Source organism: Cellulosimicrobium sp. CUA-896, assembly GCF_001942335.1.
Lineage (GTDB): Bacteria > Actinomycetota > Actinomycetes > Actinomycetales > Cellulomonadaceae > Cellulosimicrobium.
Genome location: NZ_MKKH01000011.1, coordinates 57,672 through 114,747, shown reverse-complemented (window position 1 = coordinate 114,747; position 57,076 = coordinate 57,672). Strand labels below are relative to the sequence as shown.

The following is a 57,076-nucleotide window of genomic DNA, read 5'->3' as shown; positions in this document are numbered from 1 at the left end:
CGACACCGAGGTCCTCCGCCACGCGGCCCGCCTCGAGGTACGTGAGGTGGTCGTCGTCGATGCCCTTGCGCATCTTCACCGTCACCGGCACACCGTGCGGGCGGGCGGCCTCGACGGCCTCGCGGACGATCGCGGCGAACAGCTCGCGCTTCCAGGGCAGCGCGGCGCCGCCGCCCTTGCGCGTCACCTTGGGGACCGGGCAGCCGAAGTTGAGGTCGACGTGGTCCGCCCGGTCCTCGGCGACGATGATGCGCACCGCCTCGCGCACGGTCGTGGGGTCGACGCCGTACACCTGGGCGGAGCGCGGCGACTCGCCCTCGTCGAACGTCACGATGCGCAGCGCCTCGGGGTTGCGCTCGACGAGCGCGCGGCTCGTGACCATCTCGGCGACGTACAGCCCCGCCCCGTGCTCGCGGCACAGCGTGCGGAAGGCGCGGTTCGTCACGCCGGCCATCGGGGCGAGCACGACCGGCGTCGCGACCGTGTGGGGACCGATGCGCAGCGGCGGCAGCACAGGGGTGGGAGCACTCACGCGCCCCATTCTCCCATCCGCCCCGCACGGGCCCGTCGAACGTTCGCCGCGCGCGCACGCCGAACTCGTGGCAGGGTTCTTCGAGTCGGCATAACGGTCGACATCCGGACGAAAGGGAACTTCATGCCTCTCTGGCTGATCCTGGTCATCGTGGGCGCCGTGCTGCTCATCCTGGGCGTGGCGATCGAGGCCGCGAAGGTGCTCCTGTGGATCGGTGTGGCGATCCTGGTCGTGAGCCTGGTGCTCGCGGTCCTGCGCCGCGGCAAGGGCGCGCTGAAGAGCTAGCGCCGCCGCAGGGGTACGTCGCGCAGCACGCGCGGACGACGACGGGGCGGGACCGCGAAGGTCCCGCCCCGTCGTCGTGCCCGCACCTGCCGCCGGTCAGGCGCCCAGCATGTGCCCGCCGAGGTACTCCGTGACCTTGTCGAGCGCCACGCGCTCCTGGCTCATCGAGTCGCGGTGCCGGATCGTCACGGCCTGGTCGTCGAGCGTGTCGAAGTCCACCGTGATGCAGAACGGCGTGCCGATCTCGTCCTGGCGGCGGTACCGGCGGCCGATGGCTCCCGCGTCGTCGAAGTCGACGTTCCAGTACCTGCGCAGCTCGGCCGCGAGGTCCTTCGCCTTGGGCGAGAGCTGCTCGTTGCGGCTGAGCGGGAGCACGGCCGCCTTGACCGGGGCCAGACGGTGGTCGAGGCGCAGGACCGTGCGGGTGTCGACGCCGCCCTTCGCGTTGGGCGCCTCGTCCTCGGTGTACGCCTCGACGAGGAACGCCATGAGCGAGCGGGTCAGGCCCGCGGCCGGCTCGATGACGTACGGCACCCAGCGCTCGTTCTTCGTCTGGTCGAAGTAGGACAGGTCCTTCCCGGAGTGCTCCGCGTGCGTCCGCAGGTCGAAGTCCGTGCGGTTCGCGATGCCCTCGAGCTCGCCCCACTCCGAGCCGGTGAACCCGAAGCGGTACTCGATGTCCACCGTGCGCGTCGAGTAGTGCGACAGCTTCTCCTGCGGGTGCTCGTACAGGCGCAGGTTGTCGCGCGAGATGCCGAGGTCCACGTACCAGTCGGTGCGCGTGTCGATCCAGTACTGGTGCCACTGCTCGTCGGTGCCCGGCTCGACGAAGAACTCCATCTCCATCTGCTCGAACTCGCGCGTGCGGAAGATGAAGTTGCCCGGCGTGATCTCGTTGCGGAACGACTTGCCGATCTGGCCGATGCCGAACGGGGGCTTCTTGCGGCTCGCCCCCATGACGTTGGCGAAGTTCACGAAGATGCCCTGCGCCGTCTCCGGGCGCAGGTAGTGCAGCCCGGACTCGTCCTCGACCGGGCCGAGGTAGGTCTTGAGCATCATGTTGAAGTCGCGCGGCTCGGTCCACTGCCCGCGGGTCCCGCAGTTCGGGCACACGATCTCGGCGAGGCCGCCCTCGGGTGCGCGGCCCTTCTTCTCCTCGAACTCCTCGAGCATCTGGTCCTCGCGGAACCGCTTGTGGCACGACAGGCACTCGGTGAGCGGGTCGGTGAAGACGCCGACGTGGCCGGACGCGACCCACACCTGGCGCGGCAGGATCACCGACGAGTCCAGGCCCACGACGTCGTCGCGGCTCGTGACCGTCGCGCGCCACCACTGCTTCTTGATGTTCTCCTTGAGCTCGGTGCCGAGCGGCCCGTAGTCCCAGGCGGAGCGCGTACCTCCGTAGATCTCGCCCGACGGGAAGACGAACCCTCGCCGCTTGGCGAGGGAGACGACGGCGTCGAGGCGGGCGGACGGTGAGGGCGCAGCGGCCACGGTCATCACTCCTGGAGCTCACGGCCCCGCACGTGGCTCGTGGGGGCTGGTCGGGTCGGACGGGCGCCCGCGGGCGCCGACCGACCAGGCTACCCGTCGGTGACGCGCCTCACCGACCCGAATTTTGACATCGATTCTCACTAAGGCGGAGACTGGTCCCATGACCCGTCCCGCCCCGCGCCGTCGAGCCCTCGCCGCGCCCGCCGTCCTCGCCGCCACGGCGCTCGTCGTCGCCGGCTGCTCGTCCGGCGACGCCGCGGGCGAGGACGACGCGCGCCTCGACGTGCTGGCCTCGTTCTACCCGCTCCAGTACGTCGCCGAGCAGGTGGGCGGCGAGCACGTCGAGGTCGCCAACCTCACTCCCCCGGCGGCCGAGCCGCACGACCTCGAGCTCGCACCGGCCCAGGTCCGGGAGATCGGCGAGGCGGACCTCGTGGTGTACCTGTCGGGCTTCCAGAACGCGGTCGACGAGGGCGTCGAGCAGCGCGAGCCCGCCCACGTCGTGGACGCGGCCGGTCCGGCCGGCCTCGAGGCGCACCCCGACGGCGCCGGGCACGAGGGCGAGAGCGCGCAGGAGCACGCCGAGCACGCCGAGGAGGAGCACGACGAGGACGGCGACGACGATCACGAGCACGGTGCGGCCGACCCGCACTTCTGGCTCGACCCGACGCGGCTCGCAGCCGTCGGCGACGCGGTCGCGGACGAGCTCTCCGCGGTCGACCCCGACCACGCCGAAAAGTACCGCGCGAACGCCGAGGCCCTGACCGCCGACCTCGACGCGCTCGACGCCGAGTACGCCGAGGCGCTCGCACCGTGCGCCGGCGCCACGCTCGTCACGTCGCACGAGGCGTTCGGCTACCTCGCCGAGCGCTACGACCTGCACCAGGTCGGCATCTCCGGGATCGACCCGGAGGCCGAGCCGTCGCCCGCGCGTCTTCGCGAGGTGCGCGACGTCGTCCAGGGCCAGGGCGTGACCACGCTGTTCTTCGAGACCCTCGTCAGCCCCAAGGTGACGCAGACCCTCGCCGACGACCTCGGCGTCGACGCCGCCGTCCTCGACCCGCTCGAGGGCCTCGCCGAGGGCGCCACCGACTACCGTGAGGTCATGGAGTCCAACCTCGACGCGCTCACGTCCGGACTGGCGTGCGCATGACGGGCGCGGCCCCCCTCGTCGCCGCCCGCGACGTGCGCGTGAGCCTCGGCGGCAGCGAGATCCTGCGCGGGATCGACCTGACCGTGGGCGAGGGCGAGGTCGTCGCGCTCCTCGGCGCCAACGGGTCCGGCAAGTCGACGCTCGTGCGCGGGCTGGTCGGCGTCGTCCCGCTCAGCGCGGGCTCCGTCGAGCTCTTCGGCACGCCGCTGGGACCGCGCGTCCCGTGGCGGCGCCTCGGCTACGTCCCCCAGCGCCTCGCGGCTCCCTCCGGCATGCCGTCCACCGCTGCCGAGGTCGTCGCGTCCGGGCTGCTGGGGGGCGGCCGCCTCCGGCTGCCCCGCGGCTGGCGCCCCCGCGTCGTCGACGCCCTCGAGCAGGTCGGCCTCGCGGACCGGGCCGACGACTCCACGACCGAGCTCTCCGGGGGCCAGCAGCAGCGCGTGCTCATCGCGCGCGCCCTCGTGCGTCGGCCCGACCTGCTCGTCCTCGACGAGCCGGTCGCCGGCGTCGACAAGCCGAGCCAGGAGACCTTCGCCGCGACCATGTCCCGCCTCGTCGAGCAGGGACTCACCGTGCTCGTCGTCCTGCACGAGCTCGGCGCGCTCGCCCCTCTCATCGGGCGCGCGGTCGTCCTGCGGCACGGCCGGGTCGTGCACGACGGCGCCCCGCCGCGGCCGTCCGCGACGCACGCCGGCGCGACCCACCAGCACCAGCACCCCCACGAGCCCGAGGACGCGGAGCACGGCCCCACGACCGGGCTGTTCGGCACCTGAACCCCGACCTCGCGGCAGGTCCCGGACCGAGGAGCGGCACATGACGGGATCCTTCCTGTCCGAGATCGGGGCGATGCTCACCGACCCGCTCATGCAGCGCGCGCTCGTCGCGGCGCTGCTCGTGGGGCTGTCCGCGCCCGTGGTCGGCACGTACCTCGTGCAGCGGCGGCTGTCCCTCCTCGGCGACGGCATCGGTCACGTCGCGCTCACGGGCGTGGCGCTCGGCTGGCTCGTGGGGTCGGCGATGGGCCTCGTGCCGAACGCGCGCTCGCGATCCCAGGGGCGGTCGTCGCCGCCGTCATCGGCTCGGTGGCGATCGAGGTCGTGCGCGAGCGGGGCCGCACGTCGGGCGACCTCGCGCTCGCCATGCTCTTCTACGGCGGCATCGCCGGGGGCGTCCTGCTCATCGGCCTCGCCGGCGGGTCGTCCGGCAGCCTCATGCAGTACCTGTTCGGCTCCATCTCGACGGTCACGACCGCCGACCTCGTGCTGACCCTCCTGCTGGGTGCCGTCATCCTCGCCGTCGGCTCGGGCTGCGCGCCGCCCTGTTCTCCGTGAGCCACGACGAGGAGTTCGCCCGCGCCTCCGGGCTCCCGGTGCGAGGCTGAACATCGCGGTGGCGGTCGTGGCGGCGCTGACGGTGACCGTGTCCATGCGCGTCGTCGGCCTGCTGCTCGTCAGCGCGCTCATGATCGTGCCCGTCGCCGTCGCGCAGCTCCTCACGCGCTCGTTCCGGCGCACCATGCTGGTCGCGTGCGTCGTGGGCGTGCTCGTGTGCGTCGTCGGGCTCTCCATCACGTACTGGAACTTCCTGTCGCCCGGTGCGACCATCGTCGTCCTGGCCGTCGGGACCTACGTGGTCGTCGCCGCACTGCGCCCCGTGTGGGCGCGCCGCCGGCCGCGGGTGCGGCACGACCCGCACCCCGACCTTCCCGACGACGTCGACATCCCCGACGCCGGGCTCGTCCCCGCGGGCTCGGCGGCGGCCCGAACCACTCCCGGAGGTGACCCGTGCAGCGGATGACCCGCCAGCGCGCCGCGGTGTCCGACGCGCTCGAGGACGTCGAGGACTTCCGCAGCGCCCAGCAGCTCCACGAGATCCTGCGCTCGCGCGGGGACTCCGTGGGGCTCGCGACCGTGTACCGGACGCTGCAGAGCCTCGCCGAGGGCGGCGACGTGGACGTGCTGCGCACCGAGGAGGGCGAGAACCTCTACCGGCGGTGCGAGCGCCGCGAGCACCACCACCACCTCGTGTGCCGCTCGTGCGGTCGGACGGTCGAGATCGACGGGCCGACCGTCGAGGCGTGGGCGTCGCAGGTGGGCAGCGCGCACGGCTTCACCGACATCCAGCACACCATCGAGCTCTTCGGCACGTGCGAGCGCTGCGCGCAGCGGTCGGCGACCGGAGGGTCCCCCCGGGGCTGAGCCGTGCCCGCCGCGCTGGACGACGCGCCGTTCGCGGCGCTGTTCGCGTTCTTCTTCGCGGTGGTGCTCGTCCGCACGCAGGCGACGTACTGGGTCGCGCGGCTCGTGACGGTCTGGACGCTCGACCGGACCCGGCCCGTGCGGCCGTGGGTCGCCCGCGCGCACGCGTGGCTGTCCGGCGCCTCGACGGCGCGCGGCATCGAGGCGCTGCGCCGCTGGGGGCTGGTGGCCGTCCCGGCGTCGTTCCTCGCGACGGGCACCAAGACCGTCGTCAACGCGGCCGCGGGCGTCGTGCGGATGCCGTTCGGCCGGTACCTGCCCGTGATGCTCGTCGGCTGCGCGATCCACGCGACGATCTACGCGACCGTCGGCTGGGCGGTGTGGACCGCGGCCCTCGCCGCCGCCACCGGCTCGCCCGGGGGCGTCGGCGTCCTCGCCGCCCTCGCGGTCGCCGTGGTCGCGGCGGCCGTCGTCACGGTCCGGCGACGCCGCGCGGGCGGTGCGGCGACGGCGCCGCCGGCCCACGCCGAGGAGGTCACCGAGGGCACCGCGCCGGACGGGGCGACCGCCGGCCGATGAGTCCGGCCCGACCGGCCGGTCCCCGCTGCATGACGACCTTCCTCCTCGTCCCGGGCGCGGGCGGCACCCCGGGTACTGGCAGCGCCTCGCGCCCGAGCTCGCCTCGCGCGGGCACACCCCGCTGCCCGTCGACCTCCCCCAGCACGACGAGCGTCTCGGCTGGGACGAGCTGACCGACGTCGCGCAGGCGACGCTCGACGCGGCACCGGTCCCCGGGGCGCCCGTCGTCGTCGCGCAGTCCATGGGCGCGTACGTCGGCGGGCTCCTCGCCCACCGCGTCCCGGTCCGCCTCCTCGTGCTCCTCAACCCGATGGTCCCGCACCCGGGCGAGAGCGGCGGGTCGTGGTGGGACGCCACCGGTCACGACGACGCGCGGACCGCGGCCGGTCTCGGGCCGTTCGACCCGGTGCGGGACTTCTTCCACGACGTCCCGGTCGACGTCACGGCCCGCACCCTGGCCGGCGAGGACCGCGCCCCGTCGGCGCGCTCGTTCGCCGAGCCGTGGCCCGCGCCGGCGTGGCCCGACGTCCCGACCGTGGTGCTCCAGGGCCGCGACGACCGCCTCTTCCCGCCTTCCTTCCAGCGCGCGGTGACGCGTGACCGGCTCGGCCTCGACGTCCAGGAGATGCCGGGCGGGCACCTCGTCGCGCTGAGCCGCCCCGCCGAGCTCGCGGACCGGCTCCTCGCGCTCGCGGACGGCGCGCCGGCGGTGCCCTGACGCCGGGCGAGGGGCTCCTCAGCCCGTCGTGCCGACCGCGTCGACGGCGCCGCCGTAGCGACGGTCGCGGCGCGCGTACTCCTCGACGGCGCGCCACAGGTGCCGGCGGTCGACGTCCGGCCACGGCTCGGGCAGGAAGACGAGCTCGGCGTACGCGGCCTGCCACAGCATGAAGTTCGACGTGCGCTGCTCGCCGGAGCTGCGCAGGAACAGGTCGACGTCGGGCAGGTCGGGCTCGTCCAGGTACTTCTGCACCGTCCGCTCGGAGACCTTGGCCGGGTCGAGCCGGCCCGCCGCCGCCTCGCGCGCGATCGCCGCGGCGGCGTCGGCGATCTCGGCGCGCCCGCCGTAGTTGACGCACATCGTCAGCGTGCAGACGTCGTTGTCCTGCGTCTGCTGCTCGGCGACCTCCAGCTCCTTGATCACCGACGTCCACAGCCGCGGCCGTCGGCCGGCCCAGCGCACCCGCACGCCCCAGGAGTCCATCTCGTCGCGGCGACGGCGGATCACGTCGCGGTTGAAGCCCATGAGGAAGCGGACCTCGTCGGGCGAGCGCTTCCAGTTCTCCGTCGAGAACGCGTACGCCGACACGTGCCGGACGCCGATCTCGATCGCGCCCGCCACGACGTCGAGCAGCGCCGCCTCCCCGGCCTCGTGCCCCGCCGTGCGGGGCAGGCCGCGCGCGTTGGCCCACCGGCCGTTGCCGTCCATGACGACCGCCACGTGCTCCGGCACGAACTGACGCGGGATCGCGGGCGGACGCGCTCCGGACGGGTGCGGGAACGGCGGGACCACCGGGTGCGTGCGGCCCATCAGGCGTCCGTCCGCACGTCGTCCCGCTCCACCATGCGCAGTGATCGCAACGTTCTCTCCAGGTGATATTGGCCGTAGGCGGCGACGAGGCCGCTCGCCTCCTTGCGGTGCCGGGCGTCGGACGCGTCGGCGACGTCCCACTCCCCCGCCAGCAGCGCGGCGAGCAGGGTGAAGGTCTCGGGCGCGGGCGCCGTCGACCCCGGCGGGCGGCACCGCGAGCACACGGCGCCGCCCTGCGCGACGGCGAAGGCGTGGTGCGGACCCGGCTCGCCGCACCGTGCGCAGTCGGTGAACGTCGGCGCCCACCCGGCCACGGCGAGCGCGCGGAGCAGGTACGAGTCGAGCACGAGGTTCGGCGCGTGCGCGCGGTCGGACAGCGCCCGCAGCGCACCGGCGAGGAGCCAGTACTGCTGCACCGCCGGCTCGCGCTCCGCCGCGACGAGCCGCTCGGCCGTCTCCAGCATCACCGTGCCGACCGTGTACAGGGCGTAGTCCTCGCAGATGCGCCGCGCGTACGGGCCGACGGTCTCCACCTGCGTCACCGTGTCGAGCGAACGACCGGCGTGGAGCTGCACGTCGACCACCATGAACGGCTCCAGCCGCGCGCCGAAGCGCGACGACGTGCGCCGCACCCCCTTGCCGACGGCGCGCACCTTCCCGTGCTCGCGCGTCAGCAGGGTGACGATGCGGTCCGCCTCGCCCAGCTTCTGGGCGCGCAGGACGATCGCGTCGTCTCGGTAGAGGACCACGTCGCCATTGTCCCGCATCGCACCCACGTGACCGACCGGGCGGAGCGTCGGGGCGGCGTTGGGACGGCAGGGCCGGGGCGGAGCGGCGAGTCTACCATCCGCGGCCTCGTCCCTCGGCCGCTCCCGCCAGGCCCGCCACGACCCGCCGCTCCGCCCCGGCCCCGCCTTCGCGGCGACCTCACCGCCGGGCGACGGTGCGAGCGCACGAGGCGGGACTGGCGGCGCGTCAGATCGCGGCGCGCTCCGCGCGGTTGACGGCGGAGACGATCGCCTTGAGGGACGCGGTCGTGATGGAGGCGTCGATGCCGACACCCCACAGGACGTCGTCGCCGACCTGGCACTCGACGTAGGCGGCCGCGAGCGCGTCCCCGCCCTCGGACAGGGCGTGCTCGGCGTAGTCGAGGACCCGCACGTCGACGCCCACCTGGGCGATCGCGTCGACGAAGGCCGCGACCGGGCCGTTGCCCGTGCCCTCGAGCGTGAGCTCCTCGCCCCGGTCGACGACGTCGATGCTCAGCGTGTCCGGGCCCTCCTCGCTCGACGCCGCGCGCGTGGCACGCAGCTTGAGGCGGCCCCACGGCTCGAGCCCGGAGCCCGGCTCCACGGGCAGGTACTCGTCGGAGAAGATCCGCCAGATGTCGTCGCCCGTGACCTCGGTGCCCGCCTGGTCGGTGTGCGCCTGGACGGCCTGGGAGAACTCGATCTGCAGGCGGCGGGGCAGGTCGAGGTGGCGCTCGGTCCTCAGCAGGTACGAGATGCCGCCCTTGCCCGACTGCGAGTTGACCCGGATGACGGCCTCGTAGGAGCGGCCGACGTCCTTGGGGTCGATCGGCAGGTACGGCACCGCCCACACGAGGTCGTCGACGCCGACGCCCGCGGCCTCCGCGCGCGCCGTCATCGCGTCGAAGCCCTTGTTGATCGCGTCCTGGTGCGAACCGGAGAACGCGGTGAACACGAGGTCGCCGGCGTACGGGTGGCGCTCGGGGACGGCGAGCTGGTTGCAGTACTCGACGGTGCGCCGCACGTGGTCGATGTCCGAGAAGTCGACCTGCGGGTCGATCCCCTGGCTGAACAGGTTCATGCCGAGCGTCACCAGGCACACGTTGCCGGTGCGCTCGCCGTTGCCGAACAGGCAGCCCTCGATGCGGTCCGCGCCCGCCTGGTAGCCCAGCTCGGCGGCGGCGACCGCGGTGCCCCGGTCGTTGTGCGGGTGCAGCGACAGCACCACGTTCTCGCGGTGGTTCAGGTGCCGGTTCATCCACTCGATCGAGTCGGCGTAGACGTTGGGCGTCGCCATCTCGACCGTCGCGGGCAGGTTGATGATGACCTTGCGGTCCGGGGTGGGCTCCAGGACGTCGAGCACCTCGTTGCAGATCCGCGCGGCGAACTCGAGCTCCGTGCCCGTGTACGACTCGGGCGAGTACTCGTAGTAGACGGTCGTCCCGGGGACCGTCTCCTCGAACTTCTTGCACAGCCGCGCGCCGTCGGTCGCGATGCCGATGATGCCCTCGGGGTCGGACCGGAACACGACCTCGCGCTGGAGCACCGACGTCGAGTTGTACAGGTGGACGATGGCCTGCTTGGCACCGCGGATCGCGTCGTAGGTGCGGGCGATCAGGTGCTCGCGCGCCTGCGTCAGCACCTGGATGACGACGTCGTCCGGGATGCGGTCCTCCTCGATGAGCATCCGGACGAAGTCGAAGTCCGTCTGCGAGGCGGACGGGAACCCGACCTCGATCTCCTTGTAGCCCATCTCGACGAGCAGCTCGAACATGCGCAGCTTGCGCTCGGGGTTCATCGGCTCGATGAGCGCCTGGTTGCCGTCGCGCAGGTCGACGGCGCACCAGCGCGGCGCGTCGGTGATCCGGCGGTCGGGCCAGGTGCGGTCCGGGAGGGAGACGTCGATCTGCCGGTGGAACGGCAGGTACTTGTGGATCGGCATGCCGGACGGCTGCTGGGCGTTCGCCCGGGAGTCGGCGGGAGCGGGTGCAGAGGCGTTCATCGTCGGGTCCTTCGGGTCGTCCTGATCGGTGTCAGCCGGCATACCGACCACCGCGACGAGGGACCGGCTAGAGAGCCTCGCCGCGGCGACGAAGAAGGAGCGGCCGCATCAGGTGCACGCAGTCACTGTACCCCCGCCCCCGGCGTGCGTCGCCGACGTCCGCCCACCGGGCACGTCCGACGGCGCGGCACCGAGCGCCGTCGGACGTGCCCGCGGGGCGGCGGATCAACCGCGCCGTGCCCGCAGCGCGGCGTCGACGGCGGGGTCGCCGAGGTTGCCGAGCCACTCCAGCAGGGCGGGGTACGTCGACGGGTTGGAGGCCACCTGGGGCCGCAGGTGCGGCGCGTCCTGCACGATCTGCGCGAGGACCTCGAGCGGGGTCGACGGGTCGAGCGCCTGCTCCGCGGTGAACCCGGGCTGCTGCGGCGCGAAGCCCTGCGACGTCTGCCCCGGGCTCGCGTACTGCTGCGGGGCGTAGGGAGAGCCCTGCGACGGCGCGTACGCCTGCATCGGCGCCGTCTCGTCCGGCGAGGCCTGCCGGCCGTACTCCTGCTGGCCGTACCCCTGCTGGCCGTACCCCTGCTGGCCGTACCCCTGCTGGTCGTAGCCCTGCTGGCCGGGCGCGTGCTGCGCCTCGTCCGGGTAGGCCGGGAGGACGGCCGTGGTCTGCGCGTCGACGGGCGTCAGCCCGGGCCGCGCCGCGTAGCCGCTGCGCTCGGGGTGGATCGTCTGGACCGGCACGGCGCCGGAGGCGGCGTCGGGGGTCGGGTACGCCCCGGCGGCGCCCGCGGTCGCGCTCGGCCGGGCGGGCCGCGGCGCCTTCGGGGCCGGCGGCTGCCAGACGTAGGCGCGCTCCGCGTCCGCACCGGTGGCCGCGGGGGCGGGCCGGTGCTCGGCGAAGTACGCGCGGATTTCGCGCGGCACCGTCAGGGCGTACGCGGCGAGCAGCGGGAGGCCGAACGCGAGCAGCACGTGCTCGACGCCGCCGCCGAGGCGGACCCGGTTCGCGGTCACGACGAGCAGCACGATGCCCAGCACGGCGACGACGCCCGCCGCCCCGAGGGCGAGCGGCCGCCCGGTGGCGGCGTCGCGCGCGAGCGAGCGTCGGGCGACCAGGGCGACGCGACGACGAGCAGCCCGAGGACGACGGACAGGACGACGGGCGCCCCACGCCGGCCGTCGGCCAGGTCCAGCACACCGCTCAGCGCGAGGTAACCGGCGACGACCGCGACGAGGTCGAGCCGCGCACCGCGACGCCGACCCAGGTCCGGCTGGCCGGGGCCGGCGTCATCGCCCGGTGCACCGCCGGGGACGACGCCACGGCCGCGAGCGCGGGGACGAGGACGAGACCGAACCGGCCGAGGTGCGTGCTCTCGAACGTCAGGATGCCGTTGTTCCCGGAGCCGAGGACGAACGTGGCGGCCAGGGCGATACCGAGGCCGACCAGCGTGAGGCGCGCCGCCTCGGACCGCCGCCACGTGCCGAGCGTCGGCAGGCCGGCGAGCGCGACGACGAGCACCGCGCCGAGCAGCACGAGGAGTACGCCCACGGCACCGATGAGGTCCGTGCCCGTGACCGTGAGCACGACCGTCAGGACCGTCGTCACGACGAGGACCGCGCCGAGCACCGCCAGGACGCGCAGCCACCGGCTCGAGACGTCGCGGTCCAGCTCCTCGGGACCCAGCTCGGACTGGCGCGGCTGGGCCGCGAGGAGAGCACCAGCGAGGCCGAGGCCGACCGCCGACCCGACGCCTCCCCACCCGTCCGTGAGGTCGCCGCCGCCGACGAGGTCGACGACGAGATAGACCGCCACGAGCAGGACGTACGGGGCGTTGGCGAAGAGGCGGGCGCGGCGGGTCGTGTGGACGGTCCACGTCGTCGGCAGCACGCCGGCGCGCGCCAGGTACGGCAGCGCGAGCGTGAGCAGCGACAGGATCGTCAGGAGCACGACCTCGACCTTGTCCGACGCCCGGTGCGCGACGTCCCACGGGAGCGCGAACGACACGAGGAGCAGGACGGCGGCGACCCCGTCGCGCACGTAGTCGCTGACCGGGATCCCGGCGAACGGCGAGACGGGAGCCTGCCCGCGGTCGTCCGGGTCGCCGGGCGCGGCAGCCGGACCGGTCCGCGTCTCCTCGTCCGGCGGCGTGCCGGGCGTGGCGTCTCCGGCGTCCGCCGGGTTCCGGCCGGTCCCGGGCTCGGCCGCCTGGGTCTGCGGCTCGCCGGCCGCTCCCGTGTCGTTGGTCATCGTGCACTCCCTACGCCTGTCGCACGGTGCGGGCCGCACACGCGCCGGGCATGACCGCCCCGACCGTTTCTACCGGTTCATCACGAGCGGCTCAACCGGGCGGTCGGCGGTCCTCACGACACGGCCGTCAGCCGGTCGCCGCCCAGCAGGAAGAGCCTGCCCTGCGCGGTGAAGACGTGGTACGTGCCGTCCGGGACGGGCCACCGCCACTCGACCGCACCGTCGTCGAGCGCGAGGGAGACGAGCTCCGGCGGCCGCCCGTGCCGCGCGTGCGTGACGACGAGCGAGCGCCCGTCCGTGAGCGCGGGCCAGCGGCCCCGGTCCGGCAGCCGCACGGCCCACCGCTGCTGCCCGGTCTCGACGTCGACCGCGTGGTACGTGGTCTCGCTCTCGAGCACGGCCAGGCCGTCGAGCCGCAGCACCGCCCGGTAGGCGCTGACCGGCAGCGTCCACACCGGAGCCCCGGTCGCGGCGTCGACCCCGGCCACGCCCCCGAAGGTGTTCGCGAGGAGCACGCCCGGCACCGATCCGTCGCTGAGGGGCGCCTCGAGCGCCCGGCCCCGGAACCGGAACGACTCCTGCCCGTCCGCCGAGAAGACGCTCGCCGTGCCGCTCCCGTACGCGGTGCCGACGTACCGGCCGTCGGGCATCCGCACGACGGTCCAGATCTGGCCGTCCTCGATCGGTGCGCCGTCCTCGGTGAACGTCGCGACGACGCCCGGGGCGACGAGCGCGACGACCCCGCGAGACACGTCGAGCGCGACGCCGGGCTGCGGCGCGCGCGCGGCCAGACGTGCCCGTGTGACGCGGTCGTGCTCGAGCCGACGCTCCCACCGCGGGGCCCCCGTCGCGGCGTCCTCGCGGGTGACGACGACGTCCCGGCCCGACAGGCGCGCCCGGACGACGTCGGCCTCGCCCACGGGCGCGATCGCGTCCCCGGCCACGTCGACGACCCGGGACCCGGCCGTGCGACCGGTGTCCGCGCGCACGACCGTCAGCCGGAGCCGGCCCGCCTCGCGGACGGGGGCGAGGCAGACGATGACGTCCTGCGCGACGCGCTCCGGCCCCGGCAGGCACGCCGCCGCCTCGTCGAGCCGCTCCGAGCGCCAGACCGGCCGCCCGTCGTCGAGCGCGTGGGCGGTGAGCCGACCGTCGAGCGTGACCACCGCGCCGGGTGCGACCACGACGCCGCCGCGCGGGTCGACGGGGACCGACCACGCGACCGAGGGCGGGGACCCGAGGGGCTCCAGCCCGCCGGAGAGCGCCGCGACGTCGACGGTGCGGGCGCCGTCGGCCACGGTGGTGGCCACGACCGACCCGGCGAGGGCGAGGAGGACCGCGACGACGGCCCAGGCGGCACGGTGCGCGGGCCGCCCGCTCCCCCGCCCGGGCGCGGCGCCGGTCGCGTCGACGCCGTCCGCGTCACCTGGTCCGCCGACCTCGTGCGGTCCGTCCGGGGCGGGATCGGCCTCGGACGCCGGCTCGAGGTCGAGGTCGAGGGCCAGGAGCTCCACGGTCAGCGGTTCGGCGTGCTCGTCCGTGGACCCGCCTGCCCCGCCCCGGGCGCGCGCCCCGTCGTCCCGCGAGAGCCGACGCCGCCTCACCTCTCCACTGTAGGCAGGGCGCCGACCGCGCGCGTGTCAGATCCCGAGCTGGTACACGCCCCAGTACGCGAGGACGACGAGCAGGACGGTCGTGCCGACGAGCACGCAGCCGAGCATCACGCGGGCGGAGACGCCCTGCGCGAGGCTCACCGCGACCGGTCCGTGGGCGGCCGCGCCGCGGCGGTCGTCGGTGCGGTCCTCGGGGCGGTCGCCCGTCGGGTCCTCGGGGCCGTCGCGCGCCGGGTCCTCGGGGCGGTCGACCGTCCCGTGGCCGGGGCGGTGGTCGAGCCGGACCGTGCGGCGACCGGCACGGAGCTCGAGCCAGCGGTTGAGGAGCTGCGCCGCAGCGACGAGCGTCGCGAGACCCGCCAGCCGCACCGCGACCCAGCCGCCCTGCACGACCCAGGCGTCCTTCTCGTAGTCGAGGGCCAGCCGCGCGACGGCCAGCAGGTAGACGACGAGCCCGACCGTCGTCGCGATGGCGCCCACGCCGAGTGCCAGCAGCGGCCACCGCACGCCGGGTGCAAGCCCCGTCGGGCGCACCGTGCGGCCGACGACGCGCCGCAGCCGGCCCACCAGCACCGCCGCGGACCGCACGAGCGGGCCGAGGACGAGCACCCCGACCGCGGCCACGACGAGGGCGACGAACAGGTCCCCGTTGCCGAGCCACCGCGGTGTCGGGACCGGGCCGGCGAGGTACTGCTGGTTCGGCTGCGCCCCGGCGACCTGGGGCGGCGCGTCGGCGCTGGCCGGCAACGACTGCACCCAGGCGGCGACGTCGCGCGGGAACTGCGGCACCAGCTCCTCGCCGACCTTGATGCCGTGGTTCGCCCCGTCGTAGTAGCGCACCGTCGTCCCCGCCCCGGGCTGGTCGGCGGTCGCGTCGAGCACCTGGCGCGCCCCCTGCTCGACCGGCATGGACGGGTCGGCCGTGCCGTAGACGACGAGCACGGGCTGCGAGAGCTCCTCCAGGTACGGCTCGACGTCGAAGTCCGCGTACTCGAAGCCGCCGCCGGGGATGGCCATGCCGACGGCCCGCGGGATCGCCCGGAACACGCCGTGCGGCACGTCCGTGTTGCGCAGGTAGCTGTCGACGGCGAACGCCGCCTGCTCCCGCGGCGGCACGACGGGCGCCGAGACGAGCACGCTGAAGGCGATGCGCGGGTCCTGCGCCGCCATGACCGGCACGATCCAGGTGCCCTCCGACTCCCCGTACACCCCCACCGCGTCCGGGTCGACGCCCGGGCGCTCGCGCAGGAGCTCCACGGAGCGCGCGTAGTCCTGGGCCATCTCCGCGTAGTCGCGGTGCCGGGTCGTGTAGGTGTCGAGACGCTTGTCGGGCACGAGCGTGACCACGCCGGCGCTCGCGAGCTCGGTCGCGACCTCGACGAAGGCCTCCGTCGCCTTCCCCGTGCCGGCGCCGTGCACGAACACCATGCCCGGCCGGTCGCCGTCGGCCCCGACCGGCTCGCGGAGGATGCCGCCGACGCTCGTGCCGTCGAGGCGGACCGTCACGGGCGTCTCGCGCACGTCGTACGTCCCGATCCCGTCCACGCCGCCGGAGGGCTGCCCGCCGATCGTGGTGTCCGACGTCGCGGGCTCGAGGTGCTCGGCGACCGGCTGCGGGTCCCACTGGGGACCGGTCACGGCGCCGACGACCGCCAGCACGACCGCGAGAGCAGCCGTCGTCGCGGCGGTCCGGAACGTCACCGGGGCATCGTACGTCGCGCCGCCCCCCTGGCCAGCCACCCGCGGGGCGGCCGCCGGTCAGAAGCCCAGGCGGTGCAGCTGCTTGGGGTCGCGCTGCCAGTCCTTCGCGACCTTCACGTGCAGGTCGAGGTAGACGCGCGCGCCGAGCAGCGCCTCGATCCCGCGCCGCGCGCGCGTCCCGACGTCGCGCAGGCGCGAGCCGCCGCGCCCGATGACGATCGCCTTCTGGCTGTCGCGCTCGACGAACAGGTTGACGCGCACGTCGAGCAACGGCGGGCGGCCGGACCGCTCGTCGCCGCTGCCCTCGCGCGGCACGATCTCCTCGACCTGCACCGCGAGCGAGTGCGGGAGCTCGTCGCGCACGCCCTCGAGGGCGGCCTCCCGCACGAGCTCGGCGACCATGACGGCCTCCGGCTCGTCCGTGAGCTCGCCGCCCGGGTAGAGCTCGGGACCCTCCGGCAGGTGGGAGACCAGCACGTCGGTGAGCACGTCCACCTGGTACCCGTCCTGCGCGGAGACCGGGACGATGTCGGCCCACCCGCCCGCCTGCTCCCCCAGCGCGTCGACCGCGAGGAGGTGCGCGGCGAGCGTGCCGCGGTCCACCAGGTCGGCCTTCGTCACGACGGCGACGACGGGCGTGCGGTGCCGCCCGCGCCGGACCTCGGCGAGCTCGTTCGCGATGAACCGGTCGCCCGGGCCGATCTTCTGGTCCGCGGGCAGGCAGAAAGCGATGACGTCGACCTCCGTCAACGTCTCGCGCACGAGGTCGTTGAGCCGCTCGCCGAGCAGCGTGCGCGGTCGGTGCAGCCCCGGGGTGTCCACGAGGACGAGCTGGGCGTCCGCGCGGTGGACGATGCCCCGGATCGTGTGGCGCGTCGTCTGCGGCCGGCCGGAGGTGATGGCGACCTTCTGGCCGACGAGCGCGTTGGTCAGCGTCGACTTGCCGGCGTTGGGGCGCCCCACGAGACAGGCGAAGCCGGACCGGTGCTCGGGTGCGTGCTCGGACGGGTGCTCGGACGGGTGCTCGGACGGGGTGGTGCTCACGGGGTGTCCTCCGGGGTGGAGCGCGCGGCGTCGGACGACGCGGCGGGGGCGGGCGGGCGACGACGGACGGCGGTCTCGTCGCCGGTGTCCTCGTCGTCCGTGCGGGCCGCGCCGCACGCGACGCGACGAGCGTCGCGAGCTGCTTGCGGCGACCCTGCACGCGGTCGGCCTCGAGCACCAGACCGTGGACCTCGGCGGACGACCCCGGCAGCGGGACCTTCCCGAGCGCCTTGGCGAGCAGGCCGCCGGCGGTGTCCACGTCGTCGTCGTCGAGGGCGAGGTCGAACAGGTCGCCCAGCTCGTCGACGCCCAGCCGGGCCGGCACGCGCAGCCGCCCGTCGCCGAGGTCCTCGACCTCGGGCTCGGGCCGGTCGTGCTCGTCGGTCAGCTCCCCGACGATCTCCTCGAGCGCGTCCTCGATCGTCACCAGCCCGGCGATGCCGCCGTACTCGTCGACGACCATCGCGATGTGCGAGGCCGACGCCTGCATCTCGCGCAGGAGGTCGTCCACCGGCTTGGACTCGGGCACGAAGATCGCGGGCCGCGCGACCTCGCCGACCGGTCGGTCCCGTTCCCCGGGCACGGCGTCCAGCACGCGCACGACGTCCTTGAAGTACGCGACGCCGACGAGGTCGTCGGCCGACGTGCCGGTGACCGGCACGCGCGAGAACCCCGACCGCAGGAACAGGGCGAGCACCTTGCGCAGCGGCGTGTCCCGCGGCGTCGTGACCATGTCGGTACGCGGCACCATGACCTCGCGCGCGAGCGTGCTGCCGAGCTCGAACACCGAGCGGATGAGCTCGCGCTCCTCGTCCTCGATGACCTCGGACTCGTTGACGCGGTCCACCATGTCGCGGAGCTCGCGCTCGTGCGCGCCGGCGTCCGGGGCGGGTGCGAGCCGCGTGAGCCACCGGGTCGCCCCGGCGAGCGCCGTGAGCGGCCCGGAGAGCGCGAGGAGCACGCGCACGGCGTGCCGCCGGCCGAGCGAGCGCGGGCTCGCCCGCACCACCACGAGCCCGACGACGACGCTCACCACGAGCGCGACGAGCAGCACCTGCCACCACGGGTCGAGCCAGGCGGCGACGAGCAGCGTCAGGCACGTGACCGCCGCGACCTCCGCGACGACGCGCACGAAGCCCACCGACCGCGCGGTCGCGCCGGGGTCGGCGAGCAGCGCCAGCGCCCGCCGGGCGCGCGGGCCCGTGGGCCCGGCCGGGTCGTCGCCGGTCGCCTCGAGGACCGCGGTGCGCGTGACCCGCAGCACGGCCGACTCCCCGGCGCTGAGCACCGCCGCGAGGGCGGCCGCCAGGACGGTCAGCGCCGCGAGGAGCGCGACGGGTCCGCCGCTCACCGGCCCGCGAGGAAGGTCAGGAGGAGCTTGCGCTGGAGCGCGAACATCTCCTTCTCCTCCTCCGGCTCCACGTGGTCGTAACCGAGCAGGTGGAGGATGCCGTGGGTCGTCAGGAGCAGCATCTCCTCGACGGTCGAGTGGCCCGCGGCGCGCGCCTGCTGCGCCGCCACCTCGGGGCACAGCACGACGTCGCCGAGCTGGCCCGGTCCGGACACCTCGCCGTCGCGCCCGGGACGCAGCTCGTCCATGGGGAACGACAGCACGTCGGTGGGGCCGGGCTCGTCCATCCACCGCACGTGCAGCTCGGTCATCACGTCGGTGTCGACGAAGAGGATCGACAGCTCGCTCTGCGGGTGCACGCGCATCGCGTCGAGCACGTAGCGCGCGAGCGCCGCGAACTCCGCCTCGTCGACCTGCGCCTCGGTCTCGTTGTTGACCTCGATGCTCACCTGTCGTTCCTCGTCCGTCGGTCCCTGTCGGCGGCGCGGCCGCGCCGGTCGTCCTGGCGGCCCCGCGCGTCGGCGGACGCCGCGACGTCCCAGCGCGCGTACGCGTCGATGATGTCGCTCACCAGCCGGTGCCGCACCACGTCCGACGACGTCAGGCGGCAGAACTCGACGTCGTCGACGCCCGTGAGCACGTCCTCGATGACCCGCAGGCCGGACGACGTGCCGCCGGGCAGGTCCACCTGCGTCGCGTCGCCCGTGATGACCATCCTCGAGCCGAACCCGAGGCGCGTGAGGAACATCTTCATCTGCTCGGACGTCGTGTTCTGCGCCTCGTCGAGGATGATGAACGAGTCGTTGAGCGAGCGTCCGCGCATGAAGGCCAGGGGCGCCACCTCGATCGTCCCCGCCTCGATGAGCTTGGGGATCGACTCGGGGTCGATCATGTCGTGCAGCGCGTCGTACAGGGGCCGCAGGTACGGGTCGATCTTCTCCGTGAGGGAGCCCGGCAGGAAGCCGAGCCGCTCGCCGGCCTCGACGGCCGGCCGCGTGAGGATGATCCGGTTGACGTGCTTGGACTGCAGCGCCTGCACGGCCTTGGCCATCGCGAGGTACGTCTTGCCGGTGCCCGCGGGGCCGATGCCGAACGTGATGGTGTTCGCGTCGATCGCGTCCACGTAGTGCTTCTGCCCCACCGTCTTGGGCCGGATGGTGCGGCCGCGGCTGGACAGGATGTTGAAGGTCAGCACCTCGGCCGGGCGCGAGGCGGTGGCGGCGGTCAGCATCCCGATCGACCGCCGCACCACGTCCGCGGTGAGCTGCGTGCCCGCCTCGACGACCTCGACGAGCTCGTCCAGCAGGCGCGAGGCGAGCGCGACCTCGCCGGGGGGCCCGGTCACGGAGATCTCGTTGCCGCGCACGTGCACGTCCACGGCGGGGAACCCGTCCTCGACGGCGCGGAGCACGGAGTCGCCGCTGCCCAGCAGCGCGACCATCGGCACGTGACCCGGGATGACGATGCGGTGCTCGACCCGGTGCTCGGGGGCACGGTCGCCCGTGGGGGCGGCGTCGGGTGCGGTGTCTCGTGGGAGGGATGTCATGAGCCGGCTTGCGCCGTCGCGCTCCTTCGTTCGGGTCAGGGTGCGTGCCGTGCGGCCCACCCATCGTACCGAGCCGCCGCTGCCCCGACACGTCCTTTCACGCAGGGCGCACCGGCCCCCGGCCCGTCCGCGCTCAGGCGGGCGACCAGCCCAGCTCGGCGCCGGCGACGACGTGGCCGTGCACGTGGAACACGCTCTGCCCGCGCGGGACCCGAGTTGAAGATCAGCCGGAACTGGCCGTCCGCGAGCTCGCCCGCGACCTCGTCCGCGAGCGCGACGACGTCGCTCAGCAGCTCCGGGTCGGCGGCGGCGAGCTGCGCGATGTCGCCGTGGTGGTCGCGCGGCACGACGAGGACGTGCACCGGCGCCTGCGGGTCGATGTCCTTGAACGCGATCGAGCGCTCGCTCGTCGCGACGACGTCCGCGGGCAGCTCGCCCGCGACGATGCGGCAGAACAGACAGTCGGTGGATGCGCCCGTGCTCGTCATGCGCCCGAGGCTAGTGCACCGGACGCCGCGCCGCCCGGGGCGAGGACGGAGCCCCCTGGCGCCGTCGGGTCAGTCCTCGACGCCCCACCGGCCGAGCCGCTGCGCGAGCAGCGCGATCGCGACGGGGCCGGCCGTGGACGTGCGCAGCACGTGGGGTCCGAGGCGCGCCGCGACGGCGCCGGCCGCGGTGAACGCCGCGAGCTCGCTCTCGGAGATGCCGCCCTCGGGACCGACCACGACGAGGACCTGGGGCGCGCCACCGGGCCCGGCGTCCGCGGCGCCCGGCTCCTGCCCCCGGCGCGGCGCCGGCAGCGGGACGTCGGCGAGCGCGGTCGTCGCCTCCTCGTGCAGGACGATCGCGCGGCCGCCGGCGGCGACGACCTGGCCGACGCGCTCCGCGAGCCCGCGCGAGTCCACCGGGAGCTCCACGCGCGGCAGCCGGGCGCGCCGGGCCTGCTTCGTCGCGGTGCGCACGGTGCCGAGCCAGCGTGCCCGGGACTTCGCGGCACGCTCGCCGCGCCACACGACGACCGAGCGCTCCGCCTGCCAGGGCACGACGGCGTCGACGCCGACCTCGGTCGCGGCCTCGATCGCCATCTCGTCGCGGTCGCCCTTGGCGAGCGCCTGCACGAGCGTGACGACGACGCCGGGCGCCGGGTCGACGGCGACCTCCTGGACGAGCAGCGTGACGCGGCCCGCGTCCGCGTCCTCGACGACGCAGCGCAGGCGCAGCCCGTCCCCGTCGACCACGTCGACGCGCTCGCCGCGCCCCTTGCGCTGCACGACCCCGGCGTGGCGGCCCTCCGCGCCGTCGAGCACGTAGCGGTCGCCCGCGACGACGTGCTCGACGCCGCTCTCGGCGAGGAAGACGGGCGCGCTCACCGGGGCACCTCGGCCACGCGTCCCATCCTCAGCGCCCCGACAGCTTGTCGCGCAGCCGCGAGAAGACGCCCGGGTGGGCGGCGGCGAGCCGGGGCTCGGGCCGCTCCTCCCCGCGCAGCGACGCGAGCGAGCGCAGCAGCTGCTCCTGCTCCTCGTCGAGCGCCGTGGGCACGTGGACCTCGATGTGCACGTTGAGGTCGCCGCGGCCGCCGGCGTGCAGGTGGCCGACGCCGAGGTTCTTCAGCGTGACGATCTGCCCGGGCTGGGTGCCCGGTCGCAGGTCGATCTCCTGGAGACCGTCGAGCGTCTCGAGCTCGAGCGTCGTGCCGAGCGCGGCCGCGGTCATCGGGACCTGGAGCGTGCAGTGCAGGTCGTCGCCCCGGCGCACGAAGGTGTCGTGGCTGCGCTCGCGGATCTCCACGTACAGGTCGCCCGCCGGCCCGCCCGCGGGCCCGACCTCGCCCTGCGCGGTGAGCTTGATGCGGGTCCCGGTGTCGACGCCCGCGGGCACGGTGACGTTGACGGTGCGGCGGCTGCGGACCCGGCCCTCGCCGGAGCACTCCGCGCAGGGCTCGGGGATGACGGTCCCGAAACCCTGGCACGCGGCGCACGGCGCGCTCGTCATGACCTGCCCCAGGAACGAGCGGGCGACCCGCTGGACGGTGCCGCGGCCGTGGCACACGTCGCACGTGCGCGGGGACGTGCCGGGGCGGCAGCACGAGCCGCCGCACGTGCCGCACACGACGGCCGTGTCGACCTGGAGCTCGCGCCGGGCGCGAAGGTCGCCTCCGCGAGGTCGATGTCGAGGCGCACGAGCGCGTCCTGGCCGCGCCGTGCCCGCGGGATGGGTCCCTGCTGGGCCTGGCCGCCCCCGAAGAACGTCTCGAAGATGTCCTGGAACCCGAAGCCGCCGCCCATCGGGCCGCCCGCGCCGCCACCGGGGCCGCTCGGGTCGACACCGAGGTCGTACTGCTGGCGCTTCTCCGGGTTCGACAGCACCTCGTAGGCACGCGCGACGTCCTTGAACCGGTCGCCCGCGTCCTCCCCCGCGACGTCGGGGTGCAGCTCGCGGGCGAGCCGGCGGTACGCCTTCTTGATCTGCTCCGGGCTGGCGTCGCGGGCCACGCCGAGGATCTCGTAGTAGTCGCTCACACGTCACTCTCTGCTGGTGCCGGACGCCGGGACGCGGTCCCGGCGTGGTCGGTGGTCGTGGGGTCGCTCACAGGTGTGCGGGCGGGGCGCGTCACGTGCCGAGGGCGCGCGACAGGTAGCGGGCGACGGCGCGCACCGCGGCGATGGTCCCGGGGTAGTCCATGCGCGTGGGGCCGATCGAGCCGACCAGGGCCACCGTGTCGCCGTCGTTACCGTAACCGGTCGTCACGACGGACGTCTCCGCCAGCCCCTCGAGCTGGGTCTCGTGGCCGATGCGCACGCTCACCCCCGACTCCGCGGCCATCTCCGTGAGCAGGCCGAGCAGCACGACCTGCTCCTCGAGGGCCTCGAGGACGGGCCGCAGCGCGTGCTCGAACCGCATGCCGGCCCGCGCGAGGTTCGCCGTCCCGGCGAGGACGAGACGCTCCTCGCTCTCCTCGGCGAGCGTCTGCGCGACGAGCTCGCCCACCGCCCGCACGAGCGGCGCGTCGTCGGGGTGGAACGTCTCGGCGACGTGCGCGAACCCCAGGGTCAGCTCGGCGAGCCGCTTGCCGGCGGCGGCCGCGTTGAGCCGGGCGCGCACCTGGGCGAGCGTGCCCTCGTCGGGCACGCTCGTGACCTCGAGCGTGCGCTGCTCGACGCGCCCCGTGTCCGTGATGATGACGACGAGCAGGCGTGCGGCGCCCAGCGGGACGAGCTCGAGGTGACGCAGGCCCGACCGCCGCAGCGACGGGTACTGCACGACGGCGACCTGCCCGGTCAGGTGCGCGAGCAGGCGGCCCGCCCGCGCGATGACGTCGTCGAGGTCGACCCCCTCGGACAGGAACGTCTCGATCGCCCGCTTCTCCGGCGCCGACAGCGGCTTGACGCCCGAGAGGCGGTCGACGAACAGCCGGTAGCCCTTGTCCGTCGGGACGCGCCCCGCCGAGGTGTGCGGCTGGGCGATGAACCCGGCCTCCTCGAGCGCGGCCATGTCGTTGCGGATGGTCGCGGGCGAGACGCCGAGGTCGTGGCGCTCCGTCAGCACGCGCGACCCCACGGGCTCGCGCGTGAGGACGTAGTCCTCGACGATCGCCCGCAGGACCTCGAGCCGGCGCTCCTCGCTCACGTCCACCTCCCGCGTACTCGCGTGCACCCGACCTGGCGCGCCCTCCGGGGGCGCGGTCGGGGCAGGGTCGGCACTCTCGGACCCCGAGTGCTAATCCTACGCGTCCGGCGCGGTCGTCCCGCGACGCTCCGCTCGCCGCGAACGCAGGTCGACCACGCCGACCAGCAGGGCGGCCGCGACGAACCCGATGGTCACGAGCATCGCGCGGCTCGAGGCGACGGCGCCGTCGTCGCCGCTCGCGAGCCCGCCGTAGTAGACGGAGAGGATGACCGAGACGCCCACCGCCGAGCCGACGCGCTGCCCGACCTGGATCATGCTCCCGGCGACGCCCGCGCTGCCGACCGGGACCTGCGCGAGGGCGAGCGTCTGGTTCGGCGCGATGACCATGCCGCTGCCCGCCCCCGCGACGAGGAGCGCGCCGGCGAGCGCCGGGCCGACGACGCCCGGCTCGTCGTCGAGCGTGCGCACGAGCAGGTCCGCCGTCACGGTCCCGGCGAGGACCAGGCCGAGGCCCAGGACGACGAGCGGACGCCCCCAGCGGGCGACCGCGCGCCCCGACAGCCACGCCGAGACCCCCGACGCGACCGCGAAGGGCGTGCCGACGAGACCGGCCTGCAACGGCGTGTACCCCACGTCGTCCTGCAGGTGCAGCGTGACCACGAGGAAGATGCCGGTGAACCCGGCGAAGTACGCGGTCCCGAGCAGGGCCCCGTTGCGGAACGACGACAGCCCGAGGACCTGCGGGTCGAGCACCGCGGCGCCGACGCGCCGCTGGTAGCGGCGCTCCCAGACGGCGGCGACGGCCGCGCCCCCGACGCCGAGCGCGAGCCACCACCACCGCGACGGGTCGTCGTCGACACCGGTCGTCGTGACGAACGGGAGCATGACCCCGACCGTCGCGAGCGCCAGCAGGACGAGCCCGACCACGTCGAGCCGCCGCGGCCCGCCGCGCACCACCGACCTGGGCACGAGGCGCCACGCGAAGGGCAGCAGCACCGCGATCACCGGGATGTTGACGAGGAACACCCAGCGCCACCCGGTCTCCGGGCCCGCGAGCGCGATGATCACCCCGCCCAGCACCGGGCCGAGCGCCGTCGAGACGCCGATCGTCGCGCCGAACATGCCGAAGGCACGCCCCCGCTCGGGGCCCGAGAACAACTGCTGGATCAGTCCCACGACCTGGGGGTTGAGCAGGCCGGCGCTCACCCCCTGGAGCAGTCGCGCCGCGCCGAGGAGCGTGCCGTCCGGCGCGAGCCCCGAGGCGAGGCTGAAGAGCGCGAACCCGACGAGCCCCGCGATGAACAGCCGTCGCCGCCCGCCGGCGTCGCCGAGACGCCCCGCCGGCACCAGCGCGAGGCCGAACGCGAGCGTGTACCCCGCGACGACGAGCTGCAGCTGGGTCGGGCCCGCGTCGAGGGACTCCTCGATCGAGGGCAGCGCCACGTTGACGATGGACACGTCGAGCGTCGTCACGAAACCCACCGCGAGGCAGACCCACAGCACGTGCCAGCGTCGCCGATCGTCTCCCGGGGTCCGCGTCACCGGTCCGTCGTACCACCCGGTGCGGCCTCCCGCGCGTCGGTCCGCGCGTGCACGGCGCGGCGATCCTAGGGTGTCGCCGTGCCCACCGACCGCTACGGCTCCGACGTCCTCGGCGGCCCCGCCGCCGCCCACCACCGTGCCCGGCCCGTCTCCCGGCCGCAGCCCGCGGAGCGCGGGCTCGTCGTCGAGGAGGTGCAGACGGGCTGGGTGGGCGCGGTCGTGCGCGTCGAGAAGTCCGGCGGCATGCACGTCGTGGTGCTCGAGGACCGCCGCGGTCGCACCCGCTCGTTCCCGCTCGGTCCGGGCTTCTGGGTCGACGGCGCGCCGGTCGAGCTCACCGTCCCCGTGACGTCGCGCGCACCGGCCGCCCCGGCCCGCACCGCCTCCGGCTCGCGCGCCGTCGCCGGGCAGCGTGCGCGCGTCGCGCGCGGCAGCCGGATCTGGGTCGAGGGCAAGCACGACGCCGAGCTCGTCGAGAAGGTCTGGGGCGACGACCTGCGCGTCGAGGGCGTCGTCGTCGAGCTCCTCGACGGCGTGGACAACCTCGCCGAGGCGCTCGCGGAGTTCGGCCCGACGCCGCAGCGCCGCGTGGGCGTGCTCGTCGACCACCTCGTGCCGGGCAGCAAGGAGCGACGGATCGCCGACGCCGCCCTGCGGACCGTCCCGGCGGGCACTGTGCTCGTGCTCGGCCACCCGTACGTCGACGTGTGGGAGGCGGTCAAGCCGGCGCGCGTCGGGCTGCAGCGGTGGCCCGTGATCGAGCGCGGCACCGAGTGGAAGCGCGGCATCCTGCGCGAGCTCGGCTGGCCCGCGGGGTCGCAGGCCGACGTCGCCCGCGCCTGGCAGCGCATCCTCGGCACCGTGCGCACCTACGCCGACCTCGAGCCGTCGCTGCTCGGCCGCGTGGAGGAGCTCATCGACTTCGTCACCGCCCCGACCGGCTGACGCCGACCTCGCCCGGTCAGGCGGGCTGCTCGCCGAGGAGTCGGCGGTAGGCGAACGCGACGGCGACGTAGCTGAGCGGGATCGTGACGAACAGCCCGAGGCCGAGCGGGATGGCCCCCAGGATGTTGATGCCGAGCAGGGCGAGCAGGAGCAGCAGCACCGTGCCGAAGCTCTTCGCGACGAGCGACCAGCTCGACCGGATCGCCGCGATCGCGTCCTGCTGGCGGTCGAGCGTGAAGTTGTAGACGAACGCGGAGAACACGATCACCGCGAGCCCGGGCAGGATGCACAGGACCAGGCCGACCGTGGTGAGGATCGTCACGAGCACCGCCGCGAGCACGACGTGGACGACGTTGCTGATGCGGAAGAACGCCGCGACGTCCGGTCGACGACCCGCGGTCTCGTCCAGCGCGCCGCGGGTGAAGAACGCCGTGATCAGGTAGCCGACGATCGTGCCGATGACGGACAGGAGCACGCTGGTGAACGTCAGGCCGGTGACGGCGGCGACGCTGGCGCCGTTGTCGTCGTACGAGTCCCAGAGCTGCGAGAAGCCCCCGGTGATGAGGTTCCACGCCACGTTGACCGCGAGGAAGATCAGGGCGACGACGATCCAGGGCCCGAGGTTCGACGTGACCGCGCGCCAGCCGTACGACACCGCCTCGCCCACCCGGAACGGCGGACCCGCGTAGCCGCCGGGACCGGGACTCCCCTGCTGGGGCGGGTAGGCGGGCCCGGTGCCCGGGTACGGACCACCTGCCGCCGACGGGTACGGGCCTCCTGCCGACGGGTACGGTCCGCCTGCGGGCGGGTACGGGCTTCCTGCGGGCGGGTACGCGGCACCCGGCTGGGCGGGCGTGCCGCCCTGGCCGTACGGCGCGGCCGCGGGGTCGGGGCCGGCCGTGGGCCCCTGAGGCGGTGGTGCGTCCCGGCGGTCTTCGCCGTTGGGCTGCGCGTTCCCGGGGCCGGCGGGGTCCTGCGTCATGGTGGCCACCTCGTTCCTGGGCTCGGGCCGGTGCGGGCCGTGGACGGCGTGCCGCGCCGGCGCGCACCTCCACACCAGGGAGGGAGGCGCCCGCGCCCGGCACGTGACCGGCGCGCGGAAGCCTCCCGCACGGGCGACATGCCGTCAGGCGGGCTGCTCGTGGTTGAGCCGGCGGTAGACGTACGCGGTCGCGATCTGCGCCACGGGCAGGGCGACCAGAAGCCCGACGTAGCACAGGAGCGTGCCGATGAGCTGCGCCACGTAGACGCCGAGGAAGAGCACGACCACCGTGCCGAGGTTCTTGCTCACCACGGAGAAGCTCGCCTTGATCGCGTCGAGGACGCCGAGGTCCTTGTCGATGACGTAGAACAGCGTGAACTGGGCGAAGAACGCGAGGACGATCCCGCCGACGATCGTGACGCTGAGGATGCCGACGCCGATGCCGATGAGCAGCGCCGCGAGGATCACGTTGAGCAGGTTCGGCACGCGGAAGAAGTCGGCGAGCTCGATCTTCTTCCCGCGCGTGACGAGCAGCGAGACGTTGACGACGACCGCCTGCACGAACAGCGCGAGCACGCCGACGACGGCGATGTACAGGAACGTCGTGAACCCGAACGCGAGCCCGCCCGCGGTCGAGAGCTCGTCCGTCACCGGGTCGACGCTCGTGGTCGCCGTCCCGACGAGGACGAAGAAGAAGACCAGGCTGAGCACGAGGAGCGCGGCCGCCCAGGCGAGCACGCCGCCGATGATCGCGCCGGCGTTCTGCGTGAACCTGTTCCACCCGTAGTTGAACGCCTCGCCGATCTGCACCGGCTGGTCCCCCGGGCCGTACGGCGACCCGGGCGGCGGGTAGCCGGGCTGCCCGGAGGGCTGCCCCGGCGGGTACCCCGGCTGACCGTACGGCTGCTGCTGACCGTACGGCTGCTGCTGGCCGTACGGCTGCTGCTGGCCCGGCTGCTGGCCGTACGGCTGCTGCGCCTCGGGCCCTGTGCCGTCGTGCGGGCGGTAGGGGTCGTCGTCGCGCGGCGGTCCGCCGGCGCTCGTGTCGCTCATCGCGTCTCCTCGTCGGGGGTCGGTCGGACCGCGGTGCGGCGACGGCGCGAAGCAGGTGTGGAGGACCTGTGCGAACCGTGCAGATCGCGATCGGGTCCACCCTGTCGGGATTCGGCGGGGAGCGCCAGGGGTCTGCGGTGCGCGACCGAGATGTCACCCGCGGGTCAGGCGTCGGTGAGCTCGCGCACGACCGTGTCGGCGAGCAGCCGTCCGCGCAGCGTGAGCACGCCGCGGCCCCGGACCGCTGCCGCCCGTCGAGCAGGCCGCGCGCGACGAGCCCTGCGACGGCACGGCGACCGCCCGGGGCGAGGACGGACAGGTCGAGGCCCTCGCGCAGCCGGACCTGCAGCATGACCTGCTCGAGCAGGCCCTCGTCGTGCGTGAGGAGCTCGCGGCCCGCCGCGGGGCTCGTCCCGGCCTCCAGGAGCGCCGCGTAGCGACGGGGGTGCTTGACGTTCCACCAGCGCACCCCGACCCGGGCGTCCGGTGACGACGCACGCGCCGCGTCGACCGCCTCCGTGCCGGTCCCGGCGGCGGCGCCCTGCGCGGCCACGTACGAGTGCGCGCCCGGACCGATCCCCCACCAGTCGTCGCCGCGCCAGTACGCGAGGTTGTGGCGGCAGCGGTCGTCGTCGGTGCGCGCCCAGTTGCTGACCTCGTACCAGGTCAGCCCGGCCGCGGTGAGCAGCTCGTCCGCGAGCTCGTACTTCGTCGCCTGGTCGTCGTCGCTCGGCAGGGCGATCTCCCCGCGGCGCACCTGGGCGGCCATCTTCGTCCCGGGCTCGACGACGAGCGCGTACGCCGAGACGTGGTCCACGCCCGTCGCGAGCGCCACCTCGAGGCTCGTGCGCCAGTCGTCGAGGCTCTCCCCCGGCGTGCCGTAGATGAGGTCGAGCGAGACCTTGAGGCCCGCGCCGGTCGCCCAGCGCACGACGTCGGGGATGCGGCGCGGGTCGTGGGTGCGCTCGAGCGTCGCGAGGACGTGCGGCACGGCCGACTGCATGCCGAACGAGACGCGCGTGAAGCCCGCCGCCGCGAGCTCGGCGAGCGACTCCGGCGTGACGGAGTCCGGGTTGGCCTCGGTCGTGACCTCGGCGTCCGGCGCGAGTCCCCAGGCCGACCGGACGCCGTCGAGCAGGCGCGCGAGGTCCCGTGCCGGGAGCATGGTGGGCGTGCCGCCCCCGACGAACACGGTCGACACCGGCCGCTCGGGGACGCCCGCCTCGTGCAGGACGCGCTGCGCGAGGCCGACCTCCCGCAGCGCCGTCGTCGCGTACGCGGCCTGGTCCGCCCCGCCTCCGAGCTCGGACGCCGTGTAGGTGTTGAAGTCGCAGTACCCGCAGCGCACCGAGCAGAACGGGACGTGCAGGTAGACGCCGAACCCGCGCTCCGGCGTCAGGCTCTCCCCGTCCGGGCGCCCACCCAGGCGGGGAGCGCGCCGTCGGCGGGCACCGGCTCGCCGTCGGGCAGCGCCGGGCTCACGAGGGCCTCACTTCTTGGACTTGTCCTTCGTCTCCTTGCCGCCCGCGGAGTCGGAGGAGAGCGCGGCGATGAAGGCGTCCTTCGGGACCTCGACGGACCCGATGTTCTTCATGCGCTTCTTGCCCTCCTTCTGCTTCTCGAGCAGCTTGCGCTTGCGGCTGATGTCGCCGCCGTAGCACTTGGCGAGGACGTCCTTGCGGATCGCGCGCACCGTCTCGCGCGCGATGACCCGCGCCCCGACGGCCGCCTGGATCGGGACTTCGAACTGCTGGCGCGGGATGATCTCCTTGAGCTTGGCGGTCATCATCACGCCGTAGTCGTACGCCTTGTCCTTGTGCACGATCGCGCTGAACGCGTCGACCTGCTCGCCCTGGAGCAGGATGTCGACCTTGACGAGGTCGGCCACCTGGTCGCCCGAGGGTTCGTAGTCGAGCGACGCGTACCCGCGGGTGCGCGACTTGAGCTGGTCGAAGAAGTCGAAGACGATCTCGGCGAGCGGCAGGGTGAACCGCAGCTCGACGCGGTCCTCCGACAGGTAGTCCATGCCGAGCATCTGGCCGCGCCGGTCGTTGCACAGCCCCATGACGGTGCCGACGAACTCGCTCGGGGTCAGGATCGTCGCGCGCACGACGGGCTCCTGGACGTCCTTGATCTTCCCGGCGGGGAACTCCGACGGGTTCGTCACCTTGACGACCGTGCGGTCCTCGAGCGTGACGTCGTAGAGACGTTCGGCGCCGTCGAGATGAGGTCGAGGTCGAACTCGCGCTCCAGGCGCTCGCGCACGATCTCCAGGTGCAGCAGCCCGAGGAAGCCGACCCGGAAGCCGAAACCGAGCGCGACCGACGTCTCCGGCTCGTAGTTGAGCGCGGCGTCGTTGAGCTTGAGCTTGTCGAGCGCGTCGCGCAGCACCGGGTAGTCGGACCCGTCGATCGGGTACAGGCCCGAGAACACCATGGGCTTGGGGTCGGAGTACCCGCCCAGCGCCTCGTCGGCCGGCTTGGCGGCGTTCGTCACCGTGTCGCCCACCTTCGACTGGCGCACGTCCTTCACGCCCGTGATGAGGTAGCCGACCTCCCCGACGCGAGTCCCTTCGTGGGGATCGGCTCGGGCGAGATGACGCCGATCTCGAGCAGCTCGTGCGTCGCGCGCGTCGACATCATGGCGATGCGCTCGCGCGGGTTGAGGCTGCCGTCGACCACGCGGACGTACGTCACCACCCCGCGGTAGGTGTCGTAGACCGAGTCGAAGATCATCGCGCGGGCCGCGGCGTCCGCGTCCCCGACGGGCGCCGGGACGCGCTCGACGATCCGGTCGAGCAGCGCCTCGACGCCCTCGCCCGTCTTGCCGGAGACCTTGAGCACGTCGTCCGGGTCGCCGCCGACGAGACCCGCGAGCTCCTCCGCGTACTTCTCGGGCTGCGCGGCCGGCAGGTCGATCTTGTTGAGCACGGGGATGATCTCGAGCTCGTTCTCCATCGCGAGGTAGAGGTTCGCGAGGGTCTGCGCCTCGATGCCCTGCGCGGCGTCGACGAGCAGCACCGCCCCCTCGCACGCGGCGAGCGAACGCGACACCTCGTAGGTGAAGTCGACGTGCCCCGGGGTGTCGATCATGTTGAGCGCGTGGGGGCTGTCGCCCACCTGCCAGGGCATGCGCACGGCCTGCGACTTGATGGTGATGCCGCGCTCGCGCTCGATGTCCATCCGGTCGAGGTACTGCGCGCGCATCGCGCGGGGCTCGACGACGCCGGTGAGCTGCAGCATGCGGTCGGCGAGCGTCGACTTGCCGTGGTCGATGTGCGCGATGATGCAGAAGTTCCGGATCAGCTCGGGCGGCGTCGCAGCCGGCTGGATGCGGGCGCTCAGGTCGGCGCTGGGGATCGGGGACAACGCGGGTGCGCTCCTGTGACGTGGTCTGCGGGGGTCTGCCGGCCATTCTCCCACGGACCCCCGCCGTGGCCGGTACCGCGACCTCGCGCTGCGAGCCGACGACGCCGCGCCTAGCGTGAGGAGGACCGCGCCGGGCCACCCGTCCCGGCCGCGGACCCGACGAGAGGAGAAGCCCGTGCCCGCATCGGACCTCACCGGCCGCCGCGTGCTCGCGATCGTCACGAACTACGGCGTCGAGCAGGACGAGCTGGTCGTCCCCCTGGAGCACCTGCGCGGCGAAGGTGTCGAGGTGGACGTCGCGGCGACGTCCACGGACGACGTGCAGACCGTGGTCGGCGACAAGGACCCCGGCCGCACGGTGACGCCCACCCGGACCCTCGCCGACGCCGACGCGTCCGCGTACGACCTCCTGCTCGTCCCCGGCGGGACCGTGAACGCGGACACGCTGCGCCTGCAGGACGAGGCGATGGAGATCGTGCGGGCGTTCACGGCCGCGGGCAAGCCGGTCGCCGCGATCTGCCACGGGCCGTGGGCGCTCGTGGAGACCGCGGCCGTCGAGGGCAAGACGCTCACGAGCTACCCGTCGCTCGAGACGGACGTGCTCAACGCGGGCGGGGCGTGGGTCGACCGCGAGGTCGTGCGCGACGACGAGGCTACACGCTCGTCACGTCGCGCAACCCGGGCGACCTGGACGCGTTCCTGCGCGAGGTGGACTCGGTCCTCGCCGCCGCCTGAGGCCGCGCCCGCGTCACCGCGGCCGAGCGGGTGGGTGGGTGCGGGCAGGATGGCGCCCATGGACGCCTCGCTCGACCACCGCGCGCTCCTCGGCAGGTTCCAGTCCGCGTTCCTCGCCGACGTGCCGGGCACCGACCCGCGCGCCCCCGTCCCGGCCTGCGGCCGGTGGCGTGCGCGGAACCTCGTCGAGCACCTGGGCCGCATCCACCACTGGGCCGCCGGCCAGGCGAGGCGCAGGCAGGAGACGCCGCTCGGTCGCGGGCCGTTCGACCTCGCCCCGTTCTACGCCGAGCACGCGGCGGAGCTGCGCGCGACGCTCGACGAGCTGGATCCCGCGCCCGGGCGTGGACGCTCCTCGAGCCGGGCGACCCGGCGTCGACCGTGCGGTTCTGGCACCGTCGCCAGGCGCACGAGACCCTCGTCCACCTGCACGACCTGCGCGCGGCGTCCGGCCGCAGGGTCGGCGACGTCCCGCCCGCGGTGTGGGCGGACACCGTCGACGAGGTCGTCACGGTGCTGCAGCCGCGGCAGGTGCGGCTCGGGAGGATGACCCCGCTCGAGCGTCCCGTCGCGCTCGTGGCCGAGGACGCCCGGGCGAGCTGGGTGCTCGGTGCGCGCGACGACGTCGCCCCTGCCGTGCGTGCGAGCGGACCGGCCCAGGCGCTCGCGCTCGTGCTCTGGCGGCGTGTCGCGCCCGACCACGCCGACGGGCTCGCGGTCGAGGGCGACGCCGCGGCGCTGCGCACCGCGCTCGCGGCGCGCCTCACCCCCTGAGGCCCAGGGCTGCACGACCGAGCGCCGGCGAGGCGGGGTCCGACCGCCGGCCGAGCCGGGCGCACGCCGGGTAGATTGCCCGCGTGGCACGCAACCGATGGCTCGGGCTCCTCGCCGGGACGGCGCGCGCGGTCGCGCGCCGGGTGGTCCGCCCGTCCGGCGCCCGGCGCCGCCCGACCGCCGCGGCACCGGCGTACCCGGGCGACTACGCCGGCCCCGTGCGCGCGCGGTACGCGCCCCGCCTCGACGGCGCCGCGGACCCGGGCGAGATCGTGTGGACGTGGGTGCCGTACGAGGAGGACCACGGCCGCGGCAAGGACCGCCCCGTCCTGCTCGTCGGGACGGACGGCCCGTGGCTGCTCGGCGTGATGCTGTCGAGCAAGGACCACTCGCGCGACGCGCGCGACGAGGCGCGCTGGGGCCGGCACTGGCTCGACATCGGCTCCGGCCCGTGGGACGCGCAGGGGCGCGAGAGCGAGGTGCGGCTCGACCGCGTGATCCGCGTGGACCCGGGCGCGGTGCGCCGCGAGGGCGCCGTCGTGGGACGCGCGGTGTTCGACCGGGTCGTCGCCGGGATCGCCGCGCACCGCTGACCCGCCGGTGACCTCCCCGCACCCGTGGGGACCCGCCCGCCCACCGACTGGCTCCGCGCGGTCCCCGGCTGGTAGTCTCGATGGTCGCGTGTCCGCCCAGGTCGGCGGGCACAGCTCCAGCACCTCTCCACGGGTTCCCCACCCCAGTCCCGGAGCTGGAGCCGCCCTCTACGACCTATCCGCTCGCTTCGGCGAACACACCAGAAAGTCCTCACGTGGCCAACATCAAGTCCCAGATCAAGCGCATCCGTACGAACGAGAAGGCTCGCCTGCGCAACAAGGCGGTCAAGTCCGAGCTCAAGACGTACGTGCGCCACGTGCGCGAGGCCGTCGCGGCCGGCGACAAGGACGCGGCGACCACCGCGCTCCAGGCCGCGTCGCGCAAGCTCGACAAGGCCGTCTCGAAGGGTGTCATCCACGCGAACCAGGCCGCGAACCGCAAGTCGGCCATCGCGAAGGCGGTCAACGGGCTCTGAGCGGCACGTCGCCCCTGAGGCGACCTCGGCTCTTCACGAGGGGCGCCGACCCGGACGGGTCGGCGCCCTTCGTGCATCCCGGGACGGGCGGACGCGCCGGTCCGCGCGCCCCGTGCTCGGCACGACAGCACACCGACGCCCGCAGGGCCTGTCGTCGTCGTCAGCGGCCGTGCGAGCGCGCGATCGTCAGCACCGCGCGCTCGACCGCGAACACGGGGTCGCGGCCGGCGCCCTTGACCTCCGCGTCGGCCTGCGCCACCGCGGTGATGGCGGCCGCGAGACCCTCCGGCGTCCATCCGGCGAGCTCACGGCGGGCGCGGTCGACCTGCCACGGCGCCATCCCCAGCTCCTTGGCCGACGCGCCACCTCGTCCGCGCATCGCACCGACCTTGGCCAGGGCGCGAAGCTTCATCGCGAGCGCCGCGACGAGGGGGACCGGGTCGGCGCCTGTCGCGAGCGCGTGCCGCAGCAGCGCGACCGCCTCGCCGGCGTGCCCGGCCACGGCGGCGTCGGCGACCCGGAAGCCGGTCGCCTCGACGCGTCCGCCGTAGTACCGGTCGACGACCTGCTCGGTGACGGTGCCGTCGGTGTCGGTCACGAGCTGGGAGCACGCGGCCGCGAGCTCGCGCAGGTCGGTGCCGAGGGCCTCGACGAGCGCACGCACCCCGCCCGCGTCGATCCGACGGCGGGCCCGCCGGAACTCCGCGGTGACGAACGCGGACTTGTCGGAGTCCTTCTTGATCGCCTCCACCGCGACGACGGGAGCGCCGCTCGCCCGGATCGCGTCGAGCATGCGCTTGCCGCGCACGCCGCCGCCGTGCACCACCACGACGGTCGTCGCGGGGTCGGCGACCGGGACGTAGTCCACGACGTCGGACACCAGCGCGTCCGTCGCGCCCTCCGCACCGGTGACCACCACGACCTTGGCCTCGCCGAACAACGACGGGCTCGCGGCGACGGTGAGCATCCCTGCCTGGTACGTCGCCGCCTCGAGCTCGACCTTCTCCACGTCCGCGTCGCGCTCGCGGGCGAGGTCGACGACGGCGTCCACGGCACGCTCGGCGAGGAGCGACTCCGGCCCCTGGACCAGCACGACCGGGGCGAGCCGGACGTCGTCCCACGCGGTGGCGGCGGACGAGCGTGCGGAGGACCGGGTCGGCGCGGGCATGCGGACAAGCCTGCCACGAGCCGCCGACTCCCCCCGCCGCCCCGGGGACGTCACGGGCGAGCCGTGTCGCCGCACCCGGCCGCGGAGAGCGTGCCCTCACGCACGACGAGCGCGACGGTGCCGCACGTGTCGGTGCGCAGCACCGCGGCGCCCGCGCCCCGGTACAGGTCGAGCGCATGGTCGGTCGGGTGGCCGTAGGTGTTCTCCCCCGAGCTCACGAGGGCGACGGTCGGCGAGAGCGCCGCGGCGAGCGCGGACGACTGCGTCCGCGAGCCGTGGTGGGCCATCTTCACGACGTCCACGGGCCCGGTGCCGCGCCGCGCGAGCTCGTCGACGAGCGCGTCCTGCCCGGCGTCCTCGAGGTCGCCGAGCGCGACGACGTCCGCACCGCGCACCTCGGCGAGCAGGACGACGCTCGCGTCGTTGGCGCCGCCCTCGCCGCCGTCCGCGGCCGGTCCCGCCTGCAGCACCTCCCAGCGGACCGCGTCCTCGCCCGAGCCGGCCGTGGCCGCGTCGCCCGGGCGCGCGACGTCGACCCGCACGCCGGCCACCTCCAGGAGCCCGAGCGCGCGACCGGTCTGCTCGGCCGGGTCACGGGTCGCCGTCACGAGAGCCCGGTCCACCGCCCGGCCCTCGAGCACCTCCTCGAGCCCGCCCACGTGGTCGGCGTGGAAGTGGCTGAGCACGAGCAGGTCGACACGCCGCACGCCGAGGTCGTCGAGGCACCGGTCCGCGGCGGGACCGTCCGGCCCGACGTCGACCACGACGGCGGACACCGGGCCCGAGCGCAGCACGAGCGCGTCGCCCTGGCCGACGTCGCAGGCCACGACCGCCCAGTCGTCCGGAACGGCTCCGCCGCGCAGGGCGGCGGGGCGCACGAGCATCCCGACCGCGACCACGAGCAGGACGACGAGGACCGCGGCCCGCAGGACGCGCGCCGGCTGCCGCGACCGCGGTCGCGGTCTGCCACCCGGGGCGGACGGCGTCCGCGCGCCCGCGCCGCGACGACGCCACCGGCGCAGGCTCGCCGTCAGGCTCTCGACCGTGCCCTGCAGCGGGTCGCGCCCACCGCGGCGGACCTCACGCCGCTCCCCCAGCGCCGCGAGCCGTCGCGAGCGCAGGAGGACGGCGAGGACGACGACGGACGCCGCGGCGAGGAGCAGCAGGCCGCCCACGCCGCCCGGCCACGGGACGCGCGCGGCCGGGAGGCCCGCGAAGAGCCGGGCGACCGCGGCGAGCCACCATGTGCACGCGCCGGCCACCGCCGCGACGGCGGTGGCGGCCGCGGGCCACACCGGCGCCAGCAGCGTGGCGAGCACGCCGAGCACCGTCGCCGGGCCGAGCGCCGGCGCGGCGACGAGGTTGGCCGGTACGGCGTACAGGCTCACGGACGGGTCGAGCAGCACGACGACCGGCGCGCACGCGACCTGCGCCGCGACGGGGACGGCGACGACGTGCGCCGCCGTCCGACCGCACCACGGGGCCAGCCGGCGGGCGATCGGCGCGGTGCCGAGCGCGAGGCCGGCGGTCGCGGCGACGGACAGGACGAACCCGTACGACCGCGCGAGCCAGGGGTCGAGCACGAGCAGCACGACCACGGCCCCGGCGAGGGCGGCCACGGCGCGCGACGGCCGTCCGAGCAGCGCCCCGACGAGGCCGACCGCCCCCATCGCCGCCGCGCGCAGCACGCTCGGCTCGGGGTGCACGAGCGCGACGAAGCCGACCATCGCCGCCGCGGTGACGAGCACGCGCACGACCCGCGGGGCGCGCAGGGCGACGCACAGCGCGGCGACCGTCGCGACGACGACGGCGAAGTGCCCGCCGGAGACGGCGGTGACGTGCGTGAGCGACGTCGTCCGCATCGCCTCGTCGAGCTCCGGCTCCAGGCGTGACGTGTCCCCGACGGCCACACCGGGCACGAGCCCACGGGCCTGCGGGCTCAGGCCGGTGGTGACGTCGAGGATCCCCTCCCGCATGGCCCGGACCCCGCGCAGCGGCGCGGACGGTTCGGCGAGCACGCGCGGTGCGGCGTCGGTGCGCACGAACGTCCGGTCCCCGTCCGCCGCGAGCTGTCCGACCACCTCGACCCGTGCGCCGTAGGCGAGCTCGTCCCACCCGTCCCCCGGCCCGGCGACGACGAGCGGGCCGGTCGCGGGAGCGGTGACCCCGCGGGCGGTGACCTCGAGCGCCTCGACGCGCACCTCGTGGCGGTCGGCGGCTCCCGTCCACGGGTTCAGCCGTGGCTCGACGGCCGACCGCACGGTGGCCGTCACGCGGACGGTGGCGCCGTCCTCGGCGAGCTCCTCCAGGCCTCCCGCCGCGCGCGCGGCGAGCTGGACGCCGCTCGACACGAGGACGGCGGCGACGCACGCCACGACGAGGACGGCCTGTCCCCAGGACCCCGGCACCGCCCTCCTCGCCGCGCCCGCCGCCGCGACGGTCGCGGCGAGGACGGCGCAGACGCAGGCGGCCACGAGGACCGGCGCCGGACGCGCCCCGACGGCGACCACGGCTGCGGTCCAGGCGGCGAGCGCCGCCGGGACGAGCCGCAGGTCGGTCACACGCGGACCAGGTCGCGCAGGTCGGCGAGGACGGACGGGCCGATCCCGCTGACCTCGCCGAGCTCGTCGACGGACGTGAACCTCCCGTGCTCCGTGCGCCACGCGACGATCCGCTCGGCGAGGACCGGACCGATGCCCGGCAGCGTGTCGAGCGCGGTCGCGTCGGCGGCGTTGAGGTCGACCACGCCGCCCGCCGCGCCGGCGCCGCCGGCCGTCGCCCCGCCCGCGACCGTGCCGGTGCCGGCGACCCCGGGCTGCGGGACCTGCTCCCCCGGGAGCGGGACGACGATCTGCTCCCCGTCCACCACGGTGCGCGCGATGTTGAGCGCGGCGAGGTCGGCGTCCGGCAGGGTGCCGCCCGCCGCGGCGAGTGCGTCCGCGACGCGCGCGCCGTCGACGACGGTCACGAGCCCGGGCGCCGCGACCCGTCCCACGACGTGCACGACGACCTGCCCCGCGCGCCCGGGCGCACCCGCCGCGGGAGCGTCGTCGCTGCCGCCCGGCGTCCCGCTCGACCCGCCGGGGTCACCGGACCCGGCGCCGGACGCGCCCGCCGCGCCGCCGCCGTCGGTGTCCTCGCCGGCCGCCGCGTCGCCCTCCTCGCCCGCCGCCGCGTCGCCTCCTCGCCCGCCGCCGCGGCCCCGACCACGCCGAACGCCGCGACCGGCTCGGGCCGCAGCGTGACGAACCCGGCGACCGCGGCCACGGCGAGCAGCACCACCGCGGCCGCCACGGCCACGCGCGGCGGCACCGCCACCCTCGGTCGCGACCCGCCGGCTTCCTCGTCCGGCTCGTCGAGCCCCGCGAACCCGGAGTGCGCCGTCGGGTGGCCGTGCGCCGCCGCGTAGGCCTGCGCGACCGTCGTCGCGGCACGGCGCCGTGCGCGTAGCGCGAGCTCGTCCGCCGTGGCCCCGGGCACCTCACCCGTCCGCGCGCCGCCCCGCGGGGACGACGCGCGGACGGCACCGGGCCGCTCGGGGAGCCAGCCGTCCCCGGGGGCGCCCGGCTGGGCACCCGGATCGGCACCTGCCCCGGCGCCCGGCTCGGCGACGGGCACCGGTTCGAGCTCGGCGTCGCGCACCGGCTCGTGCTCGACGGCACGCACCGGCTCGGACCGGGCCGGTACCGGCGCACCGCTCACCGGCTGCCACGCGAGGACCGGTCGCCCGCCCGCGGTCACCGCGGGCGTCTCGGACGGCGGCGCGAGCCGCCGCTGCCCGCCCGCGACCGCGCGCAGCCGCTGCCGCACGACGGCGTCGCTGCGCCGCGGCGCGTGACCGGGCCGGGCCGGGGACCCGGTGTCGAGGGGCGCGTGCCGTGGTGTGGTCATGCGCGCACGCTAGGGAGGACACGGCGGGCGCGACCCGGCGACCAGTGCCTCGTGTGGACGGGACGGCAGGACGCCGGGGCTGTGCACGGCCAGCACCGCCAGCACGGCCAGCACGCCGAGGTCAGCGCACGGGCTGCACGGGTCCTCGCGGCGGCGACGCGAGGTCCGCGACGACGACCGCCAGCACGCCCGGGCCGACGTGGGCACCGAGCACCGCGCTCACGGGCGTCACCGCCACCTCCAGACCGGTGCGCGCGGTGAGGTCGGCCGCGAGCGAGCGAGCGCCGTCGTCGTCGCCCAGGTGGTGCACCGCGAGGACCGGGGCGCGCCGCCGCCCCGCCGACTCCGCGGCGACCGTCGCCAGGCGCTCGACAGCGGCAGCGCGCGTCCGCACCTTCTGGACCACCTGGATCCGTCCGTCCCGGACGGACAGGAGCGGGCGGACGCCGAGGACGGTGCCGAGCGCCGCGGACGCCGCGCTCAGCCGGCCTCCACGCCGCAGGTGGTCGAGCGAGTCGACGAGGAAGACCGTCCGGCCCGAGTCCGCCACGGCGAGCGCGCGGCGCGCCACGTCGTCGACGCCCGCGCCGTCGAGTGCTGCGTCCGCGGCCGCGCGGGCCGCGAAGCCGAGCCCCATCGCCACCGTGCGGGAGTCGACGACCCGGACCGGGACGGGCGCGTCGGCGGCGGCGAGCGCCGCCGCGTGGACCGTGCCGGACAGCTCGCCCGACAGGTGCACGGACACGACGGCCTCGGCGCCGGCCTGGGCGGCCGCCCGGTAGGCCGCGGAGAACGCCGCCGGCGACGGCTGCGACGTCGTGACGTGGCGCCCGGCCTGGAGGTGCGCGGCCACGTCGTCGGCGCCGATCCCCACACCCTCGAGGGACGACTCGTCCTCGACCACCACGTGCAGCGGGACCGTGCGCAGCAGCGCCGGCCCGCCCGGCGGCAGGGACGCCGTCGAGTCGGTGACGACGTGGACGTGGTGGGCCATGGCCGTCAGACGACGACGTTGACCAGCTTCGGCGCGCGCACGACCACCTTGCGCACCGGTGCGCCGTCGATCGCGCGCACGACGTTCGGCTCCGCGAGCGCCGCGGCCGTCAGGTCCTCCTCGGAGATCGACGGCGAGACCTCGAGCCGGCCGCGCACCTTCCCCTTGACCTGGACGACGCACGTGACGGTGTCCTCCACCAGGTACTGCTCGTCCGCCGTGGGGAACGGCTCGTGGGCCAACGACTGCTCGTGGCCGAGACGCTGCCACAGCTCCTCGGCGAGGTGCGGCGCGACGGGCGCCGTCATGAGCACGAGGGGTTCGACCGCCTCGCGCGGCACGCGGTCCAGCGAGGTGAGGTGGTTGTTCAGCGTGATGAGCTTGGCGATCGCGGTGTTGGGCCGCATGTGCTCCATCTCGACGCGCACGTCCGCGATCGCGCGGTGCACCGCGCGCAGGGTGGCCGGCTCGGCGGGATCGTCGGTGACGGTCACCTCGCCCGTGTCCTCGTCCACCACGTTGCGCCACAGGCGCTGCAGGAACCGCTGGGACCCCACGACGGCGCGCGTCTCCCACGGGCGCGACAGGTCGAGCGGGCCCATGGACATCTCGTAGACGCGGAACGTGTCGGCGCCGTACTCGGCGTACATGTCGTCGGGCGTGACGACGTTCTTCAGCGACTTGCCCATCTTGCCGTACTCGCGCTGGACGGCCTCGCCGTTCCAGCGGTACACGGACTCACCGGAGCCGTCGGCCGCGGGCTCCTCGGTGACCTCGGCCGCGGGGACGTACTGGCCGCGCGCGTCGGTGAAGGCGTACGCCTGGACGTAGCCTGGTTGAACAGCCGGTGGAACGGCTCGAGGCTCGACACGTGGCCCAGGTCGTAGAGCACCTTGTGCCAGAACCGTGCGTACAGCAGGTGCAGCACCGCGTGCTCGACGCCGCCCACGTACAGGTCGACCCCGCCCGCGCGTCCCGCCGACGGGTTGTGCGCCGGACCCATCCAGTACCGCTCGAGGTCGGGGTCGACCACCGTCGCCTCCGCGGGGCCGCCGTCGGCCGCGGCGTCCACCGGGTCCGCGACGCCCGACCACGTCGGGTCGAGATAGCGCAGGTAGTACCAGCAGGAGCCGGCCCAGTTCGGCATCGTGTTGGTGTCGCGACGGTACTCCTTCGGCCCGTCGCCGAGGTCGAGCGTGACGCGCACCCAGTCCTCGTTGCGCCCCAGCGGGGCCTCGGGCGAGGACTCGGCGTCGTCGGCGTCGAAGGTCCGGGGGGCGTAGTCCGGCACGTCCGGGAGCTCGACGGGCAGCAGGGAGTCCGGGACGGCGACCGGGCGGTCGTCGGAGTCCCACACGATCGGGAACGGCTCCCCCCAGTACCGCTGGCGGCTGAACAGCCAGTCGCGCAGGCGGTACGTCGTCGTGCCCTCGCCGAGGCCCTTCGCGACCAGCCAGTCGGTGATCGCGCGCTTGGCGGCCGGCACGTCGAGGCCGTCGAGCGAGACCTCGTCGTTCGACGACGCCACGACGACCCCGTCACCCGTGTACGCGCCCGTGAAGTCCTCGGGCAGGCCGCCCGCGGGCTCGACCGTGCGCACGACGGGCAGGCCGAACGCCTCGGCGAACGCGTGGTCGCGCTCGTCACCACCGGGCACGGCCATGATCGCGCCGGTGCCGTAGCCCATGAGCACGTAGTCGGCGGTGAAGACGGGGATCGTCGCACCGTTGACCGGGTTCACCGCGAGGTGGCCGGTGAAGACGCCCGTCTTCTTCCCCGCGTCGGCCTGCCGCTCGACCGCGGTCTTCGCGGCGGCCTCGCGCCGGTAGGCGGCCACGGCCTCGACCGGCGACGCGTGGCCGCCGGTCCAGGCGCTCGAGGTCCCGTCGGGCCAGTGCGCCGGGACCTCGTCGAGCAGCGGGTGCTCGGGCGAGACGACCATGAACGTCGCACCGAACAGCGTGTCGGGACGGGTCGTGAAGACCTCGACCTGCGTGCCGGCCTCGGCGGCGACGTCGTTCGCCCCGTCGCCGGTGCCGAGCACGGCGAAGCGCACGAGCGCGCCCTCGCTGCGGCCGATCCAGTTGCGCTGCATCGCCGTGACCTTCTCGGGCCAGTCGATGAGGTCGAGGTCGTCCGCGAGGCGGTCCGCGTACGCGGTGATGCGCATCTTCCACTGCCGCAGGCTGCGCTGGAACACCGGGAAGTTGCCGCGCTCGGAGCGGCCGTCGGCGGTGACCTCCTCGTTCGCGAGCACGGTGCCCAGCCCCGGCGCCCAGTTCACGGGCGACTCGTCGACGTACGCGAGGCGCTGGGAGTCGACGACGGCGCGGCGCTGGTCGGTCGTCAGGCCCGCCCAGTCGGCGCCCTCCTCGACGCCCTCGACGCCGGCGGGCACGGGTCGCGTCCCGTCGGCGAGCTCGGCCTCGAGCTCGGCGATGCGGCGGGCCCGACCGCGCCCTCCGTCGGGGCGCGAGGCGTCCGGGTCGTACCACGCGTCGAAGATCTGCAGGAAGATCCACTGCGTCCACCGCACGTACTCCGGGTCGATCGTCGCGAACGTGCGACGCGAGTCGTGCGCGAGGCCCAGGCGCCGCAGCTGGCGCCGCATGTTGGTGATGTTCGCCTCGGTCGTCGTGCGCGGGTGCTGACCGGTCTGCACCGCGTACTGCTCGGCGGGCAGGCCGAACGCGTCGTAGCCGAGGGCGTGCAGCACGTTGTCGCCGCACATGCGCCGGAAGCGCCCGACGACGTCGGTCGCGATGTACCCGAGGGGGTGGCCGACGTGCAGGCCCGCGCCGGACGGGTACGGGAACATGTCCATGATGAAGTACGGGCTCGCGCCCCGCGGGCCCTCGCCCGCGCCGTCCGTGAGCGGCCCCTGCGGGTTCGCGGCGAAGAACGTGCCGCGCTGCTCCCACAGCTCCTGCCACTTGAGCTCGATCTGCTCCGCGAGCGCCGGCGTGTAGCGGTGGGCGGGCTCGTCCGGCCGCGCGGGCTGACCGGGGGCGTGCGTGATCTCGGTGGCGTCAGGGGTGGTCACCCGGCCGATTCTACGACCCGGGGACGGTGGCCGGCGGCGCGCCCGTGGGCGGGTCCCGTGGCCGACGGGACCCTGCGTGACAGGATGGCGCCCGTGATCGTCGTGACGACCAACGAGGTCCCCGGGTACCGCGTCGACGCCGTGCTCGGCGAGGTGATGGGCCTGACGGTGCGCGCCGCGAACCTCGGCGCGAACGTCGTCGCGAGCTTCCGCTCCCTCGGCGGGGGCGAGGTCAAGGAGTACACGCGGCTCGTGCACGAGTCCCGCCAGGAGGTCATGCACCGCATGGTCGAGGAGGCGCGGCGCCGCGGCGCGAACGCGGTCGTCGGCATGCGGTTCGACACGGGCGAGATCGCGGCGTCGTTCTCCGAGGTGTGCGCCTACGGCACCGCGGTCGTCGTCTCGCCGATCCCGGCGGGCGAGGCGGGCGCGACGGCGCAGTCGGCGCACCTCGCGGGTGCGGGGCCGCAGGACGCACCGGACCGGCCCACCGCCTGACGCCTCGTCCCGGCCGCCGGGGACGGCGGACGCTCAGAGGCTCGCGAGCAGGTGCGGGCCCATGACGAGGAACACCCACGCGACGAGGGCGACGTAGCCGATCGCGAGGAACAGATGGCGGTTGCCGACGATCGTGCGCCGCGCCCCTTCGCCCACCCGCAGGTGTCCCTCCTGCACCGCGTGGACCACCTGGTACCAGAAGAGCGGGAGCATCGCGGCCCACACCACCATGCAGTACGGGCACAGCGCGACGAGCGCGTACAGGCTCGTCCAGACGAGGAACACGACCAGGCCGATCCCGACGGTCGTGGCGCCGAGCAGGGACAGCCAGTACCAGCGCGGCAGACGCGCCCCGGCGAGGACCACCACGCCGGTCGTGATGACGACCGGGAACGCCGCGACCCCGATGAGCGGGTTGGGGAACCCGAGGAGCGAGCCCTGCCACGAGTCGATCGCCTTGCCGCAGTCGAGGAAGACGCTGAAGCTGCACGACATCACGTGCTCGGGGTTCATGAGCTTGAGGTACCGCTCGACGGCGAGCGCCCCGGACGCGACGAGCCCCACGGCGCCGAGCACCACGAGGATCCAGCCGAGAGCGCGCGAGCCCATCGGGCGGGGCCCGAAGGCCGTCGGCTCGAGCCGGTCGGTGTCGGGCCCGACGCCGGTCGCCGCGGTGGCGCTCTTGCTCACAGGACGCTCCTCGGGGGTCGCCGGCTCCTCACCGGGCTGCAACGGCGCGCACCGGCGTGCGCGGTGCGGCCCAACCTACCGCGCCTCGCTGGGTCCTCGCTGTGAGCCCCGCGGGCTCAGCCGCCGGCCGCGGTCCGCTCCTGCGCGCGGTCCGCGTCGTCGTCGGTCACGGTCGCGACCACGACGCCCGCCGGGCGGCGACCGAGCAGCACGAGGATCGCCAGGCCGGCGAGGGTGAGGACGACGCCCGTCCATGCCGGCGCGAGGTAGCCCCACCCGGCGGCGATGACGAGTCCGCCGAGGTACGCGCCGCTGGCGTTGCCGACGTTGAGCGCGGAGTGGCACAGCGCCGCGCCGAGCGACGGCGTCCGCGGCGACAGGTCCATGAGCCGCGTCTGCAGCGCGAGGCCGAGCACCTGCGAGGTGACGCCGAGGAGGAAGAGGGCCGCGACCGCGGGCGCCGGGTGCTGTCCGGTGAGCGCGAAGAGGACGAGCGCGAGTGCGGTGGAGGCGAACCCGAGGTAGACGGTGCGCTGCACGGACCGGTCCGCGAGCCGGCCGCCCACGAGCGTGCCGACGGTCATGCCGACGCCGAACACCGCGAGCACGACGGGCACGGCACCGGAGGAGAGCCCCGTGACGCGCGTGACCGTCGGCTCGACGTAGGAGTAGACGGCGAACATGCCGCCGAAGCCGACCGCGGCACCGACGAACGCCGTCCACAGCGGGCCGTTGCGCAGCGCGCCGAGCTCGCGGCGCACGCTGGACACCTCGTGCCCCGCGCGGGCCGGGACGAGCCACCACAGCGCGGCGAGGGTCACGAGTCCGAGGACGCCGACGAGGACGAACGCCGCGCGCCATCCGAGCTGCTGCCCGACGAACGTCGACAGCGGCACGCCGACGACGTTCGCGATCGTCAGGCCGGTCATCATCATCGCGACCGCGTGCCCGCGCCGGCCGGGGCCGGCGACCGCCGCGCCGACCGCGGCCCCGACGCCGAAGAATGCGCCGTGCGGCAGGCCCGCGAGGAAGCGCCCGGCGACGAGGGCCTCGATGCTGCCCGCGGTCGCGGAGAGCACGTTGGCGAGGGTGTATGCCGCCATGAGCACGACGAGCAGCGTCTTGCGCGGCAGGCGGGCGGCGAGGACGGTGAGCAGGGGCGCGCCGACGACCACGCCGACGGCGTACGCCGTGATCGCGTGCCCCGCGGTGGGGATGCTCACGTCGAGGTCGCCCGCGATGTCCGAGAGCAGGCCCATCGTCGCGAACTCGGTCGTGCCGATGGTGAAGCCGCCCATCGCCAGCGCGAGCAGCGCGGGGCCGGGGCGCGTGGTCGGCGCCTCCTGCGGTGCGGTCATGGCTCCTCCGGGGTCGGGTCGTCGGGCCCTCGAATCGATTCGAGGAAGCATCGGCGTCGACGGCGACGAAGGATGCGGAAGCCGCCAGTCTAGGCGGACGCGGCGGCGTCGCGCACGACCCACACGTGCTCGGCGGCGCGCAGCCCGAGCTGGGACGGCGCCGTCGCCCCCTCGCCGTCGGCGCCCGTCCACACGACGGTGAGCGTGCCGGCGTACTCGCGGCGCCCGGTCACGGCGACGTGGGTGTCGAGACCGACGCCCAGCTCGGCGAGGTAGCGCAGCACGTCCGGGTCGGCGTCGGAGATGCGCGCGACGGTTCCCCGCTCCCCCGTGCCCAGCTCGGCGAGCGGCACCGCGGGCGGGCGCAGCACGACGCGTCGGCACCGGGGATCGGGTCCCCGTGCGGGTCGCGCGTGGGTCGCCCGAGGCGCGCGTCGATGCGCTCGACCATGAGGTCCGACACCGCGTGCTCGAGCACCTCCGCCTCGTCGTGCACCTCGTCCCAGCCGTAGCCGAGCTCGGAGACGAGGTAGGTCTCGATGAGGCGGTGCCGGCGCACCATCGCGAGCGCGAGGGACCGGCCCCGCTCCGTGAGCGCGATGGCCCCGTACGGCGCGTGCTCCAGCATGCCCTGCGCGCTGAGCCGGCGGACGGTCTCCGAGACGGTGGACGCGCCGACGCCCATGCGCTCGGCGAGGAGCTTGGTCGTCACGCGCTCGTCGGACCACTCCTGGGCGGACCAGACCACCTTGAGGTAGTCCTGCGCCACGGGGGTGAGGTCGTCCGGACGGTCCACGCCGACAACCCTAGGCCACGGCAGGCCGCGGCAGGCCATGCCAGGCCATGCCAGGCCCTGGCAGGCGACGGCTCTGTCACGCCGCGGAACGCGTGAGCGCGAGCCGCATCTCGACCGTGCCCTCGTCCTCCACCTGCACCGGCCCGGAGGGCGGCAGGGCGATCCCGTAGTCGGAGAACCGCACGGCGATCGCGCCGCGCAGCTCGACCCCGTCGCCCGAGCGCTGCGCCTCGAGCGCGACGGTCACCGGCTGCGTCTCGTCGAGGATCGTCAGCGTCCCGCGCGCCTCCAGCTCGACGGGCTCGTCCGAGCGCTCGACCTCCTCGACCTCGAGGGGCGCGGTGAGCGTGAAGACCGACGTGGGGAAGACGTCGGCCTCGAGCGCCTGGCGCAGCACCCGGTCCGGCACCGCGCTGCCGGTCTCCAGCGTCGCCGTGCGGACCTCGACCCGTCCCGCCGTCGCCTCGCCGGCGTCGACCTGGACCCAGCCCGCGACGTCGTCGGTGCTGCCGACGACGGTCCGCTCGTCGGCGGGGGCGTCCTGCAGGGTGGCCCGGAACCCCGCCGCCGAGCCCGGCCCGACGGACCACCGGCCGTCCACGTCGAACGGTCCCGGCTCCGGCTCCTCGACGTGGGGCGACGGCTCGGCGGACGTCTGCAGCCCGAGCGGCGGCGGGGTCCTGCCCTCGGAGAGCTCGGTCCAGACGAACGGCGCGAGGAGCACGACGACGAGCGCGAGGACCGCCGACACGACGATCCAGCGGTTGGTCCGGCTCATGCCCCCATCCTCCCGCGCGGCCGGCCGTGGGCGGAGGGCGACGCGCTCGTCACGTCCGGTCTCACCCGTCGTCGGCGGGTGATTCGGTGGTTCCCGGCGTCCCGGGGTCGGCCGGCTGGCCGGTGCCGGCGGGCGCGTCCGACCCGGACGGCGAGGCCGGGTCCGCCGGCACCGCGGTGGTGACCACGGGAGCCGGTGCGGGCCACGGCAGGCGCGGCCACACGCTCGCCGACATGTCGGTCCCGACCTGGACGAGCTGCCAGTCCACGAAGCGACGCTGCTGCGGGTCGAAACGCAGCACGGTCATCTCGGCCGTGCCCTTGAGCGGCCCGATGCGCAGCTCGTCCTTGACGGCTCCCGCGGTGCTGCCGCTCACGTAGCGGACCCCCTGGCCGAGGCGCTCGGGGCCCGAGCGCGTGTGCATGTGGCCCGAGATCTGGTTCGGCACGCAGCCCGACTCGAGCGCCTCGTTGCCCACGCGAGGGGTGTGGATGAGCAGCAGGTCGATGCCGTCCGGGGCGGCGCACGCGGTCTCGGCCATGCGCGCCGCGTACTCCTCGGGCGTCTCCTCGCGCGGGGGCTTCGGACCGAGGTCGCCGAGGCGCGAGTCGAGCGGGTCGCGGTCGCCGAGGATGCGCAGGCCGCCGACCTCGACGACCTCGCCCTCGAGCACGGTCTGGCCGTTGGCCCGCTCCTGGGCCGAGGTCTCGACGCTGTCGTGGTTCCCGTCCGCGACCACCACGGGCACCCCGTCCGGGACCGCGCCGGCGAACGCGTCCACGCAGTAGGACTCGACCGACGTCCCGTTCATCGTCGTGTCGCCCGCGTTGAGCACGACGTCCGCGTCCGACCGCTCGGCGACGGTCCGGATCAGCGGCGCCATGCCGATGTTGCAGTGCAGGTCGCTGAGGAGCAGGAGCGTGACGAGGTCCTCCTCCGCCGCGGGCTCCGGAGCGGGTGCGGAGGGGATGTCGGTCGGGTCGTCGGTCGGCTCCTCCGGCCCGGCGGGGTCGGCGGGGTCGGCGGCCGCGTCGCCGGGGGCGGCGGTACCCGGCGCGGCCTGCGGGCCCGAGCCGGGCGCGTCGCCCTGCTCCTCGCCGGCGTCGGACGTCGCCTCGGAGGCCGGAGAGGGCTCCTCCGCAGGCGCGGCGCTGCCCGCGGCGACCGTGCGCGGCGCGGTGAGCCGCTGGATCCGCGCCCGGCGGTCCCACGCGGCGACGAGGTTGTCGTTGGCGCGCGCGTAGAAGTCCTCGTTCTCGCGGTAGAGGTCGATGAGCATGCCGCCGTAGGTGTCGACGACCCCGGACAGGCGGCCGGTGATCCGGGCGCCTTCGAGCGGCGTGCCCGCGAACACGGCCGACGCCGGGCGGGACGGGCCCTGCGTCGTGGCCGGGTCGCTCGCGGACAGCGACGCGCCGACGAGCGCCACCAGCACGACGCTCGCGGTGGTCTCGTAGGTGCGGGGCGCGACCGCCCGGGTGAGCTCGCGACGCCGGGCGGCACCGAGCAGCAGGTACATCCCCGCGCCGGCCGCCCCCACGACGAGGATCGCGAAGCCCGTGCGGCGCAGCGCGTCGACGACGAGGGCTCGCGCGACGGCGCCGATCGTCTCCTGCGGGCCGCCGAAGAACCGCAGGTAGTCCTCGAGGTCCTGCTCGAGCCCGGCGAGCGAGTCGGCCTGCCCGACGGCGATGAAGTCCGCCGGGATCTCCTGCACCGTGACGTCGACGCCGAGGTCCAGGGGCAGCGGCGAGTCGATCCGCAGCGTGCCGAGCGGGCCGAGGTCGACGACGACGACCCCGTCGGTCGACACCTCGTACCGGGCCTCGTGCGGCCCGAGGCTGTTCTCGGTGGTGGCCGTCGTCACGCCCCACACGACGCACGGCACGAGCGCTGCGACCACGCCGAGCGTCCAGCGGAGCCAGCGTGGCGGGGTGCGGTGCGTGGTGTTCATCGGAGGTCAGCCTTGCTGATCGTATCGCCGACCGCCAATCGCTCGGACGGTCAGGACCGTGCGTGCCGCAGCGTGACGAGCGCCGTGGCCGCGGCGACCAGCATGAGCACGACGCCGATGAGCGACGTCGTGCCGACGCCGCTGCCGAAGGCGGCGTGCGCCGAGTCGAGCAGCGTCTGCGCGGTCCCGGCGTCGAGCGTCTGCGCGACCTGCGTCGCGCCACCCAGGGTCTCGGCGGCGGCTGCGGCGTCGGTGTGGGGGACGCCGTCGGGCACCACGACGTGCGCGTGGTACGACGCCGTGAGGATGCTCCCGAGCACCGCGGTGCCGAGCACCGCACCCACCTCGTACGCCGTCTCGGAGATCGCGGACGCGGCGCCCGCCTTCTCGGCCGGGACGGACGAGACGATGAGGTCGTTCGACACGGTCTCCGCCGCACCCACACCGAGGGACAGCACGACGAACGCGGCCACGAGGAGCACGAGGGTGCTCTCCCCCGCGCCTACGGCGACGACCGCGTAGCCGGCCGCGGAGAACAGCAGCGCGACGGCGACCACGTGCGCGGGCCGCACGTGTCGCACGACGCGCACCACGAGCAGCCCGGCGGCGACCATGACGGCGAGCCCGGGCAGGAGCGCGAGCCCGGCCTCCATGGGCGAGAGCCCGAGCACGAGCTGGACGTCCTGGGAGACGAAGAACAGGAAGCCGACGAGCGAGAACACGGACAGCAGGTTGACGAGCACGGCACCGCTGAACGCGCCGCGCGTGAAGAGCCGGACGTCGAGCATCGGGTCCGGGCGGCGCAGCTGGCGCCGCACGAACAGCGCGCCCGCGAGGAGCCCGACGGCGAGGCCCGCCAGGGCGAGGGTGCTCGGGCCGGACTTGGCGAGCGTCTTGATGCCGTAGACGACCGGGGCCATCGTCGCCATGGCGAGGGCGATCGAGAGCGGGTCGATGCGCCCGGGCGCGGGGTCGCGGGACTCGGGGACGAACGCCGGGGCGAGGACGAGCAGGACGACGAGCACGGGCACGGCGAGCAGGAACACCGATCCCCACCAGAAGTGCTCGAGGAGGAACCCGCCGACGATCGGGCCGAGCGCCGACCCGGCCGCGAACCCCGACGCCCAGATGGCGATCGCGAGCCGCCGCTCCTCGCGGTCGGTGAACACGTTGCGCAGCAGCGACAGCGTCGAGGGCATGAGCATGGCGCCGAAGAACCCGAGCCCCGCGCGCGTGGCGACGAGCGCCTCGGCGGACGGCGCGTAGGCGGCCACGGCCGAGACGGCGGCGAACCCGAGCGCGCCGGTGAGGAGCAGGCGACGGCGCCCGACGCGGTCGGCGAACGACCCCATGGGCACGAGCAGGCCCGCGAGCACGAGCGGGTAGATGTCGATGATCCACAGCAGCTGCGTGCCGGTCGGGCGCAGCGCCTCGGAGATCTGCGGCAGCGCGAAGCTCAGCACGGTGTTGTCGATCGACACGAGCAGCACCGGGAGCATGAGCACCGCGAGCGCGAGCCAGCGGCGGCGCGCGCCGGGTGCGGCCGAACCGGGGGTGTCGACGGGGCGGGTCGAGAGAGGGATCGCCGTCACGACGAGGTCCTTCCACGTGGGTCGGACGGCCGGGGCGGCGCGGTGGCGCCGAACTTCCAAACCGTCCAGACGGTATAGTAACGGTACCAGCGGACGTCTTCCATCCGCCGAGCGTGGTGACGTCGGGCACCACGGTTCGGCGCACCGCTCCCGACTACCCTCGGAGCCATGCCACCACCCCCCGCCGCCCGCGCCAAGGTGCTGCACGCGTTCGCCGCGCTGCTCGTGGAGAACGGCGAACGGGCCGCGACGATCGAGGCCGTCGCCGAGCGCGCCGGGGTGTCCAAAGGCGGGCTGCTGTACCACTTCGGGTCCAGGGACGCGCTCGTCGACGGGCTGATGGAGCATCTGCGCGAGCTCACCGACGCCGACGCAAAGCCATGCGAGCGGCGCCCGCCGGGCCGGTCGACTACCTGCTGCGCACCTCGACCGTCGTGGACAGCGAGTTCGAGCTCGTCTACCTCGCCGTCACGCGCCTCGCGCAGGGCGCGTACCCGCACGCACGCGCCGCGCTCGACGCCGCCCACGACGCCTGGACCCGCGCCGTCCTCGACGAGGTAGGCGACCCCGTCGTCGCGCGCGCCGTCGTGCTCATCAGCGACGGCCTGTACGCCCACGCAGCGCTGACCAGCTCCCCTCCCGCAACCGGCGCCGGCACCGGTGGCGGCCCGACGTCGGACGCCGGCACGGAGGAGCCCCTCGCCTTCCGCGCACCCCGGCCGGGCGAGGACGTCGACGATCTCCTGACCCTCGTCCGCGAGGTCGTCGCGATGCGGAACGCCAGGACGACCGACGGAGTGTAACACCTCTCGCTGCGGTGTTACTCTGCGTGTCATGCCCACCGTCAAGCCGCGGCACGCGATCACGGAGACCGAGTCCGTCGCCCGTGCGCTTGCGGTCGCGCGCCGACGATGGCCCGGTGAGCCGGCCACCAAGCTCCTCACCCACCTGATCGAAGAGGGAGCGTCAGCCGTCGAGCGCGAGGAGGCCGACGACCGCGCCGACCATCGACGCGCTGTCGCGGCTCTCACCACGCTCGGCGACTATTACCCCGACGGCTATCTCGACGACGTCCGTGCGGGATGGGACGAATGATCGTCGCCGACGCGAACGTGGTCATCGCGGTGTCGAAACCTGGGCACGTCCATCACCATGACGCCACCCGCATCGTGCGCGATCACGGCGTCGACGGCATCGTCCTCCACTCGCTGACGATGGCCGAGGTGCTCGTCGGGCCCGCGAAAGCGGGTGCGCACGCACAGGCGCGCAGACTCCTTGCTGCGGCCGGCTTCGCGCTCTCCCCTACAGGTGATCCGACTCCTGAGTCCCTCGCGCTCGTCCGGGCCACCACGTCGCTGAAGATGCCCGATGCCTGCGTGCTCGCGACCGCCGAGCATCTCGACACCGCGCTCGCCACGTTCGACGCGCGCCTCGCCCGGGATGCCTTCGCCCGCGGGGTGTCGATCCACGGGCTACACGGCTAACTGTCCAGGCCTTCGAGGTCGGTCAAGGTGTCCGGGAAATCAAGTCAGACTCCCTTGCCCGCGTCGTCGAGGTGAAGGCTGGGTCGACGGCGAGGTCGGAGCTGCGAAACCGCGGGTTCGCCCTTGCGAGGTGGCGAAACGTCACAAGCGCTGCGGGCACTCCGGCGATAATCATGATCGCAAGAAGGTGCGCGGCCCCTATCGCCACGAAAAGGATGGCGGCGAGAATGCTCATGGCGTATGCGGCGAACATGCCCCGAACTCGTGACCGGTGAAGGCTTGCTTGCAGAGCCGTAAGCTGCTCGGCACCATCCATCGAACATTCTCCAACATCCTCCGACTCCGCCGCACCGTCAACCGCCCGGACGGGGCGGTGCTGATGTCCGCTATCGCCCCCGCCACGCCTTCACGACGCGCTCCCTCGTCACCTGCTGTCCGTCGACATCCGTCGCGAAGGTGACCGTGACCGGCACGTCCTGCATCTCCGTGCGGAGCGGGTAGGCCTGGTAGGCGCTCGCGCCCGGCGCGACGTCGTGGAACGTGCGACTGCCGAGCGGTGTGTCGATCGTGACGTCCGCCAGGGTGTCGTCCTCGTTGAGCACCCGGACGGCGAGGTACGGCTTTCCCGCGAGGTATCGCTCGCGCGCCTCCACGCTGAAGTGCGGACCCGGGTCGTCGGCGCACGGGTCAGCCGTCGGCGCGTCCTCCCAGAGCGCGCGGTGGTAGCGCGAGTAGGCGCCCCGTCGACCTGGACCGTCGTCCCGAAGACCAAGTCGATGTCGTCGAGCCTCCAGTCGGGTGTGTGGTGCGGTGAGACGGTGCCGTCCTCGTTCGTGATGAAGGCGGGCCACGGCTGGCGGCTCTCGAACGGCTGGCCGAAGCCGGCCGACCCGTACACGACGTCGTACGCGGCGTCGGGCCCGACCCAGTCGAGAGGAGCGAGTCGGGGTCCGCGCCGGGCGGCGGCGTCACCACGACGTCGACGTACGGCGCGCCCTCGACGCACACCGGCGTCACCGAGACGACGTCGAGGTCGCACTCGGGTCGCACCACCGCGTACCAGCCGAGGAGCACCTGCCCCTCCCCAGCCGACTGCCACTGGTCCAGCCCCGCCCACGGGAAGGCGTACCCGGGCGCGGCGGTCGCGAGGATGCCGTCCGCGGTCCGCACGTAGGAGACGGCGTCCGTATCCGCCGGGAGCACCACGTCGTCCGGGGTCCCGCTGCACGACGTCACCGCGGCCGGCGTCTCGGGCAGCACCTCTCCCGGCTCGGTCCAGCACGGCTCCGACTCACCCGACTCCGTGCGGTCGAGGGTGTCGTCCTCGGCGTCGACGACGACCTCCCACGTGTGCGTCGCGTCGGCGCCGATCGTCCACGACCCCCAGAACTCGTCCCACTCGTTCACGACGCCGTCGGCGAAGGGAGCACCGTCGAGACGCACCTCGACCCTCGTCCCCGCCGGGTACCCGGCCACGCTGACCCAGAGCTGGTCGCAGTACGCACCGACGTCCACGCGCAACCGCGGGTCGACGTCGCACGGCTCCGTGACGCCCTCCCACACCTGGTCGAGCGCATCGTCCGCGGCGTCGAGCGTGACGGTCCAGGTGTGCGCGACCGTCCAGTCGATCAACCAGCTTCTCCCGTAGTAGCCCTCGACGGGATCGTCCGTCACGGTCTGCCCGTCGACCGAGACCACCAGTCGTGTGTCCGCCGGGTAGGACGCGGCGTGCGCCGTGACCTCGCCGCAGGAGGCGTACGCGTAGGCGTAGCGGTCCGGGTCGACGTCGCAGGGCGTGGTCGTGCCACCGTCCGAGAAGTCTCCGTCGCTCCCCTCGGGCGCGTCGACCACCACGCTCCACTCGTGAGGTGTGGACCAGTCGAACCCGCGCCAGGCGGAGTACCAGCTGCCCTCCGTGGTCTCGACGACGCTCTCGCCGTCGACGGTGGTCGTCACGGTGGTGCCGTCCGGGTAGCCGTCGAGCATCACGTCGAGCGACGAGCACGTCGTGGAGACGGTGGGAACGGCGGCGGAGGCGGACGGTGCGGCAGCGAGGCCGAGCCCGCCGAGGGCCAGCACCGTCCCGACGGCGCCGGCGATGAGCTTCTTCACTCGAGTGGGGTCCTTCGTGCGAGGACGGCAGGGCCGTCGTGAATCGACCTGCGCATTCAAGCAAAAAACCCACAACCGGACAGACGCGGCGCGAACTTCCCCCGGCGTGCTTCCGGTCCGTCGCCTCAGCCCGCGTACGCCGCCCGCAGCGGACCGAGGTCGAGCTTGGTCTGCGTCATCATGACGTCGACGACGCGCTGGACCTTCGCGGCGTCGGGGTCCTGCAGCATGGCGAGGAACTCGACAGGTACCACCTGCCAGGACAGCCCGAACTTGTCCTTGAGCCACCCGCACTGGGACTCCGCGCCGCCGTCGGCGGTGAGCACGGACCAGTAGTGGTCCACCTCGTCCTGCGACTCGCACTCGACGATGAACGACACCGCCTCGGTGAACGTGAACTCGGGTCCGCCGTTGATGGCGTCGAACCGCTGGCCGGCGATCTCGAAGCTTGCCGAGACGGGCGTGCCGTCGGGCTGGCGGTACACGTCGCCGACCTTCGCGTCCGGGAACACGCTGGTGTAGAACTCGACGGCGTCCTCGAGGTCGCCGTCGAACCACAGGCTCGGGATGATCGCGCGCATCGTGCTCTCCTCGTCGTCGGCGACGACCCGTGCGGCCGTCACTGCTCCGACGCCGCACGCGCGGCGAACTCATCGGCCCGGCGACGAGGCGGTCACTAGGCGGAGGCCTTCTTCCGCGACGTCGACCGCGTCGACTTCTTCTCTGAGTTCTCTGAGCCCTTCGTGGACGACGTCGACGACGAGCTCTTCGACCGCGAAGACCCCGAGCTCTTCGTCCCCTCGGAGCCCGACGACGTGGCGGTCCTGCGCGACGACCCGCCCTTCGCCGTCGTGCCCGAGCTGCCGGACGACCCGCCCGACGAGCCGCGCGAGCCCGACCCGCCCGAAGCGGTCTTCTTCGCGCTCTTCGACGACTCGACGGACTTGCGCAGGGCGTCCATGAGGTCGATGACCTCCGCGCCCTCGGCCTCGGCGGGCTGCTCGCCGAACGTCTCGGACACGTCGACGCCCTCACCCTGCTCGATCTTCGCGTCGATGAGCTGGCGCAGCTGCGCCTGGTACTCGTCCTCGTACTCCTCGGGCGCGAAGTCGGCCTCGAAGCTCGCGACGAGCTGCGACGACATCGCGAGCTCCTTGTCGGTGACCTTCGCCGGCTCGTCGAGCGACGGGAACGCGGCGTCGCGCACCTCGTCGGCCCACAGCAGCGTCTGGAGCACGAGGACGTCGTCGCGCACGCGCAGCGCGGCCAGTCGCGTGCGCTGGCGCAGGGCGAACTTCACGATCGCCGTGCGGTCCGTCTCCTCGAGCGTGCGGCGCATGAGCACGTACGCCTTGTTGGACTTCGAGTCGGGCTCGAGGTAGTAGCTGCGGTCGAGCAGCAGCGGGTCGATCTGCTCCGTCGGCACGAACTCGACGACCTCGATCTCGCGGCTGCGCTCGGCGGGCAGCGCGTCGAAGTCCTCGTCGGTGAGCATCACGGTCTGCTCGCCGTCGGTGTACGCCTTCGCGATGTTCTCGTACGGCACGACCTCGCCGTCGATCTCGCACACGCGCCGGTAGCGGATGCGGCCGCCGTCCTTGTCGTGCACCTGGTGCAGCGGCACGTCATGGTCCTCGTCGCGGAGTAGACCTTGACGGGCACGTTGACCAGGCCGAACGTGATCGCACCCTTCCAGATGGCCCTCATCGCTCCATGGTGGCGCGCTCGGTGCCCTCGCGCGACCCCTCGCACCCGGACGACGCCGTGCGCCTCCAGGCGGAGAAAGAGGCAGACGCTGTCGGACCCCCGCGCCATGATGGTCGAGGACGGGCGGTTCGCGGGCGAGCGCAGAGGTGAGCACGGTGGCGGGTACGGGCAGGAGCACGGCGGCCGGCACACGGTTCGAGTTCGAGGCCGAGCTGTGGCGCTGGCAGGCGCGCACGGACAGCTGGGTGTTCCTCGCCCTCCCCGAGCAGGTGAGCGACGAGATCGCCGACCTGCCCCTGCCACCGGCCGGCTTCGGCTCGGTCAAGGTCGCGGTGACGCTCGGCGGGTCCCGCTGGTCGACCTCGATCTTCCCGGACGCGGGTCGCAGGACCTACGTGCTGCCCGTGAAGGCGGCGGTGCGGCGCGCGGAGAAGGTCGACGTGGGCGACGTCGTGCGCGTCGGCGTCGAGACGCTCGGCTGACCGCGGCCGGGGTCGTCGGTCTCGGCGCCCGCGCCGTCAGCCGTCGCGGCGGCGCTCGTGCAGCGCGTCGTCCATGACGACCGCGGTCCGCAGGAACGACTCGATCATCTCGCGCGGCGTCGCGAGGGTGTCGCTCGCCTCGGGCGCGGTCGGGCGCCCGCCGTCGAGCTCGCGCACCTCGTCGTGGATGCGTTCCATCGTCGTGTCAAGGGTCGCGGCGACGTCGGCGGCGAGCTTGAGCGCGTCGGTGAGGTGGCTCGGCACCTCGCGCTCGTACTTGTAGTAGATCTTGTGCTCGAGACTCGCCCAGAAGTCCATGGCGATCGTGCGCAGCTGGATCTCGACGACGACGTCCTCGACGCCGTCGGAGAGGAAGACCGGCACCTCGACGATGAGGTGCAGGCT

The 57,076-nt window shown here is 74.5% G+C and carries 48 protein-coding genes and 10 pseudogenes (2 of these 58 only partly in view); 18 read left to right on the top strand and 40 right to left on the bottom strand.

All coding sequences use genetic code 11. The features are described from left to right. Positions 1–541: the start of a tRNA dihydrouridine synthase DusB gene (gene dusB / locus BJF88_RS05095; protein ID WP_075828000.1), read on the bottom strand. It extends 632 nt beyond the left edge of the window; the window shows 541 of its 1,173 coding nt (coding positions 1–541); the start codon lies at positions 539–541; the stop codon falls past the left edge of the window. Between the two features lie 114 nt (positions 542–655). Between dusB and BJF88_RS19890 the strand changes: the two genes are divergently transcribed. Then, complete coding sequence (locus BJF88_RS19890; RefSeq protein ID WP_187346195.1) at positions 656–817, top strand: hypothetical protein; 162 nt, start codon at positions 656–658, stop codon at positions 815–817. 96 nt (positions 818–913) lie between these two features. Here the strand turns inward: BJF88_RS19890 and BJF88_RS05090 are convergent, their stop codons facing one another. Beyond that, positions 914–2,317: a glycine--tRNA ligase gene (locus BJF88_RS05090; RefSeq protein WP_075827999.1), complete on the bottom strand. Its 1,404-nt coding sequence runs from the start codon at positions 2,315–2,317 to the stop codon at positions 914–916. Positions 2,318–2,471: 154 nt separating this feature from the next. Between BJF88_RS05090 and BJF88_RS05085 the strand changes: the two genes are divergently transcribed. The 6 genes and pseudogenes from BJF88_RS05085 (at position 2,472) to BJF88_RS05060 (ending at position 6,959) form a co-directional block, all read left to right on the top strand. Further along, positions 2,472–3,464 carry a metal ABC transporter substrate-binding protein gene (locus tag BJF88_RS05085; protein WP_075827998.1) on the top strand — a complete coding sequence of 331 codons (993 nt, stop codon included), beginning with the start codon at positions 2,472–2,474 and terminating at the stop codon, positions 3,462–3,464. Continuing rightward, positions 3,461–4,237 carry a metal ABC transporter ATP-binding protein gene (locus BJF88_RS05080; RefSeq protein ID WP_075828058.1) on the top strand — a complete coding sequence of 259 codons (777 nt, stop codon included), beginning with the start codon at positions 3,461–3,463 and terminating at the stop codon, positions 4,235–4,237. The genes BJF88_RS05085 and BJF88_RS05080 overlap by 4 nt, the downstream gene beginning before the upstream one ends. Positions 4,238–4,277: 40 nt before the next feature. After that, positions 4,278–5,261 (top strand): annotated as a pseudogene (locus tag BJF88_RS05075) (metal ABC transporter permease). Further along, a complete protein-coding gene (locus BJF88_RS05070) occupies positions 5,258–5,662 on the top strand; it encodes a Fur family transcriptional regulator (protein ID WP_075828057.1) in 405 nt (134 codons plus the stop codon). Before BJF88_RS05075 ends, BJF88_RS05070 begins: the two are co-directional and overlap by 4 nt. Positions 5,663–5,665: 3 nt before the next feature. Further along, entirely contained in the window at positions 5,666–6,241 is a 576-nt protein-coding gene (locus BJF88_RS05065) for a hypothetical protein (RefSeq protein WP_075827997.1), read from the top strand. Then, positions 6,162–6,959, top strand: coding sequence for an alpha/beta fold hydrolase (locus BJF88_RS05060; protein WP_255371764.1), 798 nt, complete (start codon positions 6,162–6,164; stop codon positions 6,957–6,959). Before BJF88_RS05065 ends, BJF88_RS05060 begins: the two co-directional genes overlap by 80 nt. Positions 6,960–6,977: 18 nt before the next feature. On the opposite strand, the gene BJF88_RS05055 is transcribed toward BJF88_RS05060, so the two are convergent. The 16 genes and pseudogenes from BJF88_RS05055 to BJF88_RS04960 all read right to left on the bottom strand — a co-directional run bounded on the left by BJF88_RS05055 (position 6,978) and on the right by BJF88_RS04960 (position 25,159). Next, positions 6,978–7,772 (bottom strand): isoprenyl transferase, encoded by a 795-nt coding sequence (locus BJF88_RS05055; RefSeq protein WP_075827996.1) that lies wholly within the window; start codon positions 7,770–7,772, stop codon positions 6,978–6,980. Continuing rightward, positions 7,772–8,521 carry a DNA repair protein RecO gene (recO, locus tag BJF88_RS05050; protein ID WP_075827995.1) on the bottom strand — a complete coding sequence of 250 codons (750 nt, stop codon included), beginning with the start codon at positions 8,519–8,521 and terminating at the stop codon, positions 7,772–7,774. Before recO ends, BJF88_RS05055 begins: the two co-directional genes overlap by 1 nt. A 226-nt stretch (positions 8,522–8,747) precedes the next feature. After that, positions 8,748–10,523 (bottom strand): 2-isopropylmalate synthase, encoded by a 1,776-nt coding sequence (gene leuA, locus BJF88_RS05045; RefSeq protein ID WP_075828056.1) that lies wholly within the window; start codon positions 10,521–10,523, stop codon positions 8,748–8,750. Positions 10,524–10,748: 225 nt separating this feature from the next. Beyond that, entirely contained in the window at positions 10,749–11,561 is an 813-nt protein-coding gene (locus tag BJF88_RS21295) for a hypothetical protein (RefSeq protein ID WP_075827994.1), read from the bottom strand. Between the two features lie 163 nt (positions 11,562–11,724). Further along, on the bottom strand, positions 11,725–12,771 hold the full coding sequence (locus BJF88_RS05030) for a hypothetical protein (protein WP_075827992.1): 1,047 nt from the start codon (positions 12,769–12,771) through the stop codon (positions 11,725–11,727). A 113-nt stretch (positions 12,772–12,884) separates the two neighbouring features. Continuing rightward, positions 12,885–14,375 carry a PQQ-binding-like beta-propeller repeat protein gene (locus BJF88_RS05025; RefSeq protein WP_075827991.1) on the bottom strand — a complete coding sequence of 497 codons (1,491 nt, stop codon included), beginning with the start codon at positions 14,373–14,375 and terminating at the stop codon, positions 12,885–12,887. A gap of 36 nt (positions 14,376–14,411) precedes the next feature. Further along, positions 14,412–16,085 (bottom strand): prolyl oligopeptidase family serine peptidase, encoded by a 1,674-nt coding sequence (locus tag BJF88_RS05020; protein ID WP_075827990.1) that lies wholly within the window; start codon positions 16,083–16,085, stop codon positions 14,412–14,414. 57 nt (positions 16,086–16,142) lie between these two features. After that, a complete protein-coding gene (gene era / locus BJF88_RS05015; RefSeq protein WP_075827989.1) occupies positions 16,143–17,129 on the bottom strand; it encodes a GTPase Era in 987 nt (328 codons plus the stop codon). Positions 17,130–17,286: 157 nt separating this feature from the next. After that, positions 17,287–18,480 (bottom strand): annotated as a pseudogene (locus BJF88_RS18075) (hemolysin family protein); the annotation flags it as partial. Beyond that, positions 18,477–18,929, bottom strand: coding sequence for an rRNA maturation RNase YbeY (gene ybeY, locus BJF88_RS04990; RefSeq protein WP_075827988.1), 453 nt, complete (start codon positions 18,927–18,929; stop codon positions 18,477–18,479). The gene ybeY and the pseudogene BJF88_RS18075, both read right to left, overlap by 4 nt. Further along, positions 18,926–20,026: a PhoH family protein gene (locus BJF88_RS04985; RefSeq protein WP_075828055.1), complete on the bottom strand. Its 1,101-nt coding sequence runs from the start codon at positions 20,024–20,026 to the stop codon at positions 18,926–18,928. Before BJF88_RS04985 ends, ybeY begins: the two co-directional genes overlap by 4 nt. Before the next feature lie 133 nt (positions 20,027–20,159). Then, a pseudogene (locus BJF88_RS04980) lies at positions 20,160–20,514 on the bottom strand (HIT domain-containing protein). Between the two features lie 69 nt (positions 20,515–20,583). Continuing rightward, on the bottom strand, positions 20,584–21,396 hold the full coding sequence (locus BJF88_RS04975; RefSeq protein WP_075827987.1) for a 16S rRNA (uracil(1498)-N(3))-methyltransferase: 813 nt from the start codon (positions 21,394–21,396) through the stop codon (positions 20,584–20,586). A gap of 28 nt (positions 21,397–21,424) precedes the next feature. Further along, positions 21,425–22,548: pseudogene (dnaJ, locus tag BJF88_RS04970) on the bottom strand (molecular chaperone DnaJ). 91 nt (positions 22,549–22,639) lie between these two features. Further along, positions 22,640–23,656: a heat-inducible transcriptional repressor HrcA gene (gene hrcA / locus BJF88_RS04965; RefSeq protein ID WP_083648881.1), complete on the bottom strand. Its 1,017-nt coding sequence runs from the start codon at positions 23,654–23,656 to the stop codon at positions 22,640–22,642. Positions 23,657–23,752: 96 nt separating this feature from the next. Next, positions 23,753–25,159, bottom strand: a complete 1,407-nt coding sequence (locus BJF88_RS04960; RefSeq protein ID WP_255371763.1) for an MFS transporter — start codon at positions 25,157–25,159, stop codon at positions 23,753–23,755. Between the two features lie 117 nt (positions 25,160–25,276). Here BJF88_RS04960 and BJF88_RS04955 point away from each other — a divergent pair, with 117 nt between their 5' ends. Continuing rightward, complete coding sequence (locus tag BJF88_RS04955) at positions 25,277–26,143, top strand: DUF3097 domain-containing protein (protein WP_075827984.1); 867 nt, start codon at positions 25,277–25,279, stop codon at positions 26,141–26,143. Positions 26,144–26,159: 16 nt separating this feature from the next. Here BJF88_RS04955 and BJF88_RS04950 read toward each other — a convergent pair whose 3' ends face one another. From BJF88_RS04950 to lepA, 4 genes and pseudogenes are all read right to left on the bottom strand, one after another. Continuing rightward, positions 26,160–27,125, bottom strand: coding sequence for a hypothetical protein (locus BJF88_RS04950; protein WP_158068880.1), 966 nt, complete (start codon positions 27,123–27,125; stop codon positions 26,160–26,162). A gap of 144 nt (positions 27,126–27,269) precedes the next feature. Next, positions 27,270–28,178, bottom strand: a complete 909-nt coding sequence (locus tag BJF88_RS04945; RefSeq protein ID WP_075827982.1) for a hypothetical protein — start codon at positions 28,176–28,178, stop codon at positions 27,270–27,272. A 164-nt stretch (positions 28,179–28,342) separates the two neighbouring features. Continuing rightward, positions 28,343–29,660: pseudogene (gene hemW, locus BJF88_RS04940) on the bottom strand (radical SAM family heme chaperone HemW). A 7-nt stretch (positions 29,661–29,667) separates the two neighbouring features. Then, positions 29,668–31,546: pseudogene (lepA, locus tag BJF88_RS04935) on the bottom strand (translation elongation factor 4). A 175-nt stretch (positions 31,547–31,721) separates the two neighbouring features. Here lepA and BJF88_RS23090 point away from each other — a divergent pair. The 4 genes from BJF88_RS23090 to rpsT all read left to right on the top strand — a co-directional run bounded on the left by BJF88_RS23090 (position 31,722) and on the right by rpsT (position 34,124). Further along, entirely contained in the window at positions 31,722–32,831 is a 1,110-nt protein-coding gene (locus BJF88_RS23090; protein WP_369824489.1) for a DJ-1/PfpI/YhbO family deglycase/protease, read from the top strand. Further along, complete coding sequence (locus tag BJF88_RS21290) at positions 32,828–33,055, top strand: hypothetical protein (RefSeq protein WP_255371776.1); 228 nt, start codon at positions 32,828–32,830, stop codon at positions 33,053–33,055. The genes BJF88_RS23090 and BJF88_RS21290 overlap by 4 nt, the downstream gene beginning before the upstream one ends. Positions 33,056–33,138: 83 nt before the next feature. Then, a complete protein-coding gene (locus tag BJF88_RS04920; RefSeq protein ID WP_075827981.1) occupies positions 33,139–33,648 on the top strand; it encodes a type II toxin-antitoxin system PemK/MazF family toxin in 510 nt (169 codons plus the stop codon). Positions 33,649–33,863: 215 nt separating this feature from the next. Next, positions 33,864–34,124 (top strand): 30S ribosomal protein S20, encoded by a 261-nt coding sequence (gene rpsT / locus BJF88_RS04915; RefSeq protein WP_075827980.1) that lies wholly within the window; start codon positions 33,864–33,866, stop codon positions 34,122–34,124. Positions 34,125–34,284: 160 nt separating this feature from the next. On the opposite strand, the gene holA is transcribed toward rpsT, so the two are convergent. The 6 genes and pseudogenes from holA to leuS form a co-directional block, all read right to left on the bottom strand. Then, positions 34,285–35,292, bottom strand: a complete 1,008-nt coding sequence (gene holA / locus BJF88_RS04910; protein ID WP_075827979.1) for a DNA polymerase III subunit delta — start codon at positions 35,290–35,292, stop codon at positions 34,285–34,287. A 50-nt stretch (positions 35,293–35,342) separates the two neighbouring features. Continuing rightward, on the bottom strand, positions 35,343–37,853 hold the full coding sequence (locus tag BJF88_RS04905) for a ComEC/Rec2 family competence protein (protein ID WP_075827978.1): 2,511 nt from the start codon (positions 37,851–37,853) through the stop codon (positions 35,343–35,345). Further along, a complete protein-coding gene (locus BJF88_RS04900) occupies positions 37,850–38,287 on the bottom strand; it encodes a ComEA family DNA-binding protein (protein ID WP_255371762.1) in 438 nt (145 codons plus the stop codon). Before BJF88_RS04900 ends, BJF88_RS04905 begins: the two co-directional genes overlap by 4 nt. After that, positions 38,257–39,183, bottom strand: a complete 927-nt coding sequence (locus BJF88_RS04895) for a hypothetical protein (protein ID WP_075827976.1) — start codon at positions 39,181–39,183, stop codon at positions 38,257–38,259. Before BJF88_RS04895 ends, BJF88_RS04900 begins: the two co-directional genes overlap by 31 nt. Before the next feature lie 121 nt (positions 39,184–39,304). Beyond that, complete coding sequence (locus tag BJF88_RS04890; protein WP_075827975.1) at positions 39,305–40,177, bottom strand: DegV family protein; 873 nt, start codon at positions 40,175–40,177, stop codon at positions 39,305–39,307. A gap of 5 nt (positions 40,178–40,182) precedes the next feature. Then, positions 40,183–43,196: pseudogene (leuS, locus tag BJF88_RS04885) on the bottom strand (leucine--tRNA ligase). A 108-nt stretch (positions 43,197–43,304) separates the two neighbouring features. On the opposite strand from leuS, the gene BJF88_RS04880 reads away from it, so the two are divergent. Then, positions 43,305–43,718 (top strand): YbjQ family protein, encoded by a 414-nt coding sequence (locus BJF88_RS04880; protein WP_369824488.1) that lies wholly within the window; start codon positions 43,305–43,307, stop codon positions 43,716–43,718. A gap of 33 nt (positions 43,719–43,751) precedes the next feature. Here the strand turns inward: BJF88_RS04880 and BJF88_RS04875 are convergent, their stop codons facing one another. From BJF88_RS04875 to BJF88_RS04850, 6 genes and pseudogenes are all read right to left on the bottom strand, one after another. Continuing rightward, complete coding sequence (locus BJF88_RS04875) at positions 43,752–44,408, bottom strand: vitamin K epoxide reductase family protein (protein WP_075827974.1); 657 nt, start codon at positions 44,406–44,408, stop codon at positions 43,752–43,754. A gap of 116 nt (positions 44,409–44,524) precedes the next feature. Then, positions 44,525–45,766 carry an MFS transporter gene (locus BJF88_RS04870; protein WP_083648865.1) on the bottom strand — a complete coding sequence of 414 codons (1,242 nt, stop codon included), beginning with the start codon at positions 45,764–45,766 and terminating at the stop codon, positions 44,525–44,527. An 89-nt stretch (positions 45,767–45,855) separates the two neighbouring features. Further along, a pseudogene (locus BJF88_RS04865) lies at positions 45,856–46,601 on the bottom strand (metal-dependent transcriptional regulator). Between the two features lie 37 nt (positions 46,602–46,638). Further along, on the bottom strand, positions 46,639–47,340 hold the full coding sequence (locus tag BJF88_RS04860) for a YceI family protein (RefSeq protein ID WP_075827973.1): 702 nt from the start codon (positions 47,338–47,340) through the stop codon (positions 46,639–46,641). Positions 47,341–47,401: 61 nt separating this feature from the next. Then, entirely contained in the window at positions 47,402–49,294 is a 1,893-nt protein-coding gene (locus BJF88_RS04855; RefSeq protein WP_075827972.1) for a metallophosphoesterase, read from the bottom strand. Positions 49,295–49,344: 50 nt separating this feature from the next. Next, complete coding sequence (locus BJF88_RS04850) at positions 49,345–50,877, bottom strand: MFS transporter (RefSeq protein ID WP_075828053.1); 1,533 nt, start codon at positions 50,875–50,877, stop codon at positions 49,345–49,347. Positions 50,878–51,054: 177 nt separating this feature from the next. On the opposite strand from BJF88_RS04850, the pseudogene BJF88_RS23085 reads away from it, so the two are divergent. The 4 genes and pseudogenes from BJF88_RS23085 to BJF88_RS04835 form a co-directional block, all read left to right on the top strand. Then, positions 51,055–51,159: pseudogene (locus BJF88_RS23085) on the top strand (TetR/AcrR family transcriptional regulator); the annotation flags it as partial. A 107-nt stretch (positions 51,160–51,266) separates the two neighbouring features. Next, positions 51,267–51,689 carry a hypothetical protein gene (locus BJF88_RS21280; protein WP_255371778.1) on the top strand — a complete coding sequence of 141 codons (423 nt, stop codon included), beginning with the start codon at positions 51,267–51,269 and terminating at the stop codon, positions 51,687–51,689. A 31-nt stretch (positions 51,690–51,720) separates the two neighbouring features. Continuing rightward, entirely contained in the window at positions 51,721–51,981 is a 261-nt protein-coding gene (locus tag BJF88_RS04840; RefSeq protein ID WP_075827970.1) for a hypothetical protein, read from the top strand. Beyond that, complete coding sequence (locus BJF88_RS04835; RefSeq protein WP_075827969.1) at positions 51,978–52,370, top strand: type II toxin-antitoxin system VapC family toxin; 393 nt, start codon at positions 51,978–51,980, stop codon at positions 52,368–52,370. The genes BJF88_RS04840 and BJF88_RS04835 overlap by 4 nt, the downstream gene beginning before the upstream one ends. A 22-nt stretch (positions 52,371–52,392) precedes the next feature. On the opposite strand, the gene BJF88_RS04830 is transcribed toward BJF88_RS04835, so the two are convergent. The 5 genes and pseudogenes from BJF88_RS04830 to BJF88_RS04810 form a co-directional block, all read right to left on the bottom strand. Further along, entirely contained in the window at positions 52,393–52,623 is a 231-nt protein-coding gene (locus BJF88_RS04830) for a hypothetical protein (protein WP_075827968.1), read from the bottom strand. Positions 52,624–52,756: 133 nt separating this feature from the next. Further along, the gene (locus BJF88_RS04825; RefSeq protein WP_075827967.1) at positions 52,757–53,023 is read right to left on the bottom strand and encodes a hypothetical protein; all 267 of its coding nucleotides are present in this window, start codon (positions 53,021–53,023) and stop codon (positions 52,757–52,759) included. A 34-nt stretch (positions 53,024–53,057) separates the two neighbouring features. Further along, positions 53,058–54,482 carry a hypothetical protein gene (locus tag BJF88_RS04820; protein WP_075827966.1) on the bottom strand — a complete coding sequence of 475 codons (1,425 nt, stop codon included), beginning with the start codon at positions 54,480–54,482 and terminating at the stop codon, positions 53,058–53,060. A gap of 125 nt (positions 54,483–54,607) precedes the next feature. Beyond that, positions 54,608–55,105 carry a VOC family protein gene (locus tag BJF88_RS04815; RefSeq protein WP_255371761.1) on the bottom strand — a complete coding sequence of 166 codons (498 nt, stop codon included), beginning with the start codon at positions 55,103–55,105 and terminating at the stop codon, positions 54,608–54,610. Positions 55,106–55,158: 53 nt separating this feature from the next. Continuing rightward, positions 55,159–56,189, bottom strand: a pseudogene (locus tag BJF88_RS04810) (Ku protein). Positions 56,190–56,344: 155 nt separating this feature from the next. Here BJF88_RS04810 and BJF88_RS04805 point away from each other — a divergent pair. After that, the gene (locus BJF88_RS04805) at positions 56,345–56,671 is read left to right on the top strand and encodes a DUF1905 domain-containing protein (RefSeq protein WP_075828051.1); all 327 of its coding nucleotides are present in this window, start codon (positions 56,345–56,347) and stop codon (positions 56,669–56,671) included. Between the two features lie 36 nt (positions 56,672–56,707). Here BJF88_RS04805 and BJF88_RS04800 read toward each other — a convergent pair whose 3' ends face one another. Then, positions 56,708–57,076 carry the 3' portion of a GTP pyrophosphokinase family protein gene (locus BJF88_RS04800; RefSeq protein ID WP_075828050.1) on the bottom strand. The gene runs 333 nt beyond the window's last position, so the window shows 369 of its 702 coding nt (coding positions 334–702); the start codon falls outside the window, past its right edge; the stop codon is at positions 56,708–56,710.

Excerpts from the sequence above, each read along its gene's own strand:
- BJF88_RS19890 (WP_187346195.1), top strand. The coding sequence starts at position 656 with ATGCCTCTCTGGCTGATCCTGGTCATCGTGGGCGCCGTGCTGCTCATC.
- BJF88_RS05090 (WP_075827999.1), bottom strand. The coding sequence starts at position 2,317 with ATGACCGTGGCCGCTGCGCCCTCACCGTCCGCCCGCCTCGACGCCGTC.
- BJF88_RS05085 (WP_075827998.1), top strand. The coding sequence starts at position 2,472 with ATGACCCGTCCCGCCCCGCGCCGTCGAGCCCTCGCCGCGCCCGCCGTC.
- BJF88_RS05080 (WP_075828058.1), top strand. The coding sequence starts at position 3,461 with ATGACGGGCGCGGCCCCCCTCGTCGCCGCCCGCGACGTGCGCGTGAGC.
- BJF88_RS05070 (WP_075828057.1), top strand. The coding sequence starts at position 5,258 with ATGACCCGCCAGCGCGCCGCGGTGTCCGACGCGCTCGAGGACGTCGAG.
- BJF88_RS05055 (WP_075827996.1), bottom strand. The coding sequence starts at position 7,772 with ATGGGCCGCACGCACCCGGTGGTCCCGCCGTTCCCGCACCCGTCCGGA.
- leuA (WP_075828056.1), bottom strand. The coding sequence starts at position 10,523 with ATGAACGCCTCTGCACCCGCTCCCGCCGACTCCCGGGCGAACGCCCAG.
- BJF88_RS05030 (WP_075827992.1), bottom strand. The coding sequence starts at position 12,771 with ATGACCAACGACACGGGAGCGGCCGGCGAGCCGCAGACCCAGGCGGCC.
- BJF88_RS04985 (WP_075828055.1), bottom strand. The coding sequence starts at position 20,026 with ATGACATCCCTCCCACGAGACACCGCACCCGACGCCGCCCCCACGGGC.
- BJF88_RS04950 (WP_158068880.1), bottom strand. The coding sequence starts at position 27,125 with ATGACGCAGGACCCCGCCGGCCCCGGGAACGCGCAGCCCAACGGCGAA.
- BJF88_RS04945 (WP_075827982.1), bottom strand. The coding sequence starts at position 28,178 with ATGAGCGACACGAGCGCCGGCGGACCGCCGCGCGACGACGACCCCTAC.
- BJF88_RS21290 (WP_255371776.1), top strand. The coding sequence starts at position 32,828 with ATGACCCCGCTCGAGCGTCCCGTCGCGCTCGTGGCCGAGGACGCCCGG.
- holA (WP_075827979.1), bottom strand. The coding sequence starts at position 35,292 with ATGCCCGCGCCGACCCGGTCCTCCGCACGCTCGTCCGCCGCCACCGCG.
- BJF88_RS04895 (WP_075827976.1), bottom strand. The coding sequence starts at position 39,183 with ATGACCACACCACGGCACGCGCCCCTCGACACCGGGTCCCCGGCCCGG.
- BJF88_RS04890 (WP_075827975.1), bottom strand. The coding sequence starts at position 40,177 with ATGGCCCACCACGTCCACGTCGTCACCGACTCGACGGCGTCCCTGCCG.
- BJF88_RS04880 (WP_369824488.1), top strand. The coding sequence starts at position 43,305 with ATGGCGCCCGTGATCGTCGTGACGACCAACGAGGTCCCCGGGTACCGC.
- BJF88_RS04870 (WP_083648865.1), bottom strand. The coding sequence starts at position 45,766 with ATGACCGCACCGCAGGAGGCGCCGACCACGCGCCCCGGCCCCGCGCTG.
- BJF88_RS04860 (WP_075827973.1), bottom strand. The coding sequence starts at position 47,340 with ATGAGCCGGACCAACCGCTGGATCGTCGTGTCGGCGGTCCTCGCGCTC.
- BJF88_RS04855 (WP_075827972.1), bottom strand. The coding sequence starts at position 49,294 with ATGAACACCACGCACCGCACCCCGCCACGCTGGCTCCGCTGGACGCTC.
- BJF88_RS21280 (WP_255371778.1), top strand. The coding sequence starts at position 51,267 with ATGCGAGCGGCGCCCGCCGGGCCGGTCGACTACCTGCTGCGCACCTCG.
- BJF88_RS04840 (WP_075827970.1), top strand. The coding sequence starts at position 51,721 with ATGCCCACCGTCAAGCCGCGGCACGCGATCACGGAGACCGAGTCCGTC.
- BJF88_RS04835 (WP_075827969.1), top strand. The coding sequence starts at position 51,978 with ATGATCGTCGCCGACGCGAACGTGGTCATCGCGGTGTCGAAACCTGGG.
- BJF88_RS04830 (WP_075827968.1), bottom strand. The coding sequence starts at position 52,623 with ATGTTCGCCGCATACGCCATGAGCATTCTCGCCGCCATCCTTTTCGTG.